The 41688-nt window shown below is 58.1% G+C and carries 34 protein-coding genes and 1 tRNA gene; 8 read left to right on the forward strand and 27 right to left on the reverse strand.

The window, feature by feature from the left end; genetic code table 11:
- Window positions 1-353 precede the first annotated feature (353 nt).
- From D2E25_RS09760 to D2E25_RS09820, 13 genes are all read right to left on the reverse strand, one after another.
- Window positions 354-1733 carry a DUF4854 domain-containing protein gene (locus D2E25_RS09760; RefSeq protein WP_164514806.1) on the reverse strand — a complete coding sequence of 460 codons (1380 nt, stop codon included), beginning with the start codon at window positions 1731-1733 and terminating at the stop codon, window positions 354-356.
- 178 nt (window positions 1734-1911) lie between these two features.
- Window positions 1912-2991 carry a class C sortase gene (locus D2E25_RS09765; protein WP_125982319.1) on the reverse strand — a complete coding sequence of 360 codons (1080 nt, stop codon included), beginning with the start codon at window positions 2989-2991 and terminating at the stop codon, window positions 1912-1914.
- Between the two features lie 4 nt (window positions 2992-2995).
- Window positions 2996-3310, reverse strand: coding sequence for an acylphosphatase (locus D2E25_RS09770; RefSeq protein WP_125982321.1), 315 nt, complete (start codon window positions 3308-3310; stop codon window positions 2996-2998).
- Between the two features lie 37 nt (window positions 3311-3347).
- On the reverse strand, window positions 3348-4163 hold the full coding sequence (locus D2E25_RS09775; protein WP_125982323.1) for a YggS family pyridoxal phosphate-dependent enzyme: 816 nt from the start codon (window positions 4161-4163) through the stop codon (window positions 3348-3350).
- Between the two features lie 127 nt (window positions 4164-4290).
- The gene (locus D2E25_RS09780; RefSeq protein WP_241217154.1) at window positions 4291-5349 is read right to left on the reverse strand and encodes a glutamyl-Q tRNA(Asp) synthetase; all 1059 of its coding nucleotides are present in this window, start codon (window positions 5347-5349) and stop codon (window positions 4291-4293) included.
- Window positions 5313-6110: a DUF3152 domain-containing protein gene (locus tag D2E25_RS09785; protein ID WP_241217155.1), complete on the reverse strand. Its 798-nt coding sequence runs from the start codon at window positions 6108-6110 to the stop codon at window positions 5313-5315. The genes D2E25_RS09780 and D2E25_RS09785 overlap by 37 nt, the downstream gene beginning before the upstream one ends.
- Window positions 6111-6134: 24 nt before the next feature.
- Window positions 6135-6869, reverse strand: a complete 735-nt coding sequence (locus D2E25_RS09790; RefSeq protein WP_125982328.1) for an MIP/aquaporin family protein — start codon at window positions 6867-6869, stop codon at window positions 6135-6137.
- Window positions 6870-7180: 311 nt separating this feature from the next.
- Window positions 7181-7254 (reverse strand) — tRNA-Lys (locus D2E25_RS09795).
- 338 nt (window positions 7255-7592) lie between these two features.
- Window positions 7593-8039, reverse strand: coding sequence for a 50S ribosomal protein L9 (rplI, locus tag D2E25_RS09800; RefSeq protein ID WP_125982330.1), 447 nt, complete (start codon window positions 8037-8039; stop codon window positions 7593-7595).
- Between the two features lie 15 nt (window positions 8040-8054).
- Entirely contained in the window at window positions 8055-8303 is a 249-nt protein-coding gene (gene rpsR / locus D2E25_RS09805) for a 30S ribosomal protein S18 (protein WP_125982332.1), read from the reverse strand.
- A 90-nt stretch (window positions 8304-8393) separates the two neighbouring features.
- Window positions 8394-9068: a single-stranded DNA-binding protein gene (locus tag D2E25_RS09810; protein ID WP_125982334.1), complete on the reverse strand. Its 675-nt coding sequence runs from the start codon at window positions 9066-9068 to the stop codon at window positions 8394-8396.
- A gap of 60 nt (window positions 9069-9128) precedes the next feature.
- Window positions 9129-9425, reverse strand: a complete 297-nt coding sequence (gene rpsF, locus D2E25_RS09815) for a 30S ribosomal protein S6 (protein ID WP_125982337.1) — start codon at window positions 9423-9425, stop codon at window positions 9129-9131.
- A 142-nt stretch (window positions 9426-9567) separates the two neighbouring features.
- On the reverse strand, window positions 9568-10911 hold the full coding sequence (locus tag D2E25_RS09820) for a zinc ribbon domain-containing protein (RefSeq protein ID WP_125982339.1): 1344 nt from the start codon (window positions 10909-10911) through the stop codon (window positions 9568-9570).
- 195 nt (window positions 10912-11106) lie between these two features.
- On the opposite strand from D2E25_RS09820, the gene D2E25_RS10775 reads away from it, so the two are divergent.
- Both D2E25_RS10775 and D2E25_RS09830 read left to right on the forward strand, forming a co-directional pair.
- Window positions 11107-14475, forward strand: coding sequence for a zinc ribbon domain-containing protein (locus D2E25_RS10775; RefSeq protein ID WP_125982341.1), 3369 nt, complete (start codon window positions 11107-11109; stop codon window positions 14473-14475).
- A gap of 180 nt (window positions 14476-14655) precedes the next feature.
- Window positions 14656-15669 carry a ribose-phosphate diphosphokinase gene (locus D2E25_RS09830; RefSeq protein ID WP_125982343.1) on the forward strand — a complete coding sequence of 338 codons (1014 nt, stop codon included), beginning with the start codon at window positions 14656-14658 and terminating at the stop codon, window positions 15667-15669.
- Window positions 15670-16105: 436 nt separating this feature from the next.
- On the opposite strand, the gene D2E25_RS09835 is transcribed toward D2E25_RS09830, so the two are convergent.
- From D2E25_RS09835 to D2E25_RS09855, 5 genes are all read right to left on the reverse strand, one after another.
- Window positions 16106-17140 carry a glycerophosphodiester phosphodiesterase family protein gene (locus D2E25_RS09835; protein ID WP_125982345.1) on the reverse strand — a complete coding sequence of 345 codons (1035 nt, stop codon included), beginning with the start codon at window positions 17138-17140 and terminating at the stop codon, window positions 16106-16108.
- Between the two features lie 170 nt (window positions 17141-17310).
- Window positions 17311-19278: a glycoside hydrolase family 127 protein gene (locus tag D2E25_RS09840; RefSeq protein ID WP_125982347.1), complete on the reverse strand. Its 1968-nt coding sequence runs from the start codon at window positions 19276-19278 to the stop codon at window positions 17311-17313.
- Between the two features lie 434 nt (window positions 19279-19712).
- Window positions 19713-20531, reverse strand: a complete 819-nt coding sequence (locus tag D2E25_RS09845) for a carbohydrate ABC transporter permease (protein ID WP_125982350.1) — start codon at window positions 20529-20531, stop codon at window positions 19713-19715.
- A gap of 19 nt (window positions 20532-20550) precedes the next feature.
- Complete coding sequence (locus D2E25_RS09850) at window positions 20551-21477, reverse strand: carbohydrate ABC transporter permease (protein WP_125982352.1); 927 nt, start codon at window positions 21475-21477, stop codon at window positions 20551-20553.
- Between the two features lie 352 nt (window positions 21478-21829).
- Complete coding sequence (locus tag D2E25_RS09855) at window positions 21830-23143, reverse strand: ABC transporter substrate-binding protein (RefSeq protein WP_125982354.1); 1314 nt, start codon at window positions 23141-23143, stop codon at window positions 21830-21832.
- A 430-nt stretch (window positions 23144-23573) separates the two neighbouring features.
- On the opposite strand from D2E25_RS09855, the gene D2E25_RS09860 reads away from it, so the two are divergent.
- From D2E25_RS09860 to D2E25_RS09870, 3 genes are all read left to right on the forward strand, one after another.
- The gene (locus tag D2E25_RS09860) at window positions 23574-24665 is read left to right on the forward strand and encodes a LacI family DNA-binding transcriptional regulator (RefSeq protein ID WP_420897352.1); all 1092 of its coding nucleotides are present in this window, start codon (window positions 23574-23576) and stop codon (window positions 24663-24665) included.
- Between the two features lie 56 nt (window positions 24666-24721).
- Window positions 24722-25732, forward strand: a complete 1011-nt coding sequence (locus D2E25_RS09865; protein WP_125982356.1) for a drug/metabolite transporter permease — start codon at window positions 24722-24724, stop codon at window positions 25730-25732.
- 631 nt (window positions 25733-26363) lie between these two features.
- Entirely contained in the window at window positions 26364-26795 is a 432-nt protein-coding gene (locus D2E25_RS09870) for a type II toxin-antitoxin system HicB family antitoxin (RefSeq protein ID WP_125982358.1), read from the forward strand.
- A gap of 60 nt (window positions 26796-26855) precedes the next feature.
- On the opposite strand, the gene D2E25_RS09875 is transcribed toward D2E25_RS09870, so the two are convergent.
- The 5 genes from D2E25_RS09875 to dnaB all read right to left on the reverse strand — a co-directional run bounded on the left by D2E25_RS09875 (window position 26856) and on the right by dnaB (window position 32941).
- Window positions 26856-28544 carry an ABC1 kinase family protein gene (locus tag D2E25_RS09875; RefSeq protein WP_420897354.1) on the reverse strand — a complete coding sequence of 563 codons (1689 nt, stop codon included), beginning with the start codon at window positions 28542-28544 and terminating at the stop codon, window positions 26856-26858.
- 180 nt (window positions 28545-28724) lie between these two features.
- Window positions 28725-29018: a hypothetical protein gene (locus D2E25_RS09880; RefSeq protein WP_125982363.1), complete on the reverse strand. Its 294-nt coding sequence runs from the start codon at window positions 29016-29018 to the stop codon at window positions 28725-28727.
- 134 nt (window positions 29019-29152) lie between these two features.
- Window positions 29153-29902 carry a type 1 glutamine amidotransferase gene (locus D2E25_RS09885; protein ID WP_125982366.1) on the reverse strand — a complete coding sequence of 250 codons (750 nt, stop codon included), beginning with the start codon at window positions 29900-29902 and terminating at the stop codon, window positions 29153-29155.
- 58 nt (window positions 29903-29960) lie between these two features.
- The gene (locus D2E25_RS09890) at window positions 29961-31502 is read right to left on the reverse strand and encodes a Mur ligase family protein (RefSeq protein WP_125982368.1); all 1542 of its coding nucleotides are present in this window, start codon (window positions 31500-31502) and stop codon (window positions 29961-29963) included.
- A gap of 2 nt (window positions 31503-31504) precedes the next feature.
- A complete protein-coding gene (gene dnaB, locus D2E25_RS09895; RefSeq protein ID WP_241217157.1) occupies window positions 31505-32941 on the reverse strand; it encodes a replicative DNA helicase in 1437 nt (478 codons plus the stop codon).
- 385 nt (window positions 32942-33326) lie between these two features.
- On the opposite strand from dnaB, the gene D2E25_RS09900 reads away from it, so the two are divergent.
- Entirely contained in the window at window positions 33327-34796 is a 1470-nt protein-coding gene (locus D2E25_RS09900; RefSeq protein ID WP_125982388.1) for an MATE family efflux transporter, read from the forward strand.
- Window positions 34797-34826: 30 nt separating this feature from the next.
- Here the strand turns inward: D2E25_RS09900 and D2E25_RS09905 are convergent, their stop codons facing one another.
- The 4 genes from D2E25_RS09905 to ftsY form a co-directional block, all read right to left on the reverse strand.
- On the reverse strand, window positions 34827-36662 hold the full coding sequence (locus D2E25_RS09905) for a [protein-PII] uridylyltransferase family protein (protein WP_125982371.1): 1836 nt from the start codon (window positions 36660-36662) through the stop codon (window positions 34827-34829).
- Window positions 36663-36782: 120 nt separating this feature from the next.
- The gene (locus D2E25_RS09910; RefSeq protein WP_003807443.1) at window positions 36783-37121 is read right to left on the reverse strand and encodes a P-II family nitrogen regulator; all 339 of its coding nucleotides are present in this window, start codon (window positions 37119-37121) and stop codon (window positions 36783-36785) included.
- 1 nt (window position 37122) lies between these two features.
- Window positions 37123-38412: an ammonium transporter gene (locus D2E25_RS09915; RefSeq protein WP_125982373.1), complete on the reverse strand. Its 1290-nt coding sequence runs from the start codon at window positions 38410-38412 to the stop codon at window positions 37123-37125.
- A 364-nt stretch (window positions 38413-38776) separates the two neighbouring features.
- Window positions 38777-40093, reverse strand: a complete 1317-nt coding sequence (ftsY, locus tag D2E25_RS09920) for a signal recognition particle-docking protein FtsY (RefSeq protein WP_125982375.1) — start codon at window positions 40091-40093, stop codon at window positions 38777-38779.
- Window positions 40094-40219: 126 nt separating this feature from the next.
- On the opposite strand from ftsY, the gene D2E25_RS09925 reads away from it, so the two are divergent.
- Both D2E25_RS09925 and D2E25_RS09930 read left to right on the forward strand, forming a co-directional pair.
- Complete coding sequence (locus tag D2E25_RS09925; protein WP_164514808.1) at window positions 40220-40999, forward strand: TetR/AcrR family transcriptional regulator; 780 nt, start codon at window positions 40220-40222, stop codon at window positions 40997-40999.
- 172 nt (window positions 41000-41171) lie between these two features.
- Window positions 41172-41688, forward strand: a 517-nt coding sequence (locus D2E25_RS09930) for a glycosyltransferase family 2 protein (RefSeq protein WP_420897353.1), incomplete at its 3' end; no start/stop codon positions are given.

The following is a 41688-nucleotide window of genomic DNA, read 5'->3' on the forward strand; positions in this document are numbered from 1 at the left end:
TGATAACGGAATCGCGCTTGTTGGCAGCGCATAGCGCCGCGACGCTCCCCCACCCGGCTTCGCCGGGAGCCCCCTCAGCCGAGGGGGCCAAGAGCTACCGCCAGCATTGAGAAGCGTTGAACACTTATTATCGAGGCAGTGAGTGCTGTCACTGGGAACACAGTATCGCGCGCAAGCGCGATACCGATACAACAAGCATGCGCATCATACACATAAAAATGCGAAGAGCCTGGTGTCACGCGGTGGACGTGCCGAGCATGGGCACAAACAAGAACGCCCGGGCGACGCGTTTCGGCGTCATACCGGGCGTTGTGTGAATGCCGGCGGCGATCATGCAGCCGCACCCGCGTATGTCACTGCTGTTCGGTGTAGGTTTTGTCGACGACGGACTGGCCGCTAGCGGTGTGCATGTAGACGCGCACCTGGGCGGGGCCGGTGGTCTGGCAGGTGGTACCCAGCATGTCAGCAATCGACTGGAAGGTCGAATCGTTGCTGCTCAGCGCGGAAGCGATCGAGCTGCTGGCAGACGCATACGAATCCGGCACGGTGTAGTCGTAGATCAGCGTGTCACCTTCAGCGCGCGCGACGACCGTGATGCCGCTGTCAGCGAACTGCTGCGCCTGCTGCTGCACCTCCTGCTGAACCGCGTCGGAATTGACGAATTCAGAGACGGTTGGCAGCAGCGAATCGTCGCCCTGGCTGGAGTCGGAGCCTGTGCTCGAATCAGTGTTGGAATCCGTATTCGAATCAGAGTTCTGCTCACTGTTCAGATCATTGTCAGTGGAATCAGCCTCATCTTTGAGCGACTGGTCGAGCTCGTCAAGTCCCTTCGAGTCGGAACCAGAATTGCCATCCGCCTGCTGGCTGCTGGACGTGTCGTACGAGGAAACGCTGTTGCTAGCACTGTTGATAGTGCTGATACCAACGGCAACCAGCGCGAGAGACAACAGCAAACTGAGGGTAGATATCACAATGCCAGCGATAGCCAATCCCTTGCCTTTACCGCCCCGCTTCTTGATCTGGTTAAGACCAACAATGCTCACAATCAGGCCGACGAGCGCAATCAGGAACGAAAACACAAAGCCAACGATCGCGCACACATTCCATGAATCATTGTGCTGCTGGTAGGGGTCGCCATACGCTCCGTTGTAGCCTTGCGGCGGGTAGGGCTGGCCGGACTGATCATACTGGCCGTACGGCGGCTGGCCCGGCTGCGCGTAGGCAGGCTGACCGGCCTGGCCAGGCTGCGCGGACTGCGCGTATGCGGGTTGCTCGTAAGGATTAGGCGCTGCTGCTGGCGCTGCTGCTGGTGTTGCCGGCGCAGGCTGACCATACTGGCCATATTCCGGCTGTGGCGGCACCGGCTGGGCCGGATACTGCTGGGCCGGATACTGCTGGGTTGGCTCCGACTGCGCAGATTGTGCAGGCTGACCATACGGATTGGGCTGCGCATACGGCTGCGATTGCGCAGGCTGACCATACGGAGACGCCGGCGCTCCCGCAGCGGGGAACGCTTGCGTCGGCTGCTCATCAGGTGCGCCAGCGCCCGGAGCGCCCGCGGTCGGCAATGGCATGGTCGCCGTTGGATCAGTTGGAGGATTCACCGGGAACGCTTGCGTTGGCTGCTCGCCAAACGTAGGATTGCTCGCTGCAGGCATAGCCTGTGTCGGCTGCTCACCACCTTGCTGCGCGTCAAATGGAATCTGCGGCTCATTGCCGTTTGGGTCCGTCATTGTCCCCCTCTTTTCTTGCATGTCGCCGATGCCATGCCGGCGGCTCCCTTCACCCCGATAGCAACGGAGCTGGCGACCGCTGTGTTCGCCTATATGCAACGCTACACGCTCACACTTGGAACACGCACATTCGTTGCGAATTGTTCACTTTGAGGCAGCTATAAACAGCTACAAGCAGCTACGGGCGGCGAGGAGCACTATGAGCGTGACGCATCACACGCCATGGCATATATCGCACGCGTCGCACCACAGCCACCATCAGCCAACCACCAACTACGCCGATAACCACGGTCAATATCGTCAACGTCTTCGCGTCGTACAAATCATTCGGGTCGGGTGCCGGCACGGGAATCGGCTCACGATGGCCGGAAACTAACAGTCGTTGCGTATTGACACCGTACGGCGTGCACGTCATCAGCGTTATGCGATCTTCCCCGGGCACAATGCGCAGCTGCGAGGTATCGTCAGGTTCGATCACGCTAATGCGATCAACCTCATAGCCAAGCGTCTCGCCCATCACTTCAATGTAGAAAAAATCGCCCACTTGCATCTCATCAAGGCGCGTAAACATCATTGCGGAAACGAGTCCGCGATGGCCAGTAATCACCGAATGGGTAGATTGGCCACCGACCGGCAGCGAGGTGCCGTACAGGTGGCCGGCACCGGAGGCGAGCGCCTCCTCGGATGTACCGTGCCAGATCGGCAGATCTACCGAGATTTTTGGAATGCGAATCGCGCCCATTATTTCATGATCAGCGTTCAGCAGCGACTGATATTCCTTATCTTTTGACGCAGCTGAATCCTCGCCTTTCGCCTGCGAAGCACCCTCATGCGCAGAGAAGGGGTCAATCGCCTCGCCAAGCACCGGCTGGCCTGACTTCGCGAGCCGCTTATTGTAAGCGCGCGCAGCCACCAGCGCTTCTTTCGCGCGCGGATACGGCCATCCAGCAACCTGACTGGCTGCCTGCCCTGAAGTGCCAGCCAGCTGTGCCGCGCTCTGAAACTGCCATACCACAGGGAATCCGCCGACGATCAGCGCAGCAGTCACCAGCAGAATAATGAATGCGCGCATGATCATCAGCGAGCGCTTCAACCGGCGGCGTTCGGCAACGATATCGGCGATATTGGTTGCCTGTGCAAACGTGCGCGGAGAGTATGGCTCGCGTGCTGCGAGGGCCTGCGCTGATTTCGCAGATTGCGCGGATTCCGCGGCTCGCGCTGATCGCGCTGATCGAGAGTGAGCGGGCGCATGACGCATACGATCACCGCTCCTGAAATACGCGGAATGCTGCGGTAATATCCGTGTTCACTGGTAGCTGTTCAACGGCTACGTGTTCGACTCGACTCCATTTCGGCCCAGCTTTCAGCGCAGAGAGCAGTCGCGCGATTTGCGCGCGAGTGCCTTGCGCGTCCACTTCAACGGAACCGTCATAGCAGTTGCGCACCCAGCCGCCTACGCCAATATCGCGCGCGGTCATCACAGTGAAGTAGCGGAAACCCACGCCTTGCACCAGTCCGGTAACCGTGGCGTGAATGTGCACGCGATCGTCAGCATGCGCGGCGCTGTCAGTGCTCATTGTCATCTCCTGGCTCGGCCATCTCCTGGCTCACCGGTCAGATGAATGCGCGCGCGCCAAAAATCGCCGTACCCACGCGTACGATCGTGGATCCTTCTTCGATGGCGAGCGTCATGTCTTGCGTCATGCCCATAGACAGTTCGGTGCAATGCTCAGTGCCAGGCGTCTTGGAGGCGAGGATAGCGTCGCGCGTGCGGCGCAAATGCGCGAATCCGGCGCGGATGGTTGCCTCATCGTTCACGTGCGCGCCGATAGTCATCAAACCGCGCAGTTCAAGACCGTCCATTGCAGCGATCTGCTCCGCGAGTTCGATTGCTTCGCTTGGCTCGCAGCCGGACTTTGATGCTTCGCCAGATTCGTTGACTTCGAGCAGTACGCCGACGGTAATATCGCGTGCGACTGCGCGGCGAGCAATGCGCTCAGCGAGTTCGAGACCATCCACGGATTCGATAGTGTCCACGATGGGCAGAATCTTGCCGATTTTGTTCGCTTGCAGTTGGCCGATGAGATGGAATGGCACGGTTTCGTGATCGCTGCCGGCCGCATCGGTAGCGCCAAGATTGAGGCCGCGCTCGGCACATAACCGCTGCAATCCTTCGGCTTTGGCCATCACTTCTTGCGGGCGGTTCTCGCCAATCATGCGCACGCCGGCGTCGATGGCAGCCATAATTTCGCCAACATCACGGGTTTTAGTTGCTGCTAGCAGCTGTACTGAGCCGGATTCACGGCCAGCTTGTTGTTCGCTCAGCCTGATCGTATCGAGCACGCGATGTACACCGTCTCGAATCTGCGTTGCGCGCTCCTCGCTAATGGTTTCATTGGCGAGGTCTTTGTGATCCATATAAGCCGTCATGTCCACTCCCCTGATTGATCTGTCACCATCCTATCCAGCATCTATCCAAAGTGTGCATTTCCGGTCTATACCGATACCCCCTAAGCGCCGTACGTGAGCCGGATATGCACACCAACGTATTTGAGCCTTACACGAAGGGATCGTCGGGGATGCGGCGGTCGGCGGTATTGGCAGCGACTCGCTCCCAAGAGAATCGGTCTAACAGATCAACCGGCATACATGGCTCAGGCTGGTCAATCAGCCCTAAGAGCCACGCACAGTAGCCGATCACCTGTTCAGGCTGAATGCCCCGCTTGCGCAATGCGCCCATATCCAGCGACCGTTCACGCTTAGCCAAACGGCGACCGGCCGCGTTATCAATTAACGGCAAATGCGCAAACGCCAGTTCAAGACAATCCGTTTTATCAGTCTCTCCGCCGAAGCCGCCATCCACCAGTCGATCGCGAATATACAGTTGCAATGCGGTCGATCGCAGCAGGTCGCGCCCGCGCACTACATCATCAACACCCTGCAGCAGATCATCAACAGTAACGACCAGCTGGTAGGCAAACAGCCCGTCTGCACGGCGGAGCACCGTGTCCCCAAGGTCGCACGCAAGGTTGAACGTTTGCGGCCCGTATACGCGATCAGTGAATCTGCACACCGCGCGCGAGCTCGCCGGCGTCGGCATGGCAATGCGCAGCGAATGCTGATCTCCTGCAGCAAGACGTGCGCGTACTGTTTCGGGCTGTTCGCTCCATGCGCGACGGCAAGTGCCCGGGTAGATGATAAAACGGTCGCCTTCTTGCGGAGCCGATGCGGCGCGAATATCCGCGCGCGAACAAAAACAGGGGTAGATTAACGGCAGGCGAGCGGCATGCGATGGCGCCGATGGTTCGGCTGGCATTGCGCGCAGGATCGCTAACGCCTGCTCATAGTGTTCGTGGCGCTGCGATTGGTATACCGGATCCCCATCCCAGTCCAAGCCGAGCCATGTCAAATCGTCCATAATCCAACGGTCAGCGTCTGGCAGCACGCGGGGAGTATCAATATCTTCGATGCGCAGTAGCATGCGCCCGCCCTGCGCGCGTGACGATAGCCATGCGGCGAGCATCGCGTATATGTTGCCGATATGCATGCGGCCGGATGGTGTGGGCGCAAAACGACCGGTTACCATCGCGCCCAGAGCTCCGAATCGAGCGGCCATTCGTTGATCGTGCAGCCGCGCAATGACATCGATTGTTGTTGCATCAGCGGCGCAGGCTCGCCTGGCGCTGGGCATACGGTTTCATTGTCAGCGTGGCCGAGCCGGTGGCCGGTTTCATGGTTGATTACCATCGTGCGATAGTTCGCCAACGATCCGCCGCCTTTATTCCAACTGTCAGTAGGCGCGTTCCAACGGTCAGCGTTCATAATCACACTGTTGCCTACTCGGCAGCTGTACTGTTCCGAGCATCCTTGCGCGAACGATTTCATGGTTTGTGCTTCAGCGAGCACGAATGTCATATCGCAAGCGTTCGCATCAGTGCTCGGTGTGAACGTCAAGCCAGCACGCGGCCAACCGTGTGGATCATTCAGTGTGGCGTAAATCGTACGCTCAAATTCGCCAATATCACCAACATTGCCCTCGCTGGTCACGCAATAGGTGAAAGTATGCTGCGGTTTGCCGCTCGCTTGCGCAGTTTGTTCAGCTTTACTCGCGATGGTCTGCCGCTGCTTATCGCTGAATGGGCGGGATAAATCATACCCGTCGCTATGCGGCACCTGCTTGCGCTGCAATGTGCCAGATGACTGAGCGGACGCCTGCGCGTTGGCAGCCGCTTGTGCAAGTTCATATCTGCGCGTCATCGGCACGCGTGACACGTCAGCGTGAATCAACGCGATAAAACCGATAACCAGCAGTACTGGAATAACAAAAACGACGATACGCCGGATAAGCTGCATCCAGCGATCGTCGTTTCTCGTCATAGTGAGTTATTATACGGGCGCTCGTCACGCACCGAAGAAGAACTTGAACAGCCAGCAGCCGATAATCGCACCCACGATCGGGGCGACGACCGGAATCCACGCCTCGTTCCAGCGCGAAGTGCCCTTGGACGGGATCGGCAGGACAGCGTGCAGCAGTCGCGGCATAAGATCACGCGCCGGGTTCAGGCCAGGGCCAGTCGGGCCGCCCATGGAGGTCACCAAGCCCCACACGATGAAGCCGACGACGATGGAGGCAGCAGCGTAATCCTGCTTGCCCCAATCCAGCGAAAGGCAGCACAGCGCGCCGAAAACGAGCACGAGCGTGCCGAACATCTCGTTGAGGAAGTAGTTGGCCTTGTCGTTGTGTGCGTCGGTGGTGCAGAAGGTGCCCAGGATCGCCTCAGCGTCCTCGGTCTCCTTGTAGTGCGGCCAGTAGGTCAGGTAGACGATGAACTGACCAACTGCGGCGCCGAGCAGCTGCGCGATGATGTACGGCAGCACTTCGTTCCACGGGAACAGGCCGTTGATGGCCTGCGCGAGGGTCATAGCCGGGTTGATGTGTGCACCGGAAACGCTACCGAACATGAGCACCGGGAACATGACGCCGAAGCCGTAGCCCATGGCGATGTTCAGCCAGCCAGCATGATGGCCCTTGGTGTTCTTGAGTTCGACATTGGCGACGGAGCCGTTGCCGAAGATCATCAGGATGGCCGTACCAAAGAACTCGGCAGCCAGTTTGGTAAAGAGGGAGTATTCCACTGCTTCTTCTTTTCTTCCTAATAATTGGGTGAATTGACTGCTTTCAGCAAGCAGGAGTCAAGCAAACTAGGCAAGTGTACGCCGAGGGCTGAACGATTTTCTCATGATTGCGCACCCAGCTTGTCAATCTCATCAGCCGCACCCCCATTTGTGACGCGGAGCGTGACCGGGAGCGAAGCACGTGAAATCACAAATCACACAAACGTTGGAAAATAAGGGTTTTTGGGCCCGCTGATAGCATACCCCCGCTCCCCGTCACGCTCCGCGTCGCAAAACAAAAAAGGCACTGACCGAAGTCAGTGCCTTAGCTGTGCCCCCGCAGGGATTCGAACCCTGGACACGCTGATTAAGAGTCAGCTGCTCTAACCAACTGAGCTACAGGGGCGTTGGTTAGTTGTTGAAGTGTTCCTTGCAACGAGTGACAAATATACTCAGATTCTCGCAGCTCGCAACTCACGGCGTGTTGCCTTTATTTCCAACGGTTTTCAAAACTGCGTTTGTATTGACCGCGTCGCACAGAACGCTTACTTCAATCACCCATCGCGCGTATATTCACAGATTCATCACATCCCGAGCAGTCAGAAGCATCCTCGCTTTCGAGCATCCTCGCTTTCGAATACAAAAAAGCCCCCGCCGGGCGGCGAACCACTCGACGGGGACAATGCTTAAGCTCAGACTGTATTGAGTCTGGATGATTCCGGTGGAACGAGCCACCGGAATGGATCACTCAGCGACGACCTTCACGAAGAAGGAAGCAGTGATCTCCGGGTGAAGAGCAACCTTAGCCGGGAAGTCACCGGTGGTCTTGATGGTCTCGACCTCGATGGACTTCGGGTTGACCGCAGCCTTGTCGGACAGAGCGAGAGCGATAGCCTCGGCGGAGATACCACCGAACAGCTTGCCGGACTCGGACACCTTAGCAGCGATCTCGACAGTGGTGCCTTCGATAGCAGCCTTAGCAGCAACAGCTTCCTCACGGGTAGCAACAGCCTTGGCAAGGCGAGCGCGCTTCATCTGCACGATCTGAGCCTCAGCACCCTTGGACCAAGCGAAAGCGAGGCCCTGCGGGATCAGGTAGTTGCGAGCGTAGCCGGCCTTGACTTCAACGACGTCACCGGAGTGGCCGAGGTTGGAGACAGTCTGGGTGAGAATAACCTTGGTATCAGCCATGTTCCTATCCTCCTATCAGCGACCCGAAGTAGCGTACGGCAGCAGAGCCATCTCGCGGGCGTTCTTGATCGCCTTCGAGAGCTCGCGCTGCTCCTGCACGGACACGCCGGTGATACGACGGGAACGGATCTTGCCGCGATCGGAGATGAACTTGCGCAGCAGCGCAACGTCCTTGTAATCGATCTCGGTGATCTTAGCAGCCTTCAGTGGGTTCGGCTTCTTCTTGAACGGCTTGACCGGCGGTTGCGGCCTCTTGCGTGACATGTGATGTTCTCCTTAAAAACTGTGATTGATTCGCCTGGTGACAAGCGAAGCAAGAAATCGTGTGTGTGGATCGGCGTGAAGTGACGCGGATTAGAACTCCGGTTCGTCGGAGCCGCCACCGAAATCGGTGCTGCCTCCGAAAGTGGAGAATCCATCATCATTCGCAGGCGTGCTCCACGGATCAGCTGCGGGCGCGGCAGGGGCTGCATGCTGCTGCGGGGCAGCAGACGCGCCACCGGAGTAGCCGGCACCGCCAGCGTATCCAGCACCGCCGGAATACCCGGCGCCACCCTGATAGCCCTGAGCTGGAGCAGCGTTATAGCCGCCGTTGCCCGGGTTGCCGCCTGCAAAACCACCATTGTTGCCACGGCCGGCGAATCCGCTCTGGCCGGACTGGCGGTTCACCTGCGCGGTGGCGCGGGTGAGCGAAGGACCGATCTCATCGACGCGCAGCTCAACAACCGTGCGCTGCGAGCCATCTTGCGCCTGATACGAGCGCTGGGTCAGACGACCCTGCGCGATCACGCGCATGCCTTTGGACAGGCTGCTGGCGATATTCGACGCGAGCGAAGAGCGCGCGGAATCCCATGCCGAGCAGTTCATGAACAGCGTATCGCCGTCCTCCCACTGGTTCGTACTGCGGTTGAACTGACGGGTTGACGCTGCGATGGTGAAATTCACCACCGTAGAGCCAGAACCGACAGTGCGCAGCTCGGGGTCGCGGGTAAGATTGCCGACTACGGTGATAATCGTCTCGCCTGCCATGACATACCTTCTTGCTTGACTTGTCGCTGACTTACGTCCAGCGACGCTGGTCGAAAAGCTTTACTTGGCGTCCTTGCGAATGATCTTCGTGCGGACGACGGACTCGTTCAGGTTGAGCACACGGTCGAGCTCAGCGCTGGTAGCAGGCTCAGCGGCGTAAGTGGCCACCACGTAGTTGCCCTCGGTCTTGCCATCAATCTCGTAGGCAAGCTTGCGGCGACCCCAGTAGTCGACACCTTCGACGGAACCGCCCTCCTTGGTGACGAGCTCCAGATACTGCTCGGTCAACTTCTTCAGACCGCGCTCATCCAGCTCAGGATCGGCAATGAACATCAGTTCGTACTTATGCGCAGACATCACCCACCTCCTTCGGACTAAATCGGCCGCGGACGTTCCACGGCAGGAGTGTGTATACGCGCTGCTGAAAAACAGCAACTGCTCTACGATAATGCAGGCCGGCGACAGGCCTACGCGGGTCTACTGTGGATCTACTGCAGATTTACTGCAGGTCAACAACCAAGCAGTCGGCGGACGTGTACCCGTTGGACGAGCACCATGCGCTGCCATCATCCGTAGTACCGAATGATTCCCCGGAAAGAATCACGTAATAGTCGGATACGCCGCCGCCCTTGGTGTACGTTGGCCAGTCGGACGACCATACCATCAGCGCATGCGGGTGCTTGATGCGCAGTTGGAGGAACTGCTCGTAAATATCCTTGTACTGCCAGGTTTTTCCTTCAGCTTCGAGGCCGAACTTCTTGCTGGACAGCTGCGTGGTGTATGTGGAGTAGAAGTTTTGTGCGTCAGAGGCATCGTGGGAGAGCTGCCAGCTGAGCGCGAGCTGCGCGTAGCGTTCAATATCAGAGTCGGCGATGTTTGCGCCACCGATTGCGTCCCCTGCATTAGCGGCAGGCTCGCCGTCCGCAGTTTGCTTAGCTTGCACGACGGTTTGCGTACCGCTGGCGTCGATTTGATCGTACGGGCGCCAATACTGCCGTGTGTTGAATGCGAGCTTGACGGTAGCGTCACCGTTCTTAAAGGCGAGCGGCTGCTTGGAGAAGTCGAAAATCGCTGCAGCGATCACGTTGCCACTGGAATCTTTGATGCTGATTTTGATATCGGACTGTTCGAAGGCCGCGTTTTTGCTTGAGCAGTTGGTCGTGAACTTCATCGTCGCGGTGAGCGTGGTGTCCGCATGATCAACTGATTGCAATTCAGCATCGGGGGCGGCTGTGCACTCTTCGTCTGTTTTCGTGTCCGCACCGGATTTGCTGGCATCGGAGGTATCAGACTTTGTGGTAGCGCTTTGCGATGTTGTTTGCTGTTCGCCACCCTTATCGCGATGCAGGAACCACCAGCCGCCAATGCAGGCGATGACGAGCACAACGGCAGCAATGACCGCGGCGATAATCACCGTGGTTTTAGATTTGCCGGTTTTGCTAGATGCTCCGCCGTTTGCGCCACCAAATTGTGGTGTGGGAACAGGCGCTGGTGCAGGAGTGCCCGGCGTTTGCACGCCCCACGCAGGCTGAGCCGCGGGCGGCGGAGTCACCGGCGATGGCGTAACGGGTTGTGGCGCCGGCGCAGCTACCGGCTGCACAGGCGTCGGGATTGCTTGCGTGGGCTGTTCTGCGATCGGCACCGCATTGTCAGCAGCTTGCAATGGAGTGCCGCAATGCTGGCAGAATTTCATACCCGCAGTCACTGCGTTGCCGCACGCAGGGCATGTAGTTACTGACGCTGCTGGAGATGGCGCTGCCGGAGCAGTAGGCGCTGGCGCGCCGCACTTCATACAAAAATGATCCCCATCGGCGATCGGGGCACCGCACTGTACACACTGCATATTGGTCTTCTTCTCTACTTGCTGACTGTCGTCAACTCCCCATCTGCATTCGTCACCAGTGTACCGCCGAGCCGTTGTCTTACTAGCAGTTTGTTCGCCGACACACTACACAAATGTGCATAGTGATGTTGGGATTCAATAATCCCCCCGACTTACAATAACTACGGAAGTGAAGAATGTTGAAAGGGGCTTCCCATGTTCTGTCCTCAATGTGGAACAAAACTGGACGATGGCGCTAGATTCTGCGGGCAATGTGGCACGCCAATTACTGCAGCTCCAACTGCGAGCGCTGCGGGTGCTACGAATACTGCTACGTTGCCGACTCCAGCTGCACCTGAGCCTGCTGCACCGCAGCCAGTTGCTCAGCAGCCGATTGTTGAGCAGCCGACCACGCCGATTACGCCAGTGCCCACTGAGGCAATGCCGAGCGCGCCATCAGTAAGTGAAACTGCTCCGACTGAGGCAATTCCAACGGAAGCTACTCTTAGCGACTTCGAGCAACCGTTCACTGTAGCCGATCAAACCGCGTTATTTGAGCAAACGTCAGTGCCAGAACAGCCTGAACCGTTCGGCTACACAACGCCAACGGAAGCAATTCCGCAGCCAGCGCCAACTCCGCAGGCAGCACCAGTTGCTGCTCAGCCTGCACCAGTTGCTCAGCCCGCGCCAGTTGCACAGCCCACACCGGCGCCACAGGCGCAACCGACTGCGCCGTTTGCTGCACCAGCAAGTGCACCAGCAAGTACACCAGCTGCTGGTGGCTCGGCACCCGCAGTGCCACCAATCGCACCACCAACTGTTCCGCCAACCACCCCGCCAGCCGGCAATCCAATGGGAGCCAACCCGCTCGCTTCCAACCCGCTGGTTAAGGAACTCACTGCTATGCCAGTGCTACGAGCTGCTGGCGTCAGTCTCGGCATCGGTTTAGCGGCTGCACTCGTCATCGCCTGGATCAGCGCAATGTCTCTGCTCGCCGCTGGTCGTGCGCTTACGCATGACATGAATTTCATAGCTACCGCCGTAGATGCGCTGGGAAGTTCGATGAGTATGGATGCCATCGGAACTGACATGAGCATATTGCATTTCACTGTCACCATGCTGGTTCTGGGTGTATCCGGCTCATTCTCTTTCAACGCTTCCTCCATGGGCATTACGACCTCCTCCATGGGTTTGAAAACGCAGTTATGGATGCCGCTAGGTTTGTCTGGCGTAGCACTGCTTATTGGTACTGCATTCGGTGCGTACTGGTTTGCGCGTAAATCGTCAATTCGTTTCAAATGGATTGGTGCAGTCAGTGCAGGCGCAGTTGGTGTAGTCAACGGCCTGATCTATACGCTATTGGCTGCCACCCTGCCGTTAAGAGCGAACGGAACCTCTGGAACGTATACTGCAACTGTTGAAATCAGCGGTGTTTCTGTGCGTACGTTCTGCATGGCTTTTCTTGTGGCCTGCTGTGGTGCTTTAGCTGGATATGCATTGGCACAATATGCGCCTGACTCTCATAACGTGTTTACTGCTGCTTGGCGCTGGGCACACCGTACGCGCGGCTTTGTGCGCACACTGGTGGAATCGATAGCAGTGTATTCACTGGTCTTCACCATTCTTGGCATAGCAGTAATTATTGGCGCTTCGGCTTACTTCCACCAGGGGCCGATTATGTCGCTACTCCCAATACTGATTCCAGCAGCGCCATTTATGCTGTTTGTGATTGGCTCTTGCGGTGTAATGACTGCTACTATCGCCCCTCAAAGTCTGACGCCGATGACGCTCTCACTGCTTGGCGCTGATTATGGGTATGGCACTTACACTGATGGCCAGTTGATGCGAATACTGTGGATTATGTTCGCAGCGTTCGTCATCTGCACGCTCTTTATTGCTTTGCGTACAGCCGCGCGTAACCTATACGATCCAGCATTTATGGGTTGGCAGCACACGTGGAAGGCACCTGTTGCCATCATGGTGTTCTGGCTGTGTGCGATGTTCCTGCTGATGAACTTCACTGCCAGCGCATATATTCCAAGTTCGATGAGCTCGCTGAACTCGATGCTCTTTATCCCGTCATCTTCAAACACAGGCTCACTCATTGTGAACCCATCCATTGAATATTTCATTATTCCTGGGTTGTGGGCATTCCTCGTTGAAGTAATCGCAATAACGATTGGCCGCCCGGTAGTGCTCGCTATGCCTGCGCTATGGCGTTGCTTTGCTGGCGGTACCGTGCAGCCGACTCCGCAACCAGTGATCGATTACGTTGCCGCATGCAAGGCAACCTTCGGTCATCTGCCGACCGTGGTCGCTGCAGCAGTGGCAGCTGGTACCACTACGACGCCGTCTGAGAACGGAGGTACGCCGACTACTCCGTCGGCCACGTTTCCAGCAGCCGGTACGCCAGTAGCACCGTCCGCTCCCGCAGCTCCAGCGGCGCCCACTGTTCCTCCTACACCGATGCAGTTCACCGCACCAAGTGCACCACCAGCCGCACCAACCACCGCGCCAACCGCGTCAACAATCCCGGCAGCTCCAATGGTTCCGGGTGCACCGGCCGCTCAGGCACTCACCGCATCACAGAAGCGCACTTTCGCCATTGTCGGTATCGTGGTAGGCGTTGCCGTGCTCCTAGGTGTGGCATACAGCGTGCTTAACAATACGGTGTTCAGTGCAAAAGGTGTTACTAACAGCTATCTATCTGCTATTGCTGATGGCAACTATGAGAAAGCAAGCTCCATCACTAACCCAAAGGTGAAGGGGCAGCAAAGTGTACTACTGACGAACGCGGCCGCAAAGGGTGACCATGCAACGATTACCAATCAGCGTGTCACGTCTGTTGAGTCCGCTGGATCTCGGAATGTCGCTGACAAAGATATGCGAGTCGTCAACTACTCCTACACGTTGGACGGTAAGAATGTTAACGGTTCACTGACTGTTACGCCTGCCGGTTCAAAGTTTTTGATTTTCAAGAACTGGATGATCACCACTCCGCTGGTGGAGGAGATCACGGTCACCGCGCCATCATCCGTAACGGATATGACGATTAACGGCGTAAAGGTCACTCCCAAGAACGCGGTCGATGGTGATGACTACTCCGGCTACGTGTTCAAGGTGTATCCGGGCTCGTACACGGTAAAAGCTGCTGATTCAAAATTTGTAACCAGCAGCGCCGCAACCCTCAACACCAACAACAAAACCAGTGCGACGATCAACGTTAAGCCAACCAACGCACTCACCAGCGCTATCGAAGAGCAGGTCAAGCAGAAGGTTGAAACGTGCGCAGCTTCTACCGAGGCTAATCCTGGCGACGGTTGCCCGTTCTCCTATTACACGTATGGGGATGACTATTACCGCAACTTTGCGTGGAATGTAACCACCAATCCGTCCATAAGCAGCTCCAACATTGATCTCGACAATGGCGAATTCACTAGCTCAAAGGGTAGCGTCAAGGTCACTTACGAGTATCAGAGCTACGACGGTAGTTGGTCACCGGAGAATGACGGCGGAGATTTCTATGTCTACGGAACTTTCACGATTAACGGTAATGATGTAAAAGTCACCTTCGAATCGGACTGATCCGTACGCTTCTCCCCCAATGTTGGGGCGTGACACAGCGCTTAACAACCGCGATGTCACGCGCCAACAACGCTCATACGCAACCCGCCGTTCACTTGGGACGGCGGGTTCTTGTATATTGAATACGGTTCGTTTTCGAACTCTATAAGCATTCACGATCAGCAACGGAAAGAGCAGAATATGTCGGCTATTCTCGAGGGCACTCCCGATAAACGTCTTGCGTTAGTAACGGGCCGTGCTTACCCCCAGCTGGCCACCGAAGTGGCCGCCTGCTTGGGCACCGAGGTCCTGCCGACTACCGCGTACGACTTTGCAAACGGCGAAATGTACGTGCGCTTCTCCCAGCCGGTGCGCGGCGCGGATGTGTTTGTGCTGCAAAGCCACACCACGCCGATTAACAAGTGGGTGATGGAACAACTGCTGATGATCGACGCGTTGAAGCGCGCATCTGCACGATCGGTGACCGTGGTAGCACCGTTCCTCGGCTACTCTCGCCAGGATAAGAAGCACTTGGGCCGTGAGCCCATCACCGCTCGCCTGATGTTTGATCTGTTCCATGCCGCCGGCGCAAACCGTCTGGTGACGGTGGATCTGCACGCCGCACAGGAGCAGGGCTTCTTCGACGGTCCGGTTGATCACCTCACCGCTATGCCAGTACTGATTGATTATGTGCGCAATCACGTGCCGATGAGCAACGCGACGATCGTCTCGCCCGATGCTGGCCGTATCAAGGTTTCTGAGCAGTGGGCTGCCAAGCTGGGCAATCTGCCGCTGGCATTCATTCACAAGACGCGTGACACTACGCGCCCGAACCATGCTGAAGCGCATGGCATTATTGGCGATGTGCAGGGCCGCGACTGCGTGGTGGTGGACGACATGATCGACACTGCTGGCACGATTTGTGAGGCAGTGCGTACGCTGCGCAATGCTGGTGCAGCATCGGTGACGTTGGTTGCTACCCACGGTTTGCTGTCTGGCCCGGCGATTGATCGCCTGCGCGATTGTGGTGCACGCGAAATTATTCTGATGGATACCGTTCCGGTTCCGCAGGAGAAGCGTCTTGACAATATGACCGTGCTCTCGGTCGCGCCGCTCTTGGCTGCTGGTATTCGCTCCGTGTTCGAAGAGGGCTCGGTGGCGACGCTGCTGGAAGGCCTGCCGGAGGATATGCGCCCGCGCAATATTTACGCGTGAGCTGCGCTCCGATGCACATACGATAAAGGGAATCTGCGTAATGTGATTTACGCAGATTCCCTTTCTTCGTTTACGGGCTCCTCGTATTTTGGTGTGTATGGCGAAACTTGTTGTTATGCCGGATACTGGTTGCAGTGACTGTGGTGTGACGCTCCCTCAGTCGCGCTGCGCGCGCCAGCTCCCTCAGCCGAGGGAGCCGAGTTATGTGGACGCATGCCAATGCGGATGCGGTAGCCTCGGCCCCCTCGGCGAGGCCGAGCCGTGAAGAAAACGCCAGCGGCGTTTTCAGGCGAGGTGCGAGCGGCAGCGAGCCAGGTAATGCCGTGCGCAGCACGTCCGAAATTGCAGGATGGCTGTCAGCCGCAGGCTGACTGGGGGAGCGTCAATCGCCGCGACTTCGCGGCGACACAGCATCACGCGATACTGCCAGCTCCTATCAGTACTGTTCGTCGGGCACGAAGGCTTCGAAGATGTGGTAGTCGAAGTACGGGTCGCATTCTTCGAGTTCGCTACGGCTGCGCACCGTCCACGACACAGGCACAGCGCCCATCCAGCGCGTGGCCTTGAGCTGCGGGGTCGGGCCACCATGCCAGTCAAACGCGACAAAGTCAGGGCGAGAAATCCAGTCAAATGCGAGCAGACCGGCAAGCCAGCCCTTAATATCGCCCGAGCTCAAACTGATCGGCTCAGCAAGCTGGCCACGGCACACTTCCGGACGATGCTCCTTATACCAGTTGACTGCACCCGGGTGGAAGGATTCGATCACGTACGCGCCATCGTACGCTTGCAGCAGCTGATCACCCTTTTCCATCAGCTCATCACAACGCGCGTTCCAAGCCGCGTTATCAGCGAACTTGTATTCAACAATCAGCGGCGCCCGGCCAGCAACAACACGCAGCACATCAGAGAACAGCGGCACATGCTGGTAGTAGCCGCTCGGCGCAGTCTTCGCCTTTTCTACCGGGTCGCTCAACGGAGCAGCAGCAGCGTCGCCAGGCTTCGCAGGAGCCGGAAACAGCGGGATGCGCGTGAGCTCATCGTACGTAAGATCAGCGATCTTACGCGGGTCTCCAGCCACGCGCAGCAGGTCCTCATCGTGCACCACTACTACCTGGCCGTCACGAGTCAACTGCAAATCAAGCTCAATACCATAGCCTGCCTCGCAGGCGGCAGCGAACGCAGCCAACGAGTTCTCGGGGGCAATCGAACCAGCAAAGTCAGCAGTGCCATAGCCAGCCTTCATTGCCATACGGCGAGCAAGCGCCACATATTCGCCGCTTTCCGCCGCATACTGCGGTTCCAAGCCAGAACCAGCATCATGCAGGCCGCGATGCGCATACCATACGTCTGCAATTGCAGGAACAAAATTACGCTGCTTATCGCTGAACGAACGCGGTTTGATCGCCCACACCGCAGCCCCAGCCGCAAGCGCACCCGCGACGATCAACTTACTACCCAAGTTCTTGCCCATAGCAATCCTCCTGACGGGTTATGCATCCGTATCTGAGCCTAGTCGAACGCACGGATGGGCGCGACCGCAATGAGGGTCTCCGCCGCGCTACACTGCGCTACGGCGAAGACCCTCATGTACTTGTTCCCACGTGCGCGTTTATTCCCACGTACGCGTCGGAATCGGATGCGCTATCGGCGCAGCCATACGCGCATCTGCCCAAGCTCACGGTTGGCCCACGAGTAGTAGGGCACTAGCGTCAGCGTAGCGGCTTCAGTGGCGACATCGTCGGCGTAGCGGTACAGCGGCGCATCATCCGCATCAGCGGTTTCACGCTCGGCCGGTAGCTCGATCGTCTCGACACCACCCAGCAGATCATCACGCTTAGTCACCTTCGCCGCGTCCGCACCGGAGGTAAGTCGATAGTTCCACAGATCGCCTGCATTATCGGCCTGCTCGGCGCAGTACACCAGCGGGCCGCGCATCACGGCCACCTGGCCGGCGTCGTTGCGCACGTGACTGTTGGAGCGCACGAACTTCACCGACATGTCTAGATCGAGCGCGATCTCGAGCGTATCGCCGGCGTTCACCACGAAGTATACGAAACCGTCCTCAAGCGCGGCGGCGGCCGGCTTGCCGTTCACCGTCAGCGTGTAGGAATCACGCGACCATCCGGGGATGCGCACGCCGAGACGCACCGAACTGAGCGCCGCGGAAGTGGGCAGGCTCGCCGTGTATTCAACGTGACCGCTCCACGGGAAGTCGGAGCGCTGCTCGATTTCGAGACCGGAATCAAATACGGCCGAATTGGCGATGAACTGGTGGCTGAGCACCGTCTTGCCGCCGTCGAGCTCGGTGTAGATGTAGCGGTCCACGGAGGCGATCAGACGCGCGATGTTCGCCGGGCAGCACGCGCAGCCGAACCAGTCGACGCGGTGCGAGAGCACATGATGGCGGTCCGGGTTGGCCAGACCATCAGGCGTGGTCTCTAGGGCATTCACGTAGTAGTACTGCTTGCCGTCGAGGCTGATGCCGGCGATCGCGCCGTTGAACAGCTCTTTTTCGAGCACGTCCGCGTATTCACCCTTCGGCTCGGCGAGCAGCATCTGCTGGGCAAACATGCTCATCGACACGGAAGCGCAAGTTTCGCCGTACATCGTGTCATTCGGCAGATCGTAATCGTAGGTAAACGATTCACCCACGTGCGTGGAGCCGATCGCACCGGTCACATACATACGCTTGGTGACGATGTTGCGCCAGAAACGCTTGGCCGTGTCCATCAGTCCCTTGTCGCCGGTCAGGCGCGCTACGTGTGCGATGCCAGTGCACAGGTAGCCGACGCGCACGGCGTGACCGTCGGCGGTTTGCTGTTCGCGTACAGGCTGGGCCGCCTGGAAATAGGTGGGCTTGTAGAAGCCAAGATCGGGGAAGATGTTGTCGTTGTTCAGCGCCCGGCGCTGCTTGTCGTAGAAGTCCGGGTCCTGACCGCGCACGTCGATCAGATACTGTGCGAGCGTCAGATAGCGCTGTTCGCCGGTGACGTCGTACAACTTGGCGAGGGCCAGTTCGATCTCCGGGTGGCCGTCGGCACCGTGGATCTTGCCATCCTCAGGGCCGAAGTTCGCGTCGAGGCAATCGGCCATGCGACGAGCCACGTCGAGCGCCTGCTTGTTGCCGGTGACCTGCCAGTAGGCGACGCCAGCCTCGATGTAATGGCCCATGACGTACATCTCGTGGCTCTGCTGGATGAGGCTGAAGCGGGGGCGCTTCGCCCAGATGCCGGACTTGATCTGGAACGGGGTGTCCAGATAGCCGTCGTCAGCCTGTGCCTTGGCGATCAGCGCGACCGTGCGATCGCACAGCGCCTTGAGTTGCGGATCCGGATGGTAGGCCAACGCGTAGGCGGCCTCCTCCAGCCACTTGTAGACGTCGGAATCCTGAAAAACCATGCCATGGAACTCGTCGTCCAACTCGCCGGCCGCAACCTTGAGGTTAGCGACCGCGTGGCTCTTGTTGTCGGACAACTGGTTTCCGGCAGGATCATCAGGCACCGCCGTTTCGATCTCGTCGTTCATCACGCCCCACTGGTAGGGGATGACGGACTCGACGATCTGGTCGCGACGCTGCTTCCAGAACGGGGAGGTGATGGTTACCTTCATGATTGACCTTTCACAAGGATGTTTGTGATGGAAAGCTTGGGTTTTCGATCTCGCGGGAGGGATGGGCCTACGCGAGATGCTTGGTCCGGCGGGACGGGGATCGTCGGCCTTTTGACGATGTCCGGCTTGGGGGCCGCAATTGGAAGAGGGATTGCGGTCTGGCGCTTCACAGCACCGCCTTCGGGACCGCAATCAGGGACGGCCTGCGGCCGCGTTTTTCTGGCTCGACTGTCGTCTCGCCTTCGCCTACAAACAACCCACCGGGTTGTTTGCTTGACGGCTCAGCCTAGTGCCTTCACCGCTCCTCCTCCGGCCCTGCAATTACGGACCGCCCTACGGGCGGGCTCATCATTGGCCTCAGGGCTGTCGCCCTTCGGCCTGGCGCTTGGGAACGGCCCACTGGGCCGTTCCCGAAGGGATGATGACGCCAGTCATCATCCCTTCACTGCGCCAGCCATGAAGCCCTTCACGTAATACTTCTGCAATGCGAGGAACAGGATTGCGCAGGGGATTAGGAGGACTACTACGCCGGCCTCGGTCGCGCCGTAGTCGATGACGCCCATCGTCTGCTGGCGCATGTTTACCATTGCGAGCGGCAACGTGCTCTTCGCCGACGAGCTCAAGTACAGCGGAATCATGAAGTTGTTCCACGCTTCGAGGAAGGCAAGCAGACCAACCGTGACCATTGATGGCTTGACCACTGGCACCAGGATTTTGAACAGCGCTTGGAACGAGTTGCAGCCATCGACCATGGCCGCCTCCTCCATGTCCTTCGGGATCGCGTCGAACGCGTTGCGCATGATGAACGTGCTCATAGGCAGCTGGAACAGGGTGATCACCAAGCCCACGCCCAACAGCGTGTCATTCAAACCGATGTTCTTGTACCACACCATCAGCGGAATCAGCAGAGACGCGTACGGGACCATCAGGATCGACAGTGTCACCATAAAGCCCAGGTTACGGCCCGGATAATCAAAACGGGAGAATGAGTAGCCGGCCAGCGTGCACACGACCACGGAGAACACCACTGCCACCAGGGTAACGATCACCGAGTTGAACAGGTACTTCGGCAGGCCTTCCTGATAACCGAACAATGTCAGGTAGTTGGCCACGCCCCAGCCCTGCGACTGGGCGGAACCGGGCTGCGGGCTGAACGAGCTGACCACAACCCAGATCAGCGGCGAAATGAAGATCAATGCGAGCAGGGCCTCGAGCACACGGGCGATGACGCGCTTCCACAACGGGGTAGACATAATGGTTACCTCCCCTTTCTCACTTGGTGTTGTCGCGCATGCCGCGCATCTGGATGGAGTTGATAATCACGAGGGCAACCAGCACGATCAGCGACAGTGCCGCAGCCATGCCCAGATCCTTCTTCGAATCGAATGCGAAGTTGTAGATCAGCTGCACGACGGTCATCGTCGAGTTGTTCGGACCACCCTTGGTCAGAATGAAGAACTGGTCGAACGCGAGGATCGAACCGGTTACGCAGTACACCAGGCACATCACGATCGTCGGCTTCATCAGCGGCAGAGTGATCGAGCGGAAGATGCGCCACGTGCCCGCGCCATCCATGCGCGCCGCCTCGTACAGGTCACCCGGGATGGCCTGCAAACCGATCATCATCAGCAGCATGTAATAGCCGGAGAAACGCCACACGATCACGATGATCGTCGCCCACAGGGCCGACTGGCCGGTTGCCAGCACCGAGCCCCCCTCCTGCATGAGGCCCAGGGAGCTCAGGATCTTCGTGACCGGGCCCACCTGCGGGGAGTACAGCGCGTAGAACAGCAGGGATGCGGATGCCAGACCGGTCGCGGAGGGAAGCAGGAAGCAGGTGCGCAACACATTGTTCCACTTCGTGCTCTCCTGCACGATCAATGCCATGCCCAAGCCCAGCACCAGCAGGAAGATCGTCACGATCACCGTGTACTCAAGCGTGAACCCAATCGACGGCCAGAACAGCTTGTGTTCGAACACCTTCGTGAAGTTCTGCACGCCGCCGAACCCACGGTAGCCGCCCATCAGCGACCAGCGGGAGAACGCCATGACCACCAGCAGGATGATCGGCACGAAGAACAGGATGATGATCATCAGCCAATCCGGCAGCGCATACAGCAGACCGCGCCGGGTCTCGGCCGCCTTCGCCGTGGACTTATGCTCAGGCACGGCCGCAGCGGATTTGGAAACACTTGACATGCTTCACTCCTTTGTGGGAAATGGATTTGATCAAACGATCGGACATTGATCGAGATTTCGGATTGATTTGTCAACTTGGATGCAATCCGTTATCAAGGCCGATTTCCGGAAAGGAGAAGGAAAGTCAGGAAGAAGAGAAATCGGCCTCGGCAACGGAACACAGCCGCGACATAGTTGAGGGGACCCGGCGTCGGATCCCCTCAGCCCTTGTTGTGCAGGCGGTCACCTCCTTTGTGGGAGGTATGGCGTAGGCCGCCAGCGTTGTGTTGTGTTCAGTTATGGTAGCTATTCAGTTATGAGGGTTGTACGAGCTGCGATCTCAGCTGGCTGACTAACCAGCCAGCTGATCGGCTCACTGCTGAGACAGGACGTCGGTGACAGCCTGGTTGTCGGCCTTGAGGTCAGACTTACCCCAGACGGCGTTCTGCACGAGCAGCTGCCACGGGGAGCCGGCCGCGTTGAAGGCCTCGTTGAAGGCCGGGGACTTCGGGGTCTGGCCGTTGCCGTCGATGATCGTGGAGTTGATCGTCTGAATGCGCGGGTCAGCGTCAGTGTAGGCGGTCTTCAGAGTCTCGATGTTGGAGGCGGTGTAGCCGTTGTCAGCGAAGACTTCCTTCTGAGTGTCGGACTGCATCAGCCAGTGCAGGAAGTTCCAAGCCTGTGCAACGTTCTTGGAGTCCTTGGAGATGCCCATTGCGTCGCCGCCGAGGAAGGTGGAGGTCTTGCCCGAGGTGCCGGCGATCGGGGTCACGCCGACTTCGAAGCCGCCGGACTTCTCAGCGTCGAAGATGTCGTTCAGAGAGGTGTTCGGGTAGGGCATGACGCCGATCTTGCCGTTAGCAAACGGAGCGGTCCAGGTGGCGCCGGTCTCTTCCTTGGAGCCTGCACCAAGGCCGTTGGTGGTGTCGGCGAGCTCCTTGTAGGAGTCGAGCACGGCCTTCATGGAGTCGTTGTTCAGCGTGGCTTCGGTACCGTCGTCGTTCATGACGCTCTCACCGTCGGCCCACACGGACGGGAAGAGGTCGAAAACGAGGGCGCCGCCGGACTGGCCGGCGAGGTAGGAGCCTGCAACACCGTCTTTGTTGAGGCCGGCGACGGCCTTGGCCTGCTCGGTGAAGGACTTGATGTCGGTCGGACCCTGCTCCGGATCGAGACCGGCCTCCTTGTAGAGGTCCTTGTTCCACACCCACACGGAGACGTCGGTGATGAACGGCAGTGTGTACTCGGCGCCGTCCACGGTGCCGGCCTTGATGTGGCCCTGCTGAATGTCCTTCAGATTGTCGAGGCTGTTGATCTGGTCGGTGATGTCAGTGAAGATGCCTTCGGAAGCCCAGTACGGAATGCGGACGACGTCGCCGGCGAGGATGTCAGGCAGGGAGTCAGTCTGCGAGGCGCCGCCGACCTTACCTTCCATATCATCGTTCGGGATGATCTCGAGCTTGACCTGGTTCTTGTGGCTCTTGTTGTAGGCCTCGACCGCAGCCTTGGCCTGACGCTCCAGCGGGGAGCGGGTCCACAGGCTGATCGTGGTGCCATCGTCGGTACCCTCGGCCGGGATGTCCTTGGTAGAGGCGGTGGATCCACCGTTGCCGCAGGCGGCCAGCGGGATGAGCATTGCGGCGGCGGCGATGCCGGCGAGTGCACGAGTGACCTTATTGAAAGCCATGTTCGCTTCTTTCTCTAATGGTTTCCGCTCAACTTTGAGAGACGGAGGCGGAGGTTCCGCCTTAAATTTTCGTAGCCTTTCGCAGATTCTTTCTCTCCTTCGTGATGGTGTTTCTGCGAAAGCCTTTACTCATAATACGACATCGTCGGAAAACTGCAAAATCGCTTTCGCGCTTTCTTTTTGTAAAAAGTTAACGCAAACATTATTGAAATATCACTATTTTACAACTATTTTATCGAAAAAACGACACGCCGACAGTTCTCGAATTACACAAATGCGAAAACCTTCTTTTTTAATTTTCGCAAGAGGAAAACTGAGAAAACATGTAAAAAGTTCGTTAATAACACAAAACGCGGAAGCGAGAAAATTTTCGCAAATTTCGATAGCATATACAAGGAGTATCAATGCGGATTCAACTAGGGAGCGCGTTATGGGCACAGCACAGACACCAGAGGAAATGGTCAACGACGCACATGCCGCAAAACTGGCTTCTGCGTCCCGGCCAGCGACACCGGAACTGCGACAGACCGCACGGCTCGAGGACGTCGCCGCTCTCGCCAACGTCTCCCTAGCCACCGCCTCAAAAGCATTACACAACAAGCCGCGCGTTAGCGAGGAAACCCGACAGCGCGTACTCAATGCCGCACACCAACTCAACTACTCCCCCAACCGTCTCGCGCAATCCCTCGCCAAAGGCTCTACCGGATTCATTGGCCTAATTACCTCCGATCTGCAGGGCCGCTTCTCCACGCCGATCCTCATCGGGGCAGAGAACGAATTGCGCGCGCAATCCACATCCGTACTGCTGGCGAACGCGCGCGGCGACGAAGCCCTTGAACGCGCACACGTCGAGAAATTCCTTTCCCTCAAGGTCGACGGTCTGTTGATCGTGCAGCGCAACACCGATCCGCGACCCAGCCTCGGGCAGGACTTCGGCGTACCGCTCGTCTACGTGTATGGTCCTTCAAACGATTCCAATGACTGTTCGGTGACCTGCGACAACGTGGATGCCGGCCGCATCGCCGTCAATCATCTGATCTCATGCGGCAAACGCAAAATCGCGATCATCGGCGGCGACGAGACCTATACTTCCGCCACCGATCGCACCAAGGGGGCCCTCGAAGCGCTGGCCGAGTTTGGCCTGGAACCCGCCGGCCCGCTGCGTTACGGCCGCTGGGACGAGAATTGGGGGCGCGCCGCGACACGACTGCTGCTCGATCAGAGCGTGGATTTCGACGCGGTGGTCTGCCAAAGCGACCAGCTCGCACGCGGCTGCATCGATGCGCTCAAGCAGGCAGGCAAACGCATCCCCGAAGACGTGGCCGTGATCGGGCACGACAACTGGAAGGTACTTACCGAAAGCTCACGCCCCCCATTGACCAGCATCGACAACGAAACCGAAATGATCGGCCGGCGCGCCGCCCGCTACCTGATGGACGCAATCAACGGTCAACCCCACCATGGCGTCGATTATGTACCCTGCCGGTTGGTGCAGCGCGAATCCACTCTGCCACTGGACTGACTCGCGACCGGCTCCTCCCTTAGAATGGCTATGCATTCGTAAAGGAAGAAGGGGCCATGGCTAAAGGAATCAAAAAACGTCAGCCGAGCAGCGGCGGCCATGTGATTTCTGCTGGAGCGACAACGATCGGCCTGCTGGCGATCCTGTTGTGGAGCATGATGACCGGCTTGGTACGCGTAGTTGCGGACGCGTTCGGGCCAACGCTCGGCTCAGCGTTGATCTACACTGCCGGCGTCGTGCTGTTGATGATCTTTCACCGGCCCGCGCCACTCGCCAAGTATCCGCGGAAGTATCTGGTAATCGGCGGAATACTATTCGTGTTCTACGAGTCGTCGATTTCGTTGTCGATTGGACTCGCGAGCACGGCTGAATCATCGGTCGAAGTCAGCTTGGTGAACTATTTATGGCCGACGATGATGGTGCTGCTCACCGCCGCCGTCTTCCCCACTGCGCGCAAACACACTGCCGATTCCAGCAAACAGGCCGATTCCAGCGAGGACAGTTCCACCAAGCCCAGCCGCACGCGATCAGTACTGCGCGTACTACCGGGAGCAATCGTCGCCACGGCGGGCGTAGTACTCGCAGTCGGCGGCAACAGCGGCCTTGACTGGGGACTGGCCGCAGCGCATATCGTCTCCAATCCGCTGCCGTATTTGCTCGCGTTCGCCGGCGCGTTCGCCTGGTCGGTGTATGCCGTGTTCACGCCCGCGCTGGCGCACGGTATGGATGGCACGTCCGTGTTCTTCCCACTGGTAGCTGCAGCGTTGTGGATTATTCACTTCACGTCAGGCGAGGGCTGGCCTGCGTCCACGCCATCGATCGGCGCATGGCTGGCAGTATTAGCCGCAGCCGCGGTCATTGCTGGCGGCTACGCCTGCTGGGGTTACGGCATCCTGCGCGGCAGTATGCGCACACTGGCGATGGCCAGCTATGCGACACCAGTTCTCTCCACTGCCGCAAGCGCAATCCTGCTCGGACTGGCATTATCGTTGCCGTTCTGGTGCGGCGCGCTCCTTGTCGCCGCCGGCTCCATCCTCAACTGGTGGATTGCCTCACGCCGCAAGTAGCGGTAGTAATATCATCAACGTTGTCAATATCCCCTTCCTTGGCGAAATGTCATCACACGTCTTACAAAGACACTATGATGTGTATGCGTAGGTAGCAGAAGAGGTCCCGCGCGATGAAGCGGGACCTGGAGCAGACCGTTACTTACGACTGCACGGCAATACAATGGCGATAGTGGCGCCAACGCATGTCGCCGCGGTCCACGTTTCTGGGACACGGACCGCGAGGATTACCATAACCATCATTATGACAACCCACGTCCAATCGGGTTCGTGAGAGCTCCGTTTCTTCCGGTTGTTCATTTTTTGTCACCTTCCATGACGAGACAGAAGGCCGGGCCGGGATTGGCCCGGCCCTTGTCATATTTCGACACCGCTTTTCGGAGGCAGTATCAATTTATGACATCACTAACGATATCATAATTTGCAAATATCATCAAATCATGTACAATGGGCATTAGCTTCGGGCAATCCACTTTCGGCTGAGGGCATTTTCGCCGGCACGTGAAGCTTCCGCTCTCAGGGATTCCGAGGTCAGGTGTTCATTCACCTTGTATGACAGACAGACGAAAGGCCGCCATTCATTCGAGTGGCGGCCTTTTGTTATATCGCAAAGAATAATATCATTGATGATATGAGCAGCAGCATCGAAGACGCAAACGAGATCAGCAATACTGCCGAGATCACAGATTCAGACAGTGAAACTGCAAACAACGCAAACCCCCAATCGCCGTCCACCGTGAATATCAATCATTACGCCTATCGCGTGCGTTGGAATGAGGAGAACGATGATTTCATCGCCTCCTGCGCGGAACTACCAGAGGTGACATTCGTATCCGAATCGCAGCTGGAAGCGTTCGTGGGAATCCGCACCGCCGTAGCAGAAGAGGTTGAACGTCGACGGGCAGCAAACGAAGAGGTGCCGGAACCACTGGCGGAACGGCACTATTCCGGCCGTATTCTGGTCCGCGTGCCACCGGAGCTACATCGCCGCCTCACTATCGAGGCAGCTGAACAGCAAGTCAGTCTCAACCGGCTTATTTCCAATCGTCTGGCTGAGCTGTAATCGTCCTCCGACAGCGCAAACGCACTAGCCAGCAGCAGCACCGCGCACGCCCGGACGCCGCTAGCGTTTCTTGGATTTGCGGCCTTTCCAATAAATGTCAAGCACAATCCATACGCCGAGTACGAACGCGACCACATAGCCCATAAAACCAACAATCGGAATACCGAAAATAATCGGTTTCATGCCGGCGTAATACACAATCGACGAGCCGACAAACAAGCCCACAACAATCAGCGCCATCGTGAGCCTATTCACCATGTCCGATAGCAGTCGCATCGGCTCTTCAGAACCGACTACCTCAACGTTCATGCGCAGCTGGCCGCGCGTGAGCATGCGCATTGCTACTTTCGACTCACTGGCTGCAGCCAGCACGCCATGCAGCGCCTTCGCACCCTCAATACCGAGCGATTTCACTTCATCTTTGACCATCGTACCGGCCGAACGACTCGTCGCAATATGGTCGGAGATGATTTGAATCATATTCACGTCGGGAATGAACTCGTCCAGCAATCCCTCAAGCGTTACGAGCGCGCGGCCAACCGTCGTTACCGTGCTGGGCACTTCAATGCCATGCCGTTGCGCCATCGAAGTGAGCGACGTAAGAAACGCGGCAATATCCAAGTCAGCAAGATCAACCGTGCCGAATTCCTTAACGATTACATCCAAGTCGGCCAGCAGCGCCGGGTAATCTTCCGGGTTTGCTTCCGTACCAGCGAAACGCAGCAGACCATCAGCAAGCGCGGGCGAATCCTGCTTCGCAACCGCGAAAATCATATCTTTCAGCACACCGCGCGTCTGGCTGTTAAGGCGGCCGGTCATACCGAGATCGATAAGTACGATTTGCCCGCCGGAAACGATGATGTTTCCCGGGTGCGGGTCGGCATGGAAGAAACCGTAGTCGAGCACTTGCGTGGCATAGTTATCGACGAGTTTCGTGCCGATTTCTTTCAGATCGTAACCGGCTTCGATCAGCTGCTCTGGGTGTGAGACGGAAATACCGTCCACATAATCCATGACCACCACATGCTCAGTACACAAATCCATGTACGGCTTAGGGCAGTCCATGTACTTATACGGCTCGCAAAAACGCTTAAATTCCGCCAGATTGCGCGCTTCGACCAGGAAATCAGTTTCTGATTCGAAAGTGTCCCACAGCTCTTCAACCACGCCGCCTAAATCAACGACTTGCGCAGTGGACACCATTTTGGTCACCATTCGAGCAATCGAACGCATAATCGCCACGTCGAGCGCCATCGTCTCGCGCACGCCGGGGCGCTGTACTTTCACCGCCACGTCTTCGCCGGTGGTTAGACGCGCACGATGCACCTGCGCCAGCGACGCGGAGCCGAGCGGCGTGGGATCAATATGCGAGAAAATTTCCTCTACCGGGCGGCCATATTCGTGCGAAAGCGTATCAACCACCGTCTGATACGGCATGGGGTCAGCGTCAGCGCGCAGTTTGGCCAGCTCATCGCAGAAACTTTGCGGCAGAATCTCGGAGCGCATCGACAGGATTTGCCCGACTTTCACAAACGTTGGGCCGAGCGCTTCCAGCATTAAGCGCATTTTGACTGGCGTGAGCCCGTGCACTACATCGAATTGGTTAGCAATGCGTGTGATTTGGCCTAATCGTTTGAGTTTGCCACGACGAGTCAGATGGTAGCGTTCGGAAAAGGCGTTACGGCGCGGGCCGAACAGATCAAGCGTCTCCCCCGGCCATTCGGTTTGCGCATTCATACGTTCGACCATCATCACCCCTTCCGATGTACTTCATTCAGTTGATTATTCGCGGCGCGCACGCATAACAATAGTGCGGCGTTGCATGCGATAACGCTTGACGGCATCCGTCAAACCGCACTACAACGCCGCTACGCTGACTGCGCGAGTAATTACGCTGCGAACTGCGCGAGCTCTGCGAAATGTACGCAACTACTCCTGTGCCGGCTCGGCGGAGGACTTCGCTTCCGTGGTATCCACCACCGGCTTAGCGTCTTCACTGCTCGCAGCCTCAGCTGCCTCGCGCGCTGCCGCAGCCTTATGCTTGAGCTCAGTGTTCAACGCCTTGCCCTGCTCGACAGTCAGCTCGCCCTTCTTAACCAGATCATCGATGATCTGCTGGCCCTTTTCCAAGCCTTCCTGGCTTTTCTCTACACCGGTTGCGAGCGCGCCGATACCGGCCAGAAACACCTTGCGCAGGCCCTCTCCCAAATTGAAATCAGCCATGATGCCCTCCTTGGTTGGGTCGAATGTGCCTCAAGGCTTAAGCCTACTCCACGCAGAGCGCAACCAGGCGGTAATGCGCCGAAAGCCGAGCAGTCAGCGCTTTTCTCGAGCGGCTAGCGTCCCTTGTGCGTCTTTTAGCGCGGGCGGGCGGCGGCGACTTTGCGCGCTTCTTCAGCGAGCGCATCAAGTCGAGCCATTTCAAACATTTGCTCGCTGGTTTGATCTGGTTCGAATTCACCGTATCGATTGATCACAGCCTGGCGAATCAGCCAGTCGGCGATGGCCGGGTTCTTCGGCAACAGCGAACCGTGCATATACGTGCCGATCACGTTGTTGACGCGTGCGCCTTCGGTGTGATCTTCACCATTGTTGCCGGTGCCATCATGATCAACGTGCCCCAGCGGCGCAGTGCCTTCACGCAGGAACGTCTGTCCGGAATGGTTTTCGTAACCGATAATGTCGCCGAAATCGTCGCTATGTTCGACCAGATTGCCGATCATGCGTTTTTCTTGGCCAACTGTGTACGCGCCGAGCACGCGAATACCGTCGAGTCGTGCGCCGTCAACGGTTTCAAAATATTCACCGAAGAGCTGGAACAAGCCGCAGATCATCAGCATTGGCGTGCCGCCAGCAGCAAGATCGCGCAGTTGGTTCGCGCGCGCAAACAAGTCGTCGATAATCTTCTTCTGGCCAGTGTCTTGGCCACCGCCGCCCAGAATAATATCGACGTGTTCCGGCCAATCATCGCCTTGATTGTAGGCGTGCAGGCGTGGCGCATAGCCGTATAAGGCGAGCCGGCGCATTACCACCAGCACGTTGCCTGAATCCCCGTAAATATTCATGTCCTTCGGGTAGAGGGACATTACGTCGACGATGTTCTCCATATCCGTCCTGCCTTCGATTGTTGGCTCTGACTTGCGACCTTAGCGCGGTGCGCGCGGCTCAGCGGCCTACGCCTGCATCCGCAACGTGAGTGAGCTTGGCAAGCTCGGCGCGCGTGCGCAGCATGGCCGTATACGTGCAGTAGATGTGCTTGGGTACGCCTGGATTTGCGGTTGCGAACTGTTTCACTGCGGATTCGAGATCGGTGCCGGTTTGTTCCACGGTGACGCGATCGTATTCGAGGCGCAATGCCATATCCCACGCGCGCGTGCCGGAGACCATCGCAACGCCGGTTTCGCGCAGGCTGGTGAAGTCCACATCCCACAGCCAGCTCATATCGCGGCCGTCAGCGTATTCGTCGTTGATGATGATCATTGTCTCGTGACCAGCCGGCGGGAACGAGCCGAGCGAGAGGCGGAATCCCATCGGGTTCTTGACCAGCAGCAGTTGGATTTCGCTGCCGTTGACTTCGATGGTTTCGCCGCGACCGAATGCAGGGGTCACGCGCGAGACAGCGTCGAGAAGAGCGTCTGCATCTGCTTCAGCAAAAGCACTGACACGAGCCGCCAGTGAACCTGTGCGAGCAGTGGCCGCTGGCGCGACCGCGGCTGCGCGCGCGTCAGCCTGCACTGCGCGCACAACAGCGAGCGCTGCGGCTGCGTTGTATAGGTTGTAGACGCCTTCGAGACGAACTGTGGTGGTACGCGGTTGCGATTCGCCACTGATCAGGAAGCTTGCCTCATGATCACCAACGCGCGTAAGTGTGACGTCGGCGGGGAGAGTGTCTGTTGATTGCGGCGCGGATGCTGGTGATGCCGACGATTGCGTTGCCGCAGTAGCCGGCTCAGCGCTCCCCGCATCCTCCGCAGCTTCGACGGCAACCGTCGTGGCCATATCATCGTCGGAGGGGAAGAAATGCTTGAGATCGTCAGCAAGCCCGAAATACTGCACTTTCGTGTGCGCAGGAGTTACCGACGCTAATGCTGCAATGCGCGGATCTTCGCGGTTCAAGACCACCGTGCCGTCGGTTGCTTCAGCCACGTGGCCGAGCAGGCGCGCAGTGTTGTCGATCTCACCGAAGCGGTCGAGCTGATCGCGCATCACGTTGAGCAGCAGCGCGTACCGCGGGCGCACTTGGTGCACAAAATGCACAGCGTACGCTTCGTCAAGTTCAAGCACGGCAATATCAGCGTCAAGTTTGCCGCTCAGCGTCACTTGTTCCAGCAGCGCGGAAACGACACCGCGCGTGAAGTTCGAACCGGTCGGGTTCGTGAACACTTTGAGTCCCAAGTCCGCCATCAGCGAGGCCACCATGCGCGTGGTGGTCGTTTTGCCGTTCGTGCCGGAAACTAGCACCACGCCGAGTGGCAGCTGGCCGAGCGTGCGCGCGAGGAAGCCGGGGTCGATATCTTCCGCGATTTTGCCGGGGAACGCACTGCCACCGTGGTGCAGCAGGCGCGACGCTTCGCGTACTGCTTTGCCGACCAGCGGAGTCGCGAACGCGTTCCATGGGCGCTTAGGGGCAGGGGTATTCGCCGCTGCCGAATCGTCATGATTCTGTTGCTGCGCTTCAGTCTGATCTTGCGTTTGATCTTGAGCCATCGTCACACCCCCTGGTTGTAATCCTGCGGCATGTCCTTGAACTTCGAATACGCGCCCAAGAACGCTAGATGGAACGTTTCAGTCGGGCCGTTACGGTGCTTCGCCATGATGATATCAGCCTCACCCGGGCGGTCTTCCTTATCGTAGAAGTCGGGGCGGTGCACGAGCATCACCACGTCAGCATCCTGTTCGATAGAGCCAGATTCGCGCAAATCAGACAGCTGCGGTTTCTTATCATTACGCATTTCCGGGCCACGATTCAGCTGCGACAACGCCACCACCGGCACTTCAAGTTCCTTGGCGAGCAACTTCAGTGCACGCGAGAACTCAGAAACCTCCTGCTGGCGGCTCTCCACCTGCTTGCCGGACGACATCAGCTGCAGGTAGTCGATAACGACGAGTTTCAAATCGTTGGTTTGCTTCAGGCGGCGGCATTTGGAGCGGATTTCCATCAGCGACATGTTCGGACTGTCGTCGATGAACAGCGGCGCGTTTTGCAGCTTGCTCCAAAAATCGTTGAGCGTATTCCAACGATCGGGCGTAATGTCGTCAGCGCGGCGCATAGCAGCAAGCGGAATATTGGTTTCGGCGGAGATAATACGCTGGGCGAGCTCCACCTTGCTCATTTCGAGCGAGAACACAATCGTGGTGAGATTGTGGTGCAGCGATGCTGCGCGCGCAAAATCAATACCAAGCGTTGACTTACCCATGGCCGGGCGGCCTGCAACAACAACCATCTGGCCAGGCTGCAAGCCCTGAGTGACATCGTCAATATCACGGAAGCCAGTCGGCACACCGGTTTTCAGTTCGCCGTTTTGCAACTTATCCAACTGTTCAAGCGTGTCGTGCACAACCGGGCCAATAGCCTCGTAATCCTGCTTCACACGGCCGGTGCTCATCTCATACACTTCAGCCTGCGCAAGGTTGACCACGTCTTCAGCCTGTGAGCCTTCTGCGGAGTAGCCCAGCTGCGCGATCTTGGTGCCAGCAGCGATTACGTTGCGCAAGATTGCGCGCTGGTGCACGATTTCGGCGTAATACGTGGCGTTTGCAGCGGTCGGCACGAAGGCGACGAGCGTGTGCAAGTAGTCAGCACCGCCGACTTTATCGAGATTGCCTTCCTTCATCAGCTCGTTCGCGACGATCACCACGTCGACGTTCTGCGAGTTCGAGAACAGGTTGATGATGGCATCGTAAATGGTCTGATGCTTGGGCTGATAAAAATCAGTAACGTCGATCATCTGCGTGACTTCGCCGATAGCGTCTTTGCTGAGCAGCATGCCGCCGAGTACGGCCATTTCAGCCTCATCGTCGTGCGGTGGCACGCGGTCGAATACCGCGTCGCGCACCGGTGTGCCAGTTTCCCCCTGCGCGTAGCCGCTGCCATTGCTGGTGGTGCGAGCGCGCGATTCTCCCCAATTCGTTTCTTCAGCTGCCATAGGACACGAGTATAGGGACTGGGGATATCGTCACATCACTGCCGGCGAATCCTTGACAGTTTTTGCCCACCGTTTGCTTGCCGTTTGTCACCGGATGATCAGCGAGGGATCAGCGACATCGTGTGCGCAATCCGCACACGTTCACTGTGCGTTCACCATGACGACACGCAGAGGGCAGATATTGTGGATAGAAAAAACGACTTATCCACATTTAGGGGATAAATCTGGGGATAACGCACATAGTTATCCACAAATTGGGGATAAGTTGGTGCATAACCTGGGGATAACTTCTCCACATTGTCCACGATCATCGTTGTGAAGTTGCACACTTTGCAACGTCATGGTAAGCCGCGCGGGCGGGCATACGATACAGTGAGCCGACGTGATGACAACGAACGAACGCAACGACACGGACCATACCGCCCGCGAGACGGGCGCAGCTGACACCACCGCGCACACAGCGCACACGCTGCGCACTGCCGACCGCACCCAAGCCAGCACATCAGGCACGTCCGGCACATCCAGCGGCACATCAGGCACACCGGGCGTTTACCGCCAAATTCTCACGCTCGCACTGCCCACTTTCGGCCAGCTGATTGCCGAACCAGCGTTCATTCTTATCGACACTGCCATCGTCGGCCACGTCAGCGATGCTGCACTTGCCGGCCTGTCAGTCGGCTCAACCATCATCCTTACCGTCGTCGGGCTGTGTATTTTCCTCGCCTACGGCACTACTTCGCAGGTTGCGCGACTCATCGGCGCAGGCCGCCGCCGCGAAGGACTCGAAGCTGGTATCGACGGATTATGGCTCGCGCTCATCATCGGCATTATTGTCTCGGCTGCACTGTTTGCCGCTGCAGAACCGTTATGCTTCGCGATGGGCGCGCGCGGCGATGTGCTCCACGACGCAACCGCGTATCTCACAGCAATCGTGTTCGGACTGCCCGGCATGCTGCTCGTGTACGCAGCGAACGGCATTTTCCGCGGGCTCAAAAAAGTACGCATTACGCTCATCGCAGCAGTCGCGGGCGCAATCGTCAACACGGTGCTTGACCTACTGTTCGTTTTCGGATTCGGCTGGGGTATTGCCGGCTCGGGAGCCGCAACGCTTATCGCGCAATGGTTTATGGGTATATTCCTCGTCGTCCCCGCACTGCTGTGGTCAAGCGCGGACGGCGCCAACTGGCGGCCGCGTTTGAGCGGTATTCTGCGCAGCGCTGGCGATGGCGTACCGCTGTTTATTCGCACGCTCGCCCTGCGTGCTTCGATGGTGGGCACGGTCATGCTCGCTACACATATGGGCACGCATGTGCTCGCCGGCTATCAAGCCGTGAATTCGACGTGGAATTTTGTGATCAATATTCTTGATGCGATCGGCATCGCTGGGCAAACATTAGTAGCCAGCGAGCTGGGAGCGAAGCAACGCGACCGAGCGCGCGCCATGACGACCGCTGCGGCGAAAGCGGGCGCATGGTCAGGTGCCGCTGTAGGCGTAACGCTTGCGGCGATCAGCTTCGCGATTGCGCCAGCGTTCACTGCAAACCCGCAGATTCGCGGGCTGATTATTATCGGCATGATCACATTGGCACTGTTCCAGCCGCTTAACGGATGGACGTGGGCTGTTGATGGCATTCTGATTGGCGCCGGCGATTTTCGCTATCTCGCAATCGCCTGCACGGCGATTATGCTCATCTACTTGCCCACGCTGGCGGGCATCAACATGCTCGACGGCGTATGGATTACCTCCGACACTGCGCGCATGATCATCCTCTGGGCTGCAATCAACGTAATCTTCGTTGGGTTGCGTGGCGTGTTCAACGGACTGCGCATTCGCAGCGACGCATGGATACGCTAATCGCCACGAAGCGCAGCCTATCGCAATCCACTACCGCTTCGGCAGGTGGTAGCGGGCAGCGTTGTACATCGTGCGCACGAGCGAGGCACGCCAATTACTCCAGCCATACTGCTTAGTAATCGCCTCACCGGGAGTCGCTCCCAGCGAAGAACCATCGGCACGCGTGAGATCGAACAGCATGTCGAGCAGCACGCCATCGCGGTCAATGCGCGCGGCAAGCTCTGCACCAACCGCTGGGTCGTTCGGATTGCGGCCGGTCGCAAACTCAGACAACGTCAGATGTTCACGTACCAAAATCGTCGTCCACCGCGCGATATCCGGGTCGAATCCCATGCGCTTCATAATCGTCGCCGCGTGACGCGCACCCTCCGCCGCATGATCGTTCACAAATGGCCGCTTGCCAATATCGTGCAAAATACCAGCCATTAACAGCGCTGTGTAATGCCGATCATCGTATCGGTCGCCGCTGGGCGATTCGCGCCCCAAACGCGACACCACTTCAACACTGTGGCGGTCGATCGTGTAGCGGTGAGCCGCCGAGGCACTCGGTCGATTACGAATACCCAACCATTCAGGCATCCACCGGCCGGGAATATCTGCGAAATCAATCTCCTCCCACACGTTCATCAACGCCGGGCCGCTCGCCAGCAAGCGCACAAACAAGTCGCGCGAAGTCTCATCCCACGCAGAATCGCGAATCGGGCAGCGGCGCAGATTACCCAGTGTCACCGGGCTGATTGGCAAGTCAAATTCTGCGGCCGCAGTAGCCACGCGCAACGGCAGATCGCGGTCAGTAGACGGGTCAACGCCAGGCGCGAGCACGATTTCCTGCTCATGCTTTGCCACACCGGGAGCTACCACTTCGAATTTTGGCGCTTCACGCTTGCCGCCACCGCGCGGAGACAAGATTTGGAAGAAGGAAAAACGCGGATGCTCATGCACTAGCGAATGCTCAGCGCGCGACGCGGTGGAATCCAAGGCGAACGCGATCTGGCGGCCAATGCGCGCCAAACGAGTTTGCAAATCATCAATCGAACGCGCTTCACGCTCCCCAGCTGGCAATGTTGGATCGGCAAGGCCCAGCATTGCCGCCACCTTGTCCTGATAGGGAGAAAGCAGCAGATTTGTGTCTTTATTCGCAGTGAGGTGGATGCAGTCGCGCACGTCCAGCAGTGCGTCAACCGCCTCATCGTAGCGACCGTGCGGGCGATCAGCCAGCCACGAAGCTGCGAGCGCAGACACCAGCACTGAGTCACGCAAGCCGCCGCGCGCTTCTTTAATATCCGGCTGGTTGATATAGGCGAGCCGGCCAAACTCGTCAAGCCGCTTGGTCGCCGATTCCAATAGTTCCGGCAAGCGTTTGCGCGCAGCTTTGCGCCAGCGTTCCAAAATCGAGGTAGCGGTGGATTCGATTAACGCCGTATCCCCGGTGATCGGCTTCACATCCAACCAGCCCATCGCTGCCGGTAAATCGGAATCGGTAACCGCTTCGCATTGTTGGCGTGTACGGATTGACTGGTCCAGGTCAAGCCCTGAATCCCACAGCGGATACCACAGTTTATTGGCGAGCTCGTTCAACTGCTGATCGTTGAGCGCGTGCGGCTCGTAAATAATCACCAAGTCCAAATCAGAGCTAGGGCCAACCTGACCGCGAGCGAGCGAGCCGACTGCGCCGAAGCCAATGCCGGTGGTAGGAACGCTGAACGATACGCTATCAACTGCCTGCTGCCACAACTGGCGCAAGCAATCCATCGCCAGTGCAGTGCGCGCCTTGCGCTTGGCAGCACCATTACGGTAGATGCCATCTTGATCGGGCTGACTCATATCCATGAACCGCTGTTTGAGTCCATCAACCGCCGAAGTCATACATATTCCTCTCGTCAGAGGGAGCCGAATGCGAAACGAAAAATCCCCGCACGGCAGCAATGTGCAGCGTGCGGGGACCTGTCTTATTGATAACCCGTACCCGAAGGCGCGGGTAGCTTGTTAGATCGCGGCGGAACCGGTCTCGCCAGTACGCACGCGGGTCACGGAATCAAGCGGCGCAACCCAAACCTTGCCGTCGCCGATAGTGCCGGAGCCAGCGGACTTGACGATCACACCCACCAGCGTCTCCGCATCAGCATCGTCAGACAATACTTCGATGCGGATCTTCGGGATCAGGTCAACCGTATATTCAGCGCCGCGGTACACCTCAGTGTGGCCGCGCTGACGGCCGTAGCCGTTCGCCTCGGAGACAGTCAGACCGTGCACGCCAGCTGCGGCAAGTGCTTCCTTGACGTCGTCGAGCTTATGGGGCTGAATGATAGCGGTGATGAGCTTCATCTCACCTCACCTCCTTGAGAACCGAGCTGGCAGTGCCAGCGAAATCATATGCACGTTCGCCCTGATCGGCGAGATCGATACCGCCGACTTCCTGAGCTTCGGTGACACGCCAACCGATCGTCTTCTCGAGTGCGAAAGCGATGATCGCCGTAATGACACCAGAGTAGAGGATTGCGCACAGGGCGATAACGATCTGGACCACCAGCTGACGCCAGTCGCCGCCAGCCAGCAGGCCGGTGCCCTCGCCGAAGAAGCCGATGAGCACGGTACCAGTCAGACCACCAACACCGTGGACGCCCACCACATCGAGCGAATCGTCATAGCCGAGCTTGAACTTCAGTCCGCAGGCGAAGCAGCACAGCACGCCAGCGATTGCGCCGATAACCATGGCCCACAGCGGGGAAACCACATCAGCAGCCGGGGTGATAGCAACCAAGCCAGCGACGATACCGGAAGCAGCACCCATTGCGGTGTAGTGACCAGTACGAATCTTCTCAGTGAAGCCCCAAGCGAGCATTGCGGCTGCAGTTGCAGCAGTGGTGCTCATCCAGGTGTAGCCAGCGGTGCCGTTGGCAGCGAATGCAGAACCAGCGTTGAAGCCGAACCAGCCGAACCACAGCAGGAATGCGCCGAGCATCACGAACGGAACGTTGTGCGGGCGGAACGGCTGCGTGCCGAAGCCCTTGCGCTTGCCGATAATGAGCACGATGATCAGCGCAGCCATTGCCGCGTTGATGTGCACGACCGTACCACCTGCGTAATCGTGAGCGGCAGCGCCGATAGCAGCAGAAATTGCGCCCTTAGCGCTCAGCAGACCGCCATTCCACACCATGTGGGCCATCGGAGCGTAGTCGAAGGTGATCCACAGGGCGACGAACAGCATCCACGTGCTGTACTTGACGCGTTCGGCGATAGCACCGCAGATCAGCGCGACGGTGATCATAGCGAATGTAACCTGGAAGGAAACGTCAATACTGCGCGGGTAAGCGCCCGACGTGTCAGCTGCTGTGTACTGGCCCAGCTTGTCGTCGAAGACCATCGAATCCTTCAGCAGGAAGCCGGTTGCCGGGTCGCCGAAGATACCACCAACGCTGTTGCCGGCGTATGCGATCGACCAGCCCCAGAACGTCCACACGACTGCGGTGACCGACAGTGCAGCCGCCGAAAGCATCAGCATGTTCAGCACGGCCTTAGCTCGAACCATGCCACCATAGAAGAACGCCACACCAGGCGTCATGAGGAATACCAAGGACGCGGATGTCAACATCCATGCAGCATTTCCAGTGTCCATGTGCTACCTCCCTCTCTCTGTATCTCACGCTCGCTTTCGCGTCTAGCGCGAAGCGAATCGTTTACTACTCATATGTTCTTCGCTGGGTCGTGCCCTGCGAAACTCACAAGCGTTATGGAACGCCTGCAGCATGTTGAACAAGTTACATAAGGTTACACGCATGTAAAAATGCGACTGAATCATGCCGGGCTGCAACGAGCGGCGAGCGCGCAATACCTGTTTTTCTGCGGGATTGCAGATTTCGTGTGTATACTCGGTCGAAAAATGAATGGTCGCGGATATAACAAAGCCGACGTTCACAACGTGGACGTCGGCTTGAAAATATGGCGGCTATAAACGGCCTTGAATTACCGCAGACTACGCACTACGCGAGGATACCGTCAACAAAGCCTTCTGGATCAAACGGCGCAAGATCGTCAGGGCCTTCACCAAGGCCAACGAGCTTAACCGGCACACCGAGCTCCTTCTGCACGGAGATCACGATGCCGCCCTTGGCGGAGCCGTCGAGCTTGGAGAGCACTACGCCGGTGATGCCGATCGCCTCAGCGAACACCTTGGCCTGGGTCATGCCGTTCTGGCCGGTGGTCGCGTCGAGCACGAGCAGCACCTCATCCACTGGCAGATTCTTTTCGGTCACGCGGCGGATCTTGCCCAGCTCATCCATCAGGTTTGCTTTGTTCTGCAGGCGGCCAGCAGTGTCGATAATGAGCACGTCAGCGTTGTCTTCCTTAGCGCGCGCGCTTGCTTCGAATGCAACCGACGCCGGGTCAGCACCATCCTTGTCGGAGCGGACTACAGGCACGTTGACTTTAGCGCCCCACGTTTCCAGCTGATCAGCAGCAGCGGCACGGAACGTATCGGCCGCGCCCATCACAACCTTCTTGTCCTCAGAAACAAACAAGCGAGCCAGCTTGCCGGCGGTCGTGGTCTTGCCAGTACCGTTGACGCCGACCATGATGATCACGCCAGGCTTGTTCGCGCCCGGCTTGTTAACGTTGAGACGACGATCAGTATCACGCCCGACCAGATCGAGCAGCTTCTCCTTCAAGCCAGCGCGCACTTCGGCGGCATCGGCCTTGCCGGTGATGCGAGCGTCCTTGCGCAGCTCCTCGACCAGCTGTTCGCTAGCCTCAGCGCCGACATCGGCCAGCAGCAGCGTATCTTCGACATCCTCCCAGTCAGCTTCGGACAGATTGTCCTTTGTGAGAATGTTGAACAGCGCCTTGCCGAACGGGTTTGTGGACTTCGCGAGCTTCGCGCGCAAACGCTGGATGCGCGAGCCGGCTGATTCTGGCTTGTCCGCGGGCTTTGGCGCGGGGGACGGAGCAGGTTCAGACGCAGCGGGTGCGGATTCAGGCGCAGCAGGCGCAGGCTCTTCAGCCTTTGCCGGCGCTTCCTGAGCGGTCTTATCAGCAGCAACGCCACCCGCAGTGGCAGAACCGGGGGCTTCGCCGGCGTCGGTACGTTCGCTAGTAGATTCGGCGGCGCTCTGTGCCGCAGCCGACTGCGATTCACGCTGGGCTTGTTCAGCGGCGATTCGAGCATCAGCCTTCGCTTTTGCTTCAGCTTCAGCGCGAGCGAGCGCCTTCTTGCGCGAGCGATCATTCCACACGCCCCACGCGATCAACACGATGGCAATGGCCACTACGGCCACAATGCCGATAATCACATTCGTATCCATGTCTCCAGCGTAAAAACCGCAAGGGACAGCGGGAATCGGGATACGACGCGCGATCGGCGCCGATCGTGCCGCGGCATCGCAACCATACCGCCAACTACACTGGTGGGCATGGGCAATACTTCACGCATGACATCGCTGCAACGCCGCGAGCAGCTCATTCAAGTGGGCCGCGCGCTATTCGCCGCTAAAGGTTTCGAGGCGGTAAGCGTTGAGGAGATCGCAGCGAACGCGAAGGTGAGTAAGCCGATTGTCTACGAGCATTTCGGCGGTAAAGAAGGACTGTACGCGGTGATCGTCGATCGTGAAATGCGCGCGCTCACCGATGCACTGACGGCGACACTGTCCGACCCGGATATGCACCCGCGGCAGATCGTGGAAAAGGCTGCGCTGGCGCTGCTCACCTATATTGAGGAGAACGCGGAAGGATTCCAAGTGTTGGTGCGCGACTCCCCCAGCACTGACCCAGCCGGCTCGTTCAACTCGCTGCTGGGCGATATTAGTATGCGCGTTGAGGATTTGTTGACCGCTGCGTTCAAGCGGCAGAAGCTATCAACCAAAGGCGTGCCGTACTATGCGCAGATGCTTGTGGGCATGACCGTGTTTACCGGCCAGTACTGGGCTGATCGACCGAAAGTCAATAAAGAGCAGCTGGCTGCGTACATTGTTGATCTTGCGTGGCATGGATTGTCGCGGCTTGATTCCAAGCCAACATTGCGCTTCGAGGGGCAGCGCGCGCAGCAGATCGCGGCGAAGGCTGCACGCGAAGCTGCAAAAGATGCTGCGAAAAGCGCCGCAAAGGGTGTCGCAGAGGATGCAGCGCAAGAATCTGACAGTAGCAGTACGCCAGCGTCCGCTGAGCCTGAGTCCGATCCGTCATCGCCAGTCGAGTCGGAAGACGCCAACTGAACTGGCGCCAACTGAACTGGCACTAACTGAGCTGGCACTAACTGAACTGGCTTAGTGTAAATTCACCGCCGCCTATTACACTGACGAGTCAGCAGCGCTCGCACAGCGACTCACAGCAGTCAACAGCACACAGGCAAGCGCACCCAGGCACAAACGAGGACACTACCGGATTATGAACACTGACAAGACGCTCACCTTCGTGGTGCCCGCATACAACATGGAAACGTATTTGGAGCGTTGCGTAGAATCGCTACTCTCCGCAACGGACCCGAGCGATATCGAAGTGCTTATCGTTGACGATGGTTCCCGTGACAGCACTGGCGAGCTCGCTGACCTGTATCAGCATCGTTGGCCGAACAATGTGCGCGCAATCCATCAGCCAAATAAGGGGCATGGCGGCGCGGTCAACACTGGTATTGCGAACGCGAGCGGCATGTATGTCAAAGTCGTGGACGCTGACGACTGGGTGGATACGCCGTCAATCGACACGTTGATGGACACGCTGCGCGCTCAGCGAGACGCAGCCGAACCAGTCGACATGATCGTCACGAACTACGTGTACGACAAAGTCGGCAAGCGCGTCAAGCACACCGTTAATTTCCGCCATGCGATGACCACCAACACTGTGCTCGGCTGGGATGATCTCGGCCGTTTTGGCTTAGCAGAATACATTCTGATGCACGCGCTGA

Origin of the sequence: Bifidobacterium goeldii, from assembly GCF_003951095.1 — a bacterium.
Lineage (GTDB): Bacteria > Actinomycetota > Actinomycetes > Actinomycetales > Bifidobacteriaceae > Bifidobacterium > Bifidobacterium goeldii.

Excerpts from the sequence above, each read along its gene's own strand:
- D2E25_RS09760 (WP_164514806.1), bottom strand. The coding sequence starts at position 1,733 with ATGACGGACCCAAACGGCAATGAGCCGCAGATTCCATTTGACGCGCAG.
- D2E25_RS09765 (WP_125982319.1), bottom strand. The coding sequence starts at position 2,991 with ATGCGTCATGCGCCCGCTCACTCTCGATCAGCGCGATCAGCGCGAGCC.
- D2E25_RS09770 (WP_125982321.1), bottom strand. The coding sequence starts at position 3,310 with ATGAGCACTGACAGCGCCGCGCATGCTGACGATCGCGTGCACATTCAC.
- D2E25_RS09775 (WP_125982323.1), bottom strand. The coding sequence starts at position 4,163 with ATGACGGCTTATATGGATCACAAAGACCTCGCCAATGAAACCATTAGC.
- D2E25_RS09780 (WP_241217154.1), bottom strand. The coding sequence starts at position 5,349 with ATGGCCGCTCGATTCGGAGCTCTGGGCGCGATGGTAACCGGTCGTTTT.
- D2E25_RS09785 (WP_241217155.1), bottom strand. The coding sequence starts at position 6,110 with ATGACGAGAAACGACGATCGCTGGATGCAGCTTATCCGGCGTATCGTC.
- rplI (WP_125982330.1), bottom strand. The coding sequence starts at position 8,039 with ATGGCTGATACCAAGGTTATTCTCACCCAGACTGTCTCCAACCTCGGC.
- rpsR (WP_125982332.1), bottom strand. The coding sequence starts at position 8,303 with ATGTCACGCAAGAGGCCGCAACCGCCGGTCAAGCCGTTCAAGAAGAAG.
- D2E25_RS09810 (WP_125982334.1), bottom strand. The coding sequence starts at position 9,068 with ATGGCAGGCGAGACGATTATCACCGTAGTCGGCAATCTTACCCGCGAC.
- rpsF (WP_125982337.1), bottom strand. The coding sequence starts at position 9,425 with ATGTCTGCGCATAAGTACGAACTGATGTTCATTGCCGATCCTGAGCTG.
- D2E25_RS09820 (WP_125982339.1), bottom strand. The coding sequence starts at position 10,911 with ATGCAGTGTGTACAGTGCGGTGCCCCGATCGCCGATGGGGATCATTTT.
- D2E25_RS10775 (WP_125982341.1), top strand. The coding sequence starts at position 11,107 with ATGTTCTGTCCTCAATGTGGAACAAAACTGGACGATGGCGCTAGATTC.
- D2E25_RS09830 (WP_125982343.1), top strand. The coding sequence starts at position 14,656 with ATGTCGGCTATTCTCGAGGGCACTCCCGATAAACGTCTTGCGTTAGTA.
- D2E25_RS09835 (WP_125982345.1), bottom strand. The coding sequence starts at position 17,140 with ATGGGCAAGAACTTGGGTAGTAAGTTGATCGTCGCGGGTGCGCTTGCG.
- D2E25_RS09840 (WP_125982347.1), bottom strand. The coding sequence starts at position 19,278 with ATGAAGGTAACCATCACCTCCCCGTTCTGGAAGCAGCGTCGCGACCAG.
- D2E25_RS09845 (WP_125982350.1), bottom strand. The coding sequence starts at position 20,531 with ATGTCTACCCCGTTGTGGAAGCGCGTCATCGCCCGTGTGCTCGAGGCC.
- D2E25_RS09850 (WP_125982352.1), bottom strand. The coding sequence starts at position 21,477 with ATGTCAAGTGTTTCCAAATCCGCTGCGGCCGTGCCTGAGCATAAGTCC.
- D2E25_RS09855 (WP_125982354.1), bottom strand. The coding sequence starts at position 23,143 with ATGGCTTTCAATAAGGTCACTCGTGCACTCGCCGGCATCGCCGCCGCC.
- D2E25_RS09860 (WP_420897352.1), top strand. The coding sequence starts at position 23,574 with ATGGGCACAGCACAGACACCAGAGGAAATGGTCAACGACGCACATGCC.
- D2E25_RS09865 (WP_125982356.1), top strand. The coding sequence starts at position 24,722 with ATGGCTAAAGGAATCAAAAAACGTCAGCCGAGCAGCGGCGGCCATGTG.
- D2E25_RS09870 (WP_125982358.1), top strand. The coding sequence starts at position 26,364 with ATGAGCAGCAGCATCGAAGACGCAAACGAGATCAGCAATACTGCCGAG.
- D2E25_RS09875 (WP_420897354.1), bottom strand. The coding sequence starts at position 28,544 with ATGGTCGAACGTATGAATGCGCAAACCGAATGGCCGGGGGAGACGCTT.
- D2E25_RS09880 (WP_125982363.1), bottom strand. The coding sequence starts at position 29,018 with ATGGCTGATTTCAATTTGGGAGAGGGCCTGCGCAAGGTGTTTCTGGCC.
- D2E25_RS09885 (WP_125982366.1), bottom strand. The coding sequence starts at position 29,902 with ATGGAGAACATCGTCGACGTAATGTCCCTCTACCCGAAGGACATGAAT.
- D2E25_RS09890 (WP_125982368.1), bottom strand. The coding sequence starts at position 31,502 with ATGGCTCAAGATCAAACGCAAGATCAGACTGAAGCGCAGCAACAGAAT.
- dnaB (WP_241217157.1), bottom strand. The coding sequence starts at position 32,941 with ATGGCAGCTGAAGAAACGAATTGGGGAGAATCGCGCGCTCGCACCACC.
- D2E25_RS09900 (WP_125982388.1), top strand. The coding sequence starts at position 33,327 with ATGACAACGAACGAACGCAACGACACGGACCATACCGCCCGCGAGACG.
- D2E25_RS09905 (WP_125982371.1), bottom strand. The coding sequence starts at position 36,662 with ATGACTTCGGCGGTTGATGGACTCAAACAGCGGTTCATGGATATGAGT.
- D2E25_RS09910 (WP_003807443.1), bottom strand. The coding sequence starts at position 37,121 with ATGAAGCTCATCACCGCTATCATTCAGCCCCATAAGCTCGACGACGTC.
- D2E25_RS09915 (WP_125982373.1), bottom strand. The coding sequence starts at position 38,412 with ATGGACACTGGAAATGCTGCATGGATGTTGACATCCGCGTCCTTGGTA.
- ftsY (WP_125982375.1), bottom strand. The coding sequence starts at position 40,093 with ATGGATACGAATGTGATTATCGGCATTGTGGCCGTAGTGGCCATTGCC.
- D2E25_RS09925 (WP_164514808.1), top strand. The coding sequence starts at position 40,220 with ATGACATCGCTGCAACGCCGCGAGCAGCTCATTCAAGTGGGCCGCGCG.